This window comes from Cryobacterium gelidum (genome assembly GCF_004403985.1).
GTDB lineage: Bacteria > Actinomycetota > Actinomycetes > Actinomycetales > Microbacteriaceae > Cryobacterium > Cryobacterium gelidum.
Window position 1 is genome coordinate 112,838 of sequence record NZ_SOHL01000016.1, and the last position, 57,671, is coordinate 170,508.

The window sequence follows — 57,671 nt, forward strand, 5'->3', positions numbered from 1 at the left end:
GCTCGATCCGGGGGAGACCATGGCGCTCGTCGGCCTCACCGGTTCGGGCAAGTCCACGCTCACGGCCCTCACGACCCGCCTCTATGACGTGACCTCGGGCGCCGTGACGCTCGACGGTGTCGACGTGCGTGCACTCGGCCGCGAAGAACTGCGCAGCCACCTCGCGATGGCGTTCGAGGATGCCACCCTGTTCTCGGCATCCGTTCGTGACAACGTGCTGCTGGGTCGCGCCGATTTGTTCGCTACCAGCCCCGAAGCGGATGCCGCGCTCGCTCAAGCCCTGCAGATCGCGCAGGCCGGGTTCGTCTACGACCTGCCACTCGGCGTCGACACCCTCGTCGGCGAGGAAGGCATGAGCCTGTCCGGCGGGCAGCGACAGCGTCTCGCGCTCGCCCGCGCAGTCGCCGCCCGACCGTCGGTGCTCATCCTCGACGACCCGCTGTCGGCGCTCGACGTGAACACCGAATCGCTCGTCGAGAACGCGCTGCGCGAGGTGCTCGTCGACACCACCGCGCTCATCGTGGCGCACCGACCGTCGACGGTCATGCTCGCCGACCGGGTAGCGCTGCTCGAAGACGGCCGCATCACCGCCGTCGGCACGCACTCCGAGCTGCTTCGTACCAGCGCACACTACACCTTCGTCATCTCCAGCCTGGAGGACGAAGAACGCAGAGAATCGAACCGAGCGGAGAAAAAGCTGTGACCGTCACCGGTGTGACCGGCGAAGAACGCCACGACTTCAGCAAGGCCGAAAGCAAGCAGATTCGGGCGCGTTCCCTGCGGCTGCTCGGCTCGCTGCTGCTGCCGGTGCGCGGCAAGGTTGTGCTCGCCATGCTCGTGGTCGTCGTCTCGACCGCCGCTCAGGTGGCCGGCCCGGCGCTCGTCGCCTTCGGCATCGACCGTGGCTTGCCCGCATTGCTCAAGCAGGACTGGATGCCGCTCGCCGCGGCCGGCGCCATCTACCTCGTCGCCGGAGTGCTCGGTGCGCTGCTGATCGCTTGGTACACCGTGTTGAGCGCCCGGGTGAGCCAGGCGGTGCTGATCGACCTGCGCAAGCGGGTGTTCCTGCACACGCAGAAGCTCAGCCTCGAGTTTCACGAGTCCTACACCTCTGGCCGCATCATTTCACGCCAGACCAGCGACCTCGATGCCATTCGGGAACTGCTCGACTCCGGCATCAACCAGCTCGTGCAGGGCCTCCTCTATATGTCATTCACCGCGATCGCCCTGGTGCTGCTCGACGGAACCAGTGGACTCGTGCTGCTGTGCGCGCTGCTGCCACTGGTCATTCTCACCCGCTGGTTCCAGGTGCGCTCGCAGAGCCTGTTTCGGCAGTCTCGGGTCGCGTCGGCAAGCCTGATTGTGCGGTTCGTCGAAACAATGACCGGCATTCGCGCCGTCAAGGCGTTCCGCACCGAGAAGCACAACGAATCGGTGTTCGGCACACTCGTCGAAAGCTATCGCCAGGTCAACGCGCGTGTCATCCAACTGTTCGGGGTCTTCGATCCGGGGCTCGTGCTCATCGGCAATGTCACGGTCGCCGCTGTGCTGCTCGTCGGCGGTTTCCGGGTGGCCGACGGCCAGCTTGCGATCGGTGCGCTGCTCGCGACGCTGCTCTACACTCGCCGGTTCTTCGACCCGATGGAGGAGATGGCGATGTTCTACAACTCTTACCAGTCGGCCGCGGCGGCGCTCGAGAAGATCTCGGGTGTGCTCGAGGAACGCCCCGGCGTACCCGATCCGGTTGCTCCGGTCGATCTCTGGGAGGCTCGCGGTCGGGTGCGCTTCGAGAACGTGCAGTTCGCCTACCAGGCCGACCGGGAGATTCTCCCGCACTTCGACCTCGATATTCCGGCCGGGCAGACCATCGCCCTGGTCGGGTCGACCGGAGCGGGCAAATCGACGCTCGCCAAGCTCATGAGCCGGTTCTACGACCCGACGGATGGCCGGGTGCGTCTCGACGACGTCGACCTGCGTGACCTGCACCCCAGGGACCTGCGGCGCGCGATTGTCATGGTCACCCAGGAGGCATACCTGTTCAGCGGGTCGGTCGCCGAGAATATCGCCATCGGCAAACCGGATGCCTCGGCGCGGGAGATTCGCGCTGCCGCCGCAGCCGTCGGTGCCCACGACTTCATCGAGAGCCTGCCGAGTGGGTACGACACCGACGTGAACAAGCGTGGCGGGCGAGTGTCGGCTGGCCAGCGCCAGCTGATCTCGTTTGCGCGCGCTTTTCTCGCCAACCCGGCTGTACTCATCCTCGATGAGGCCACGTCATCGCTCGATATTCCGAGCGAACGGCTCGTGCAGGAGGCGCTGCAGACACTGCTGCACGATCGCACGGCCGTGATCATCGCCCACCGCCTGTCGACTGTGGCCATTGCCAACCGCGTGCTCGTGATGGAACACGGCCGCATCGTGGAGGACGGCGCCCCGCACGACCTCATCGCGGGCACCGGCCGATTTGCGACGATGCACGCCGCGTGGCGCGACTCCCTGGTGTAGCCGCTAGTCGGGCACGGGACCGAGTTGTTCGGGGGCCCCGGCCGGGAGCGGATGAGGAGCGGGTTCCTTGAGCTCCACAAAAATGGTGTGCGTGTCCGTTTCGCCGGTATTCGCCCCGGAATGCTCCTGGGCGGGGAGCCAGCGCGCGACGCCCTCCGGCAGGTCGACGTCGATGAACCGGCCGCCGGAGGAGAGACGTCGGCGGAATGCGGTCAGGGTGAACATGACGCTGTCGGGATGCCGATGCGGCGTCGATTCGTCGCCGGGTCGGTCCAGATATTCGAGGACGCGTACCCGTTCGTTCTCGAAGATCACGCGATAGAACTGCGGGTTGGTGACGACCGGATCGCTCTGCATGCAAGCACGCTAGCACCGCGCCAGCAGGGTGTACAAGCGCGGACCTCCCGGCTTCTCCTTGGGTGCCCGAACGGCGATCGAACGGCGCTAACCATCGCGGAGCCACTGCCGACAACTCGGGTCCTTCGTCACTAGTGCGATCTGGAGAGGTGCGAGATGCTGAAGCCGGACTTCTGTTCCTTCGGCACCTACCCCAGCAGAAAGGCTGCCAGACGATGAGCAGTGTGACGCCTCCCGCAGTGAGCCCACCCACACCGACCCCGCATGCGCAAAACGGGGCGCGGCCGAACCGGTCCCTGAACCCGGCGAAAAGCGGCTCTGAACCCGAGCCCGAACTGTGGGCGCTACACGCGCGGCGACCAGCGGGCGGCGGCGTAGTCGACCCGGTAGGCGGTATCCGCTGCGCTGGTATCTGCCGCCAGGGTGGTCGCCGCTCTGCTGATTGCAGCCGCGGTATCAGTGGGTGACGCGAGCAGTGGCGTGTTCTCGGCGCGGTAGTGCGGCAGCGCCTCGGCCTCATGCCCGATCGGCGGATGCCCGCCAGCGCGAATCACGCGCCACCACGCCACCTCAAAGCCGTAGCGCGCCATGACCTGGCCGACAGCGCGGGCGGCGCGGGAGCCGAGTTGCGCGGCCACGCCGCCATAGGTCATCACACGGCCCGGTGGAATGGAATCAACCACACCAAGCACCCGGGACACGAAGTCGTCGGGCTCGGTCGTGGTCATCCCGGGGTCAGAGCTTCAGCGATCCGATGACTTCGCCGTACTGGGTCTCGCCGACATCGACAAATCCCAGGCGGTGGAAGAAGGCCTCCGGACCGTCGGTGCCGGGTTCCCAGATGACGTTGACGTGGTCGAAACCACGGTCACGGGCTTCGGCGGCGAGCGCCTCGGCGGCGTACTTGCCGACGCCCTGGCCCTGTGTGTCGGCGTTGACGTTGATGCGCCAGATGCAGGCGCGAAACTCTTCGTGCTCGGAGTTGGGGTCGAAATTGCCGTGGATGAAACCGGCGACGATGCCGTCCAGAAGCACCACACGCTGCCACGATGTGGCCGGGTTGATCACCGAAGCTGCGACCGAATACGAGACCGGCGCAATGAATTGTTCCTGGCCTGGTTTCAGGCTCAAGGAGTTGGCCGCGACGATGTTTCGTGCGGATAATTCTTCCAGCGTCAGCTCACCCATGTGATCAGGCTAACGTGCGGCCGGGGTAGTCGATAGTCGCGGGAGTGTTTGACCCCGGCAATTCACCTGCCCGATTTATCTCGATGTCAAGATAGTTGTGAGCCTCTAGTAAGGTAGACGATGGCCGTGAGGGCCTTACTGAGTACAGAGGAGAAATTTTTGTCGAAGATCACGGTTGAGGGAACAGTTGTCGAGCTCGATGGCGACGAGATGACCCGCATCATCTGGCACGCCATCAAAGAAACGCTGATTCACCCGTACCTCGACATCGACCTTGAGTACTACGACCTCTCGATTCAAAAGCGCGACGAGACCAACGACCAGATTACGATCGACGCCGCACACGCCATTCAAAAGCATGGCGTTGGCGTGAAGTGCGCCACCATCACCCCCGACGAAGCGCGGGTGGAGGAATTCGGCCTGAAGCAAATGTGGCTCTCGCCGAACGGCACCATTCGCAACATCCTCGGCGGCACCATCTTTCGCGAGCCCATTATCATCTCCAACATCCCTCGCCTCGTGCCGGGCTGGAACAAGCCGATCATCATCGGCCGCCACGCCTACGGCGACCAGTACAAGGCCACCAACTTTCGGTTCAAGGGCAAGGGCACGCTCAGCATGACCTTCACGCCGCAGGACGGCAGCGCGCCGTCCACGTTTGAGGTCTTCCAGGCCCCGGGCGACGGTGTAGCCATGGGCATGTACAACCTCGATTCATCGATCATCGACTTCGCACGCGCCTCGCTGAATTACGGCCTCGAGCGCAAGGTGCCGGTCTACCTCTCGACCAAGAACACGATTCTCAAAGCCTACGACGGTCGCTTCAAGGACATCTTTCAGGACATTTTCGACACCGAGTTCAAGGCCGCCTTCGACGCGGCGGGACTGACCTACGAGCACCGTTTGATCGATGACATGGTCGCCTCCGCCATGAAGTGGGAGGGCGGCTACCTCTGGGCCTGCAAGAACTACGACGGTGACGTCCAGTCCGACACCGTGGCCCAGGGCTTCGGTTCGCTCGGCCTCATGACCAGCGTGCTCTCGACCCCCGACGGCACGGTCGTCGAAGCGGAGGCCGCCCATGGCACGGTGACGCGACACTACCGTCAGCACCAGCTCGGCAAGCCCACCTCGACCAACCCGATCGCGTCGATCTACGCCTGGACCCGCGGCCTCTCGCACCGGGCGAAGCTCGACAACAACCCGGCCCTGGCCGAGTTCGCGTTGACCCTCGAAGACGTCGTCATCAAGACCGTGGAGAGCGGCATGATGACGAAGGACCTCGCGCTCCTGGTCGGCCCGGACCAGGGCTACCAGACCACCGAGGAGTTCCTTGCCTCGATCGCAGAGAACCTGCAGGCGCGTCTGGCGTAGTCCGCACGTACTCCCACGGGGCCTCGATCGCAATCGGTCGGGGCCCTGTGGGCTTTCCGGGGTGCCGGCGTGGCGCGGTGTGGTGGCGAAAAGCCGCGGAGAGCGGGAGAATTCGGGCATGGCTCGCCCTCTCGCGCTTGTGCGCCGTTATCCCCTCGTTTGCGCCACCGTCCTCGTCGGCCTGCTCGGGCTGGTCTTGGCTCTCGTCGGGGCAGCGGATGTGGTGCGCTGGCTGTTCAGCGGGTTCGGTTTGGCCGCAGCCCTGATCGCATCCGTTGGTATGCTGCGGCAACTGTTTCGGGGTAGCTTCGGCGTCGACCTGCTTGCCATCATCGCGATCGTCGCAACCGTTCTCGTCGGCGAATATGTGGCAACCCTACTCATTGTGCTCATGCTCGCTGGCGGGGAAGCCCTCGAAGACTTCGCGGCGGGGCGGGCAGCCCGTGAGCTCGACGCGCTGCTGAAACGCGCCCCCCAAATCGCGCATCGACTCGACGCCGCGTCGAAAGAGGCCATCGACGTGCCCGCCACCGAGGTGCGTGTGGGGGACCTCCTCCTCGTGCGCCCCGCCGAGGTCGTGCCCGTCGACGGAAAACTGCGGTCCGACAGCGCCGTGTTCGACGAGTCCTCGCTCACCGGCGAGAGCCTCCCGGTCGAACGCACGGCCGGTGAGGGGGTGCTGAGCGGATCGATCAATGGGCAGCTGGCGGCGACCATTGTCGCCACGGCGACTGCCGCGAACAGTCAGTACCAGCACATCATCGCCCTCGTCGAAGAGGCATCGCAGAGCAAAGCCCCGGTGGTGCGACTCGCCGACCGCTATGCCGTGCCGTTCACCGCGGGCGCGCTCGCACTCGCCGGACTCGCCTGGATGCTCTCCAATGATCCGGTGCGGTTCGCCGAGGTGCTCGTGGTGGCGACACCGTGTCCGCTGCTGCTGGCCGCGCCGGTCGCGTTCATGGGCGGCATGAGTCGCGCCGCCCGCAACGGCATCATCGTCAAGGGCGCCGGGGTGCTCGAAGCGCTCTCCCGTGCCCAAACGGTCGTCTTCGATAAAACCGGAACGCTCACCTACGGAACACCCACGATCACCGAGATGCGCCCCGAAGCGGGGTTCAGCGCCGACGAGCTGTTGACCCTGGCGGCATCGGCCGAGCAGTATTCGAGTCACGTGCTCGCGGCATCCGTTATCGCGGCCGCGCACGAGCGCGGTCTCGAATTGCACACGGCGGACTCGGCGAGCGAAGCCGCGACCTTCGGTGTTGAGGCGCGATTCGGGGCCGGCGTGGTGCGGATCGGCAAGCTTTCCTTCATCAACGAGGGAACGGCGGATGCCACGGCCACGCACCTGGTCGGCGGCGAGCTGGCCATGTACATCGCCGTCGACGATCGATTCGCGGGCAGCATCGTGGCGAGCGACCGGGTGCGGGAGAACGCCCGCCAAACGGTCGTCGACCTGGCACGCCTCGGTGTGCGGGAAAATCTCATGCTCACCGGCGATGCGCGCGGCACCGCCCAGCACGTGGCGAGCAAAGCCGGCATCGTACACGTGCGGGCGGATTGCCTGCCGAGCGACAAGGTCGATGCGGTGCGGGCACTCACCCGGCGGCCGGTGATCATGGTCGGTGACGGTGTCAACGACGCTCCCGTGCTGGCCGTCGCCGACGTGGGCATCGCAATGGGAGCGAAGGGGTCGACGGCGGCGAGCGAATCGGCCGACGTGGTCATTCTGCTCGACGATATCTCCCGCACCGTGCGTGCCGTGCGCATCGGGAAAGACACCGTGCAGGTGGCCCTGCAGAGCATCTGGCTGGGCATTATTCTGAGCGTCGTCCTCATGGTCGTCGCGGCGTTCGGGCTGATTCCTGCGACGGCGGGAGCGATCAGCCAGGAGATCGTCGATCTGGTGACCATTGTGAACGCGCTGCGCGCGATCGGCGGACGCCGGGACATCGCGGCGGCTCGCGTGGCTTCGGTTGCCTCCGGAGGGTCGGAAAAAGCGGACAGACCGGTACACCCAGTCATAGACAGACCGGTCTGAATCGGGAGCATTTCGAGGCTCGAATTGTGCAGACGCCAAGATAACGATAATGTTACCCAGCAATCTGCGCACTGTACGGGGGTGGGACTCGTGCGATACGTTCACGATCACGCTGCACCCTGAACTGGGGCAGAGCGGTCAGCGCATTCCGATCCGATTGGACACGCACGTGAAATCACACTTCAGGCGAATCGCACTCCCGCCAGAAAACCCGCAGTTCGCTCCACTGCCGAGGCGAAAGGTGATGGCGGCGTTCGTGACCACGACCCTCGTCGTCGCCGCCGCCCTGGTCGGCGTGACCGGCGCTGCAGCCGCCCCGCCGGCTCCCGGACTCGGCGGCATCATCGGCGCCGGCATCGGCCAGCCGGTCACCGACTTCACCGACGGCCGCTACATCGTGACCCTGGCCGACGACGCCGTCGCCACCTACACCGGCGGGATCGACGGCTTTGCCCCGACCACCCCGGATGCCGGTGCCCGCCTCGACCCGCGCAGTCGCGCCTCGGCAAGCTATTCCGATTATCTAAGCGGCAAGCAGAAGAAGGTGGCGGCATCCGTTGATGCCACGATCGACTACTCCTACACACTCGCCCTCAACGCGTTCGCGGCCGAACTCACCGCCGCGCAGGCCGCCGCGCTCTCGGCCGAGAAAGAGGTCGTGGCCATCACGCCCGACGAGCTCAAGCACGTGACGGCAACCTCATCGACCGATTTTCTCGGGCTCTCCGGCGATGACGGCGTCTGGGCGAATACCGGCGGCACTGAAACCGCGGGCGCGGGCGTCGTCATCGGTGTGCTCGACACCGGAATCGCGCCGGAGAACCCCTCCTTCTCCGGCGACGTGCTCGGCAACACGGCCGGTAAGGAACCCTGGCTCGACGGTGACACCATCACCATGAACAAGAGCGACGGCGCCACCTTCACCGGCCAGTGCGTCACCGGGCTGCAGTTTGCCGCGAACGACTGCAACACCAAGATTGTCGGTGCGCGCTACTTCGTGACCGGCTTCGGCGTCGACCGTATCGGCGGCGCTGCTACCGGCGAATACCTCTCGCCTCGCGATGGCGACGGCCACGGGTCGCACACCGCGAGCACCGCCGGCGGCAACCACGACGTGACCGCGACCATCAGCGGACTCGACTACGGACTCATCTCCGGCGTCGCCCCGGCGGCAAAGATCTCCGCCTATAAGGTGTGCTGGTCCGGCCCGGACCCCGCACTGTCCACCGATGACGGCTGCGCCACCTCCGACCTGCTGGCCGGCATCAATCAGGCCGTCGCCGACAACGTCGACGTACTGAATTATTCGATCGGCGGCGGAGCGGCCGACACAACGGTCTCGCCGACCGACCAGGCTTTCCTCGGCGCGGCCGCCGCCGGCATCTTCGTGGCAGCCTCGGCCGGAAACTCCGGCCCCGGCGCTTCCACGCTCGACAACGCGGCCCCGTGGATCACCACCGTCGCCGCGAGCACCATCCCCGGCTACGAGGCCACCGCGACTCTCGGCGACGGCACCGCCTACGCGGGCGGATCGATCTCGGTCGACCGTACCCCTGGCGCCAGCCCGCTGGCCGGACCGCTCGTGCGCGGTGACCTCGTGGCCGTCGCCGGCCACGACCCGGGCGACGCCCGGCTCTGCGGCCCCGATTCCCTCGATGCCGCGCAGGTCGCCGGCACCGTCGTGTTCTGTGAACGCGGTGTCTATGGCCGGGTAGCGAAATCGGCCGAGGTACTGAGGGCCGGCGGCATCGGCATGCTCCTGGTGAACCGCGTGCCCGGCTCGGTCGACACCGACGAGCACGCCGTGCCCACCGTTCACCTCGACGCGCCATATTGGGATGCGACGTTTGGCTACGCGGGCAGCGCCGGGGCATCCGTCGTGTTCACCGATGGCAACACGACCAGCTACACGCCGCCGACACCGCAGGTGGCCGGGTTCTCCTCCCGCGGACCGGTACTCGCCGACGGCAGCGACATCCTGAAGCCCGATGTGACCGCGCCCGGCGTGGCCATTCTCGCCGACGGGCCCAATGCTGCGGGTGGCGAGCCGACCTGGCAGTTCCTCTCGGGGACATCGATGTCGAGCCCGCAGATCGCCGGGCTCGCCGCCCTGTACCTGGGTGAACGCCCGCTCGCGACGCCGGGTGAGATCAAATCGGCCCTGATGACAAGCGCCTACGACACCGTCGACGCCAACGGTGTCACCGTCACCGACCCGTTCGTCCAAGGCGCCGGACACGTCGACCCGACGAAGATGTTCGAGCCGGGCCTGCTCTATTTGAACGACACCGCCGACTGGTACTCGTACATTCAGGGCATCGGCTACGACGTCGGCGCCGACCCGGTCGACCCGAGCAACCTCAACCTGGCTTCGATCGCGATCGGGGCACTGACCGCACCGGAAACCATCACGCGCACCGTCACCAGCACCGAAGCCGGCACCTTCAGGGCGCAGCCGGTCACCGTGCCCGGCATCAACGCGATCGTTTCGCCCGCCACGTTGAGCTTCGGTGCCGCGGGCGAATCGGCCAGTTATACCGTGACCTTCACCCGAACGGATGCCCCGCTCGACACGTTCTCGACCGGCGCGCTCAACTGGGTGAGTGACGCAGGCACGCTCGTGCACAGTCCCGTCGCCATCCAGCCGGTGACCCTCGTTGCCCCCGCCACCGCGGAGGGCACCGGCGTCGACGGCTCGGTCGACGTGTCCATCACGCCCGGAGCCACCGGAGACGTGCCGCTGAACCTGATCGGGCTCGCGGCCGGGCTGCACCAGAGCGACCCGGCCAACCCTTCGAGCCCGAACACCGGAACGGGCGCAGCCGGGGACGAGTTCCGCTACCAGGTCGAGGTGCCAGAGGGCACCCAGCTCGCCCGCTTCGACCTCGATGCACTCGATCAGACCGCCGACCTCGACCTGATCGTCTACCGTCTGGACGGTGACGGTGGAACGCCGGTCGCCGGCTGGCAGTCCGCGACCGGGTCGGCCGATGAGCGCCTCGACCTGGTCGATCCGCAGGCCGGCTTCTACCAGGTGGTCAACTCCGTCTACAGCGGATCGACCGCGTTCAACGTCAACACCTACTCGGTGCTCGCCGGCGCCGGCGAGGGGTCGTTCGCGGCCGCGCCAGCTGTCGTCGCCGGCCAGCAGGGTGTCGCGGCGACGTACTCGCTGTCCTGGACGGGCTTGACGCCCGAGACCGGGTATCTCGGCCTGGTCGGCTACGGCGACACCACGGTATCGACGGTGGTGTCGGTGGCCAGCGGCGCGGCACCCGAGCCCGAGGCTCCCGTCAACACTGTCGCGCCCTCGATCGAGGGCGTCGCTGTCGTCGGTCAGAAACTGACCGCCAACCCCGGTGTGTGGAACGTTGCCGGCCTGGCCTTCAGCTATCAGTGGCAGTCCGATGGTCGCGATATCAAGAAGGCCACCACGGTCGACTACAAGCCGACCACGTCGGTCGCTGGCCAGACGCTCACCGTGGTGGTCACCGCGACGGGTGATGGTCTGCCGGACGGTATCGCAACGTCGGCCGGGGTGGTCATGAAGTACCAGTCCACTCTCGACCTCACGCTGGAGTCGAAGTCCCAGCGGCACTCGACCGGCGTGAAGATCGACGTCTCGGTGAAGACCAAGGCACCGCGCTCGGCGCAGCCGGGGGCGGTGCAAATTCTGGTCGACGACACGAGCTACAACGTGGCCCTTGACGCAACGGGCACGGGATCGCTCACGCTGAACGGTCTCGACCGCGGCACATACACGGTCACCGCGCACTATGCGGGCACCGACCTCATCGCCGCAGCGACGAGCAAAGGGCGCACGCTGACCGTGCGGTAGCCGGGCCGAGCGGCCGACGCGCGCCGCAGCATCCGTTTCGAAGCGGCCGGCACGCGCCGCAGCATCCGTTTCGAAGCGGATGCTGCGGCGCGCGTTCGTTGGCACACCCCGCGTTCACCCACGCCCTGCCCCTGCGTGCGGTATCTGCGAAGTGCCCCTATCCGGGGGGTGGCGAGCGCGCTACCGTCACGTGCGAACTGTCCCGCGCCGTGGAACAGCGAACCGTTCCTGTGTGGAACGAGACCACCTCGCACCCCGATCGGATGGGACGCCCACGTGAGTTCTTTCTTCAGGCGAACGATGTCAGCGCCGGATTCAGCACTGAACCCGACGCCAAAATCTCGCACGCGTCGCCGTGCCACAATCGCGGCCACCGTCGCCGTCGCCCTGATAGGCGCTTCAATACTCGGCGGCGGCACACTGCCCGCCGGCGCCGCCCCTGCTGCGACCGGTCCGTTCGGCAGCATCGCCTCGCCCGGTGGGCAGCGGATGGATTTCACGGCCGGCCGCTACATCGTGACCCTCAGCGACGAGGCTGTCGCACTGTATCGGGGCGGTGTCAACGGTTTCTCGGCCACCATGCCAGATGCCGGGGCCAAGCTCGACACGCAGAGCCGCTCGGCCGAGAACTACCGGGACTATCTCACACGCGTCCAGCGCGAGGTGGCGGCCTCCGTCGATGCCACCCTGGCGTACTCCTACACGCTCGCCCTCAACGGGTTCGCGGCGCAGCTGACCGGCAAGCAGGCGGCAGCCCTCGCGATGAAGAAGAACGTGATGTCGGTCGAACCCGATGCTCTCAAACACCTCACGGTCGAGTCGTCAACCGATTTTTTGCGGTTGAGCGGCCCCACCGGCCTGTGGTCCAAGCTCGGTGGCCCGAACGAGGCCGGCAAGGGTATCGTCATCGGCGTGCTCGACTCGGGGATCGCCCCCGAGAACCCGTCATTCGCCGGAGAGCCGCTCGGCACGTCGCCGGGCGACCAGCCGTGGCTCGACGGGGACACCATCACCATGAACAAGGCTGACGGCAACACCTTCACCGGCACCTGCCAGACCGGAGAACAATTTACCCCGAGCGCCTGCAGCACGAAAATCGTGAGCGCCCGGTACTACCTCGACGGCTTCGGCGCCGATCAGATCGGCACGGCCGCGACCGGCGAATATGTCTCCCCGCGTGACGGCGATGGACACGGTTCGCACACCGCGAGCACCGTCGGCGGCAATTTCAACATTGATGCCAACGTGAGCGGCGTCGGTTTCGGTGCCATCTCGGGCGTTGCCCCTGGAGCGAAGATCGCGGCCTACAAGGTCTGCTGGTCGGGCGTCGATTCCCGGTCGACGGACGACGATGGTTGCGCCGAGTCCGACATCCTGAAGGCCCTGGACCAGGCGATCTCGGATGGGGTCGATGTGATCAACTATTCGCTCGGCGGCAGCCCGGCGCAGACCACCTTCTCGGCGTCCGACCAAGCATTCTTGGGAGCTGCGGCTGCGGGAATTTTCGTGGCGGCATCCGCTGGCAACGCCGGGCCTGGCCCATCGACCGTTGACAACGCCGCACCGTGGATCACCACGGTCGCGGCGAGCACGATTCCAGCCTACGAAGCCACTGCCACCCTCGGCAACGGCTCGGCCTATGCCGGAGCCTCCATAACCGTGGACCGCACGCCGGGCGCGGCCCCGCTGGCGGGCGATCTGGTCCGCGCCGACCTCGTGGCGGTCGACGGCTTCGACCCGGCCGACGCGCTGCTCTGCGCGCCCGGCGCACTCGACGATGCGAAGGTCGACGGGGCGATCGTGTTCTGCGAGCGTGGCGTCTACAACCGGGTGGATAAATCGGCGGAGGTGTTGCGGGCCGGCGGTAGCGGCATGGTGCTGGTCAACCGCACCCCGCTCGACGTTGACCCGGACGAGCACGCGGTGCCGAGCATCCACCTGGATGCTCCCGCCTTCGACCCGATCTATGCCTACGCAGCGACCGTCGCGGCGACAGTCACGTTCACGCCCGAAAACACGACCGACGTACAGACCGCGGTTCCGCAGATCGCCGGATTCTCCTCCCGCGGTCCGCTGACAGCCGACGGCGGCGACATCCTCAAACCCGATATCGCCGCTCCCGGCGTGGGGATTCTCGCCGACGGTGCTAACGCGGCCGGTACCGAGCCGACGTTCAAGTTTTTGTCCGGAACTTCCATGGCCAGCCCGCACATCGCCGGCCTGGCCGCGCTGTATCTCGGTGTCAAGCCGCTCGCGACACCGGCCGAAATCAAGTCGGTCATGATGACGACCGCCAAGGACACCGTCGGTGCCGACGGCGACCGGGTCAGCGACCCGTTCGCGCAGGGCGCTGGCAGCGTCAACCCGACCGCGTTCGACTTTCCAGGATTGATCTACCAGAGCGGCCCCGCCGACTGGCTGGCCTACCTCCAGGGAATCGGATTCGACGCCGGTGTGGATCCTATTGACGCGAGCAACCTGAATCTGCCGTCCATCACGATTGGCGCCCTGGCCGCGCCGGAGACCGTGACCCGCACGGTGATGAGCGCCCGGGAAGGCACCTATACGGCGACCCCGATCGATATTCCCGGTATCAACGCGGTCGTCTCGCCGGCCACGTTGACCTTCGACAGCGTTGGCGAAACACAGAGCTACACGGTGACGTTCACCCGAACGGATGCCCCACTCGACGTCTATGCCACCGGTTCGCTGGACTGGGGCTTCGGTAATGGCGGATCGGGCGACCCGGGGGACTTCTTCGACATCGTGCACAGCCCGATCGCGATTCGACCCGTCACCGTCGTGGCCCCCACGCAGGTGAGCGGCACCGGCCTCGACGGCTCGGTTGACGTCACGGTGACGCCGGGCGGGTCCGAGCCGGTCGCGCTGAACCTCAGCGGCCTCGCCAACGGGGTACACCAGGACAACGCCGACGACCCGTCCAGCCCGCACACCGATGCGGGCTCGACCGGCGATGAGTTCACCTATGAGGTGGAGATTCAGGGAGACCGGCTGGCCCGGTTCGACCTGAACGCTGTGGATGATTCGACCGACCTCGACCTGTTCGTGCTCCTGCTCGACGGCCCGGGCGGCGACCCGATCGCCGGCTGGCAGTCCGCCACCGGTTCCGCTGACGAATTCGTTGACCTTCCTGCCCCGGAGGCAGGTTTCTACCAGGTCATCGTGGACGTGTTCTCCGGTTCGACAGCATTCGACGTGAATACCTTCTCGGTCTCGTCGGGGAAACTCACCAACGGGTTCACGGCGACCCCGTCGGCGATCCAAGGATCGCAAGGCGTTCCGCACATATACACGCTGAGCTGGGCCGGCCTCCTGCCGAACACACCGTATCTCGGCGTGGTGGATTACGGCGACAGCACAGCATCGACGATTCTTGCCGTTGCCGCCAGCGCAGGCAGCGAACCGGTCGCACCGGTGAACACGGTGGTGCCGAGCGTGTCCGGCACCCCCGAAAGCGGATCTGTCTTGACGGCTGATCCCGGAAAATGGAACACCGCGGGCCTCGTCTTCGGCTACCAGTGGCGAAGCGATGGCGTCGACATTATCGGCGCGACCTCCTCGACCTTCCGGCCGACGGCGGCGCTCGCCGGCACGACACTGACCGTGCTGGTGACCGCGTCGAAGGACGGGCTGCCGAGCGCGTCGGCGACGTCTGCGGGGGTCGTGGTGAAGTATGCCGCCAAGGTTGCGGTGACGTTGAATCACCGGGCCGTCTTCTTCTCCAGCCGGGTCACCGTGTCGGTCGCGGTGACCAGCAAGGGTGCGGTCGGCGACACGGCCACCGTCACGGTCGACAAGCGCCGCTTCACCGTGGCGCTCGACGCAAAGGGGCACGGCAGCGTCACGCTGCCCCGGCTCGATCGCGGTCTGTACCAGGTCGCCGGGCACTACGCCGGCAATGAGACGGTCGCTGCCGCGAACAGTGCGTCGCGTTCCCTGTTGGTCGTGCGGTAGCCCCGCTTGGTTGTCGGGCAAGGTCTTCTGCATCGGGCCCGAACCGCGGGTCCAGGACAGCACCTGGGCCCGCGTTCGCAGGATGAGCCCGCCGCCGCCGCCGCCGCCGCGCAGCGCGGGAGCTTAGGCTGGGGGGATGCGAGTGGCGAGATGGATGCGGCGGCGACCGGGGGTATCCGCTGTACGCGGGCTGGCGGTACCGGGGGCGACTGCGCCCGGCGCGGGGCCCAAGCCCCGCCTGAACCGCGACGTGATCGTGCTCGGCGTGATCGCGTTCTTCGTGATGGTGGGGTTCGGCGTCGTCGTTCCAGTGCTGCCGGTCTACGTGCAGAGCTTCGGGGTGGGCAACCTCGAGGTCGGGGCGGTCGTCTCCGCGTTCGCGCTCATGCGGTTCGTCTTCAGCCCCGCCTGCGGCCGGTTGATCGACTGGGCGGGGGAGCGCACCGTGCTGGCCGTGGGTATCGGAATCGTGGCGCTCTCGAGCGGGCTGGTCGGCGCCGCCGACAGCTACCTGCAACTGCTGCTGCTACGCGGTGCTGGCGGCATCGGTTCGGCAATGTTCTCGGTGTCGGCGATGACGCTGCTGCTGCGCACCGCCGAGCCGGGTCGCCGGGCCCGCGCCATCGGTTTCTATCAGGGCGGATTTCTGATCGGCGGCATGGCCGGCCCAGCGATCGGCAGCCTGCTCGCGACCATCTCACTGACCGCGCCGTTCTTCTTCTACGCCGGCACCCTCACCGTGGCGGGCCTGGTCGGGCTGTTTCTGCTGCGTTCGGGCGGGCGGGGCAGCGCGCTGGCCGGCGCTGACGCATCCGCTGAACGAACGCCGTTTCGGAACGTGCTGCGCGACGAACGTTTTCGCGCGGCGTGCCTGGCCAACTTTGCTCAGGGGTGGACTTCGCTCGGGGTGCGTACGACGCTCATTCCACTCTTCGTCGTGGTGGTGCTCGGCGGCACGAGCTCGTGGACCGGCATCGCCCTCGCCGCGGCGGCGGTGGCGCAAGCGCTCGCGCTCGCGCCTGCCGCCCGGTTTGTCGACACCGTCGGCCGTAAACCAGCCATCATCGGGGCGTTCGCTGTGGCCGGGCTCGCCATTGTGGCCATCTCGTTCGCGCCGAACATCTGGGTGCTCGGTGCCCTGCTCTGTGTCTACGGGGTCGCCGCCGCGTTCATGGGCACCGCGCCGGCCGCCGCGGTGGGCGATGCCGCCGGTGCGCGCGGGGGCCGCCCGGTGTCGGTGTTCTCTATGTGTGCGGATGCCGGTGCGATCGTCGGTCCGCTCGTAGCGGGCCTGCTCGTTGATACCTTCTCGTTCTCGGCCGGGTTTGCCGTCGGCGCGGTCTTTCTGCTCCTGGCTGCCGCCTACGCACTGCGGATGCCATCGGAGCGCCGCGTCTGAGAAATAAGGAATACGATGGTGGATGCATGCGTTTGCATAAATATCAACCGCTCGATTTGTCAGGAGAAGACCACATGACCGTTCAGACCACCGGACTGCACCATGTCACTGCGATCGCGGGCGCCCCGCAGCGCAACATCGACTTCTACGTGACCGGGCTTGGCCTTCGCCTCGTCAAGAAAACCGTGAACTTCGACGACCCGGGCACCTATCACCTCTACTACGGCGACGATTCCGGCCGACCCGGCTCGCTGCTCACTTTCTTTCCCTGGACCGGCATTCGCAGCGGCCGCACCGGCGCCGGCCAGTCAACGACGACCGCGTTCTCGGTTCCGGCGGGCAGCATCGGCTGGTGGAAAGACCATTTCGCGAAGCTCGGCGTGGAGTCCGAAGTCACCGGGCGTTCCTCGCACGAGGAACGGCTTTCGCTGCGAGACCCCGACGGACTGCAGCTCGACCTGGTGGCGTCGTCGACGGTGGATCCGCGCAATCCCTGGGACTCCGCAGCCGTTCCCGCCGAATTCGCGGTACGCGGCCAGCACTCCTCCGTACTCACCGTGGCCGACCCGGCGCAGACCGTGCAGGTGCTCACGACCGATCTCGGCATGCATGTCATCTCCGAAACGGATGGCCGCATTCGCGTGGGGGCCGGCGATGGTGCGCCCGGAAACCTCGTCGACGTGCTCGCCGACCCTGATGGACAGCCGGGCCTGACTGCTGGCGGCAGCGTGCACCACGTGGCCTTCCGGGTCCCCGACCGGGCAACCCAAGCCGAATGGCGCGAGCAGCTCGCGGACCGCGGCTACGGCGTGACTGCAATTCTCGACCGCCAGTACTTCACATCGATCTACTTCCGCGAACCCGGCGGCGTGTTGTTCGAAATCGCTACCGACACCCCCGGATTCGACATCGACGAGCCGCTGCTCGAGCTCGGCCGTTCGCTCAAACTTCCGCCGTGGCTGGAGCCGAGCCGAGAGGCCATTGAGAATGCGGTCGTGCCGATCACGCTGCCGCCCGCAAACAACCCGGCGGTAGCGGATGCTGCTGCGCCGGTTCCGGCTGCTGCCGAATGAGTGTCGCGATACCGGAAGCCGAGTGGCCGCACCTGTTCCGACCGGGTTCGATCGACGCGCCCGTGCTACTGATGCTGCACGGAACCGGGGGTGATGAACAGCAGATCAGCGGTCTAGCCCCCGCGCTGGACCCGCGGGCCGCCGTGCTTGCCCCGCGCGGTCGGGTGCAGGAGAACGGTATGAACCGCTGGTTCCGTCGCCGGTCGGAGGGCGTCTTCGACACCGACGACGTGGCCCGACGCGCCGATGACCTCGCCACATTCCTAATCTGGGCACGGAGCCACTACGAGCTAAGCGATCGCCGCTTGGTCGCCGTCGGATTCTCGAACGGTGCCAATATCGCCCTCGCCACGGCGCTGCTACACCCCCAGGTGCTGGCGCGAGTGATCGCGTTCTCCGGGATGCATCCGCTCGACCGGGCTGCCGCGGATGCAGGATCCAACGCGATTGACGCGCGGGTCGCGAAAAGCGAACTGGCAGCATCCGCTGTGCTGCTCCGGAACGGTACAAGTGACCCGATGGCGCCGTTGCGGAGCGTGCAGAGGCTTGTCACCGTGCTCGAACAGCGCGGCGCGCAGGTGCAGCAGGGGCTGCGCCCCGGTGGCCACGGCATCACCGAAACGGATATCGCTTCCGCGGTGGAATGGCTTGGCACAGTGGCGTAGCGTGACGAGAGAGCAAGGGATGCCCGATTGACGGCGTCACCCGGGCATTGCTCGACCCAAGCGCCATTCAACGAAGCTCGGTGCGCCCCGAGATGATTCCGCTCACCGTGGCGACGACGGCGAAGATCACGGTGATAACGGGAAAACCGAGGTCCCACCAGGCGATGGCGGCCGAGCCGAAGATGGCGATTTCGATAAAGGCCTTGCCAAAGGGATCGATGCGGAACACTGCCTTTGGCGATCGGAACAGTGCCCAGACCAGGATGGCAAAGGCCGGGGTGGCGAGGCCGAGGAGCACGCCGGGCCAGGGGAGCGGCCAGGCGACGAAGCCCCAGATTCCGAGGCTGACGAAGGCGAAGAGTTCGAGCACGAACCGGAGCATGTCGTTGGGGCCGATCTTCGGCAGGGCGCGCGTGTCTGTCACCCGTCAATTCTAGCGCTGCGTCCCGCCCCCGCGGTTCGGGCTCGGAGCGGGCCCACGATAGGTCAGGGGCCCTGGACCATGAGGTGGTCCGCAAATCAGGACCGCTACTTGAAGATGATGGTACGGGCCCCGTCGAGCAGTACCCGGTTCTCGGCGAACCACTTGACCGCCTGGGTGAGCGTGCGGCTCTCTTCGTCCTGCCCGATCGAGACGAGCTCCGTCGGGGTGCGCGAATGATCGACCCGCACCACGTTCTGCTCGATGATCGGCCCCTCATCGAGATCGCCGGTCACGAAGTGGGCCGTCGCCCCGATCAGCTTCACGCCGCGGGCGTGCGCCTGGCGGTACGGGTTGGCACCCTTGAACCCCGGCAGGAACGAGTGGTGAATGTTGATCGCCCGACCGTTGAGCCGAACGCACAGTTCGGGCGAGAGAATCTGCATATAGCGGGCGAGGACGACGAGTTCGATATCGAGCTCGTCGACAGCTTCGATGACGCGGGCCTCGAAAGCGGCCTTGCTGGCGGCATCCGTGATCGGCAACGACTCGAACGGAACGCCGTAAAACCCGACCAGGTCGCGCAGTGTGCCGTGATTGCTGAGCACGAGTGGAATCTCGACCGGCAACTGCCCGCCACGCTGACGAAACAGCAGGTCGTTCACGCAGTGACCGGCCGACGACGCGAGCACGAGCGTGCGCAGCGGACGCCCGACGACATCGATGATCGACGCCATCGCATAGCGTTCGATCACGGGCGCGAGCGCTGTCTCCAGCTCGGGCCGGGTCGCCGGCGACTGCACCTGCAGCCGCATGAAGAAACGCCCGGTGTCATCACTGGAGAATTGCTGACTCTCCTCGATGTTGCCCCGCGCCTGCACGATGGCGCCACTGACCGCGTGCACGATTCCAGGCTGGTCGGCACAGACCAGCGTGATTACCCAATGGTGCGGGGTCGAAGAAGTCATTGGCTCAGAATACCCGGCGCGAGCGCGGATGCAGCGGCCAACACCTTGCCGCGGTACCTGGTTTGGGTAGACTACGTCTTGGTCGCACTGAACAAGTCGGCCCCGGGCGCGCACGTCGGCGCGCAGTCGAGTGGCTTCGACCTCGGTGTGAATGATCCCACCGGTCGTCCTCGACTCTCAGCGTGAGTGCAGCCATGACCAACACCGCCAATATCTTCTTGCCCACCGGGTCTATTCCCGTCGTCTCCTCGACGCGCTCCACCCGGGCCGTACCTCCGTTCCCCTGGGTCGGGCTGATCACCCTGTCCGCCGCCGTTTTTCTCTCGGTCACCAGCGAAATGCTGCCGACCGGCCTGCTTCCCGAGATGAGCCGCAGCCTCAACGTCGCCCAGTCGCAGATTGGGCTGCTCGTCTCCTGGTTCGCCTTCACGGTCGTACTCACAAGCGCGCCCGTGGCCATCTGGACCCGCCGCTTTCCGCGGCACGGCCTGATCATCGTCGTGCTCGTCATCTTCGCAGTGAGCAACATCCTCACCGCTATCGCTCCGACCTATGAGTTCGTCGTCGCCGCCCGGGTGCTCGGCGGCGTCGCGCACGGCCTGTTCTGGTCGGTTGTCGGCGCCTACGCCGGCCACCTCGTGCCGAAAGCCCAGATCGGTCGCGCGGTCTCCATCACGGTCGCGGGAGGCACCCTCGCCTTCGTCCTCGGCGTGCCGCTCGGTACCGCGGGCGGGCACCTGCTCGGCTGGCGCCTCTCGTTCGTCGTGCTCGCCGGCCTGATGCTCGTCGGCGCGGTCTTGGTCTGGAAGTTTCTACCCCCGGTAGCGCGGTACTCCACCGGAGCCCCGGCATCGGCTTCCGCGACCAAATCCGCACCGAAAATCCGGCAGCCGCGTGACGCGACGGTACCAGCCGTGGCGCTGATCTGTCTCATCACCGGCATCACCATGATCGGCCACTACAGTTTTTACACCTATATTGCGCCGTTCCTGCTCGATGGGCTCGGTGTCGACCTGGGCCTGGTGGCACCGCTGCTCTTCGCCTATGGCGTGGCCGGCGCGGTCGGACTACTGCTGGTCGGCACGATTTTTGGCCCGCGCCCGAGCCTGGGCTTGATTCTGGGTCTGGCCGTGAGCGGTGTCAGCGTGACGCTCCTCGCGGTGTTCACGGCCACGCTGCCCCTGGCGATCGCCGCGTTCGTGTTGTGGGGGATGGCATTTGGCATGCTCCCCCCGCTCCTGCAGACACGGATGCTGCACGCAGCGTCGCCGCGCATCCGCGACACCGCGAGTGCCTTCTACACGACCGCATTCAACGCCGGAATCGGCGGGGGCGCCCTGCTCGGCGCGGTACTGATCGAGTCCGTCGGCCTCGAGCTGGTGCCGATCGTCTATGTCGGGGTGCTGGTCGTGGCGCTGCTGCTCGTGATCATCACCGACCGCATGCCCCGCCGTCGCGCTCGCTCCTGACCGGCTCCGCTCGGTAAACGCGGGTGGGCGGGCGAGCTAGCGGCGGGGGCGGTCGGAGAGCGGACGGTTGGCTACGACCGGCAGGTGGCCGGTGAAGCCATCTCGGGCCGCCGCGATCTCAAGGATGCGGCCGCGGCAGGCGTACCAGCCGATCGTCAGCCCGGGAACGATCAGCACGAGCGAGCTGATCGTCAGCGTGCCGACGGGCCAGTCGAATGCCATCAGCACGAGCACACCGACGAGGAAGACCAGGGTGAGGTAGCCCGAGTATGGCGCCCACGGCATGCGGAACACCGGGCGCACCACGATGCCGCGCTTGGCCCAGGCCTGCAACCGCAGCTGGCACAGCACGATCATGCCCCAGGCGCTCACGATGCCGATCGCAGCCATGTTGAGCACGATCTCAAAAGCCTCGTCGGGCACGATGGCGTTGAGCCCGACACCGAGCAGCGTCACGGCCCCCGTCAGTAGAATGCCGCCGAACGGCACCCCGTTGCGGCTGATCTTGCCCGCAAAGCGCGGTGCCGAACCGGCAAGCGACATGGAACGAAGGATGCGTCCGGTGGAATAGAGGCCGGCGTTCAGCGAGGACAACGCCGCAGTGAGCACGACGAGGTTCATGATCACGTCGACCCCGTCCACCCCGATCGTGCCGAAAAAGGTGACGAAGGGGCTTTCGCCGGCCGTGTATGCCGTGTACGGCAACAACAGCGAGAGCAGCAGAATCGATCCGACGTAGAACACCGCGATGCGAATGATGACCGTGTTGATCGCCTTCGGCATGACCTTTTCGGGGTTCTTCGTCTCGCCGGCGGTCGTGCCGACGAGCTCGATGGAGGCGTACGCGAACACGACGCCCTGCACCACGAGAACGGATGCGATCAGCCCGTTCGGCAGCCAGCCTCCGTTTGCACCGATCAGCGCAAACCCGGTGGTGGCCCCGTCCAGTGGCGTGCCGAAGATCACCATCCAGGTGCCGACGACCAGGAATGCCACGATCGAGAGCACCTTGATCAGCGCGAACCAGAATTCCATCTCCCCGAACACCTTGACCGAGAGCAGGTTGAGGAACATCACCAGGCCCAGCGCGGCGAGGGCATACAACCACTGCGGTATCGAGCCGAACGGCGCCCAGTAGGTGGCGAAGAAGTTCATGTAGAGGGCAACGGCGGTCACGTCGACGATCGCCGTCATCGCCCAGTTGAGCCAGTACAGCCAGCCGGTCACGAAAGCCGTCTTCTCGCCGAAGAACTCGCGCGCGTACGACACGAAGGAGCCGGAGCTCGGGCGGTGCAGCACCAGTTCACCGAGCGCCCGCAGAATGAGAAAGGCAAAGAAACCGCAGATCGCATAGACGAACACCAGGGCGGGACCGGCGCTGGCGAGGCGTGCTCCGGCACCGAGGAACAACCCGGTGCCGATTGCGCCGCCGATCGCGATCATCTGGACGTGGCGGGACTTGAGGCCCTTATGCAGGGCATCGTCCTCGTGCACGCTCAGCGCGTCTTCAATATGCTCGAGCGGGGTCTCTCCCCGTGGGTTCGCGTGGTCGTGGTGCCCGTGCGTCGCGTTACCCAGTGGGGGCGTGGGGGAGGGCTGCTGGCCGTGGGTGGGGCTCAAAACGGTACTCGATTTCGCTGGCCGGTTGCTCCAGAACAGCTTCTCGGTTACGAATGGCGGTACGACGCAAATAAACGACGCGACGCCGAAGCCGGCTCGAAAGTGACGCGGGAAGTGGCCGGAAACTGCGCGCGAGCGCGCTTCTGGCGGCTCGCGGCGTTGGCCGGGGGTAGCGCAACCCTACTCCGCGGCCCTGTTCGTACGCCCAAATGAGGTGCCGCTGTGAGCCGATCGAACCAACGAGACACGCGCCCACGAGCGGGACCGACCGCCGAAACTACGGTCGAGGGCCACCCGTCGGCGAGTAGACTAGACCTTGACACCCCGACCTGACAAGCCTGGAGGACGCATGGTTGCATTCCTCCTCGCGTTTACCGTGCTGTCCGTGCTCACACCGTGGCTCACCCGCCGCCTCGGCACCCGCGTCTTCTACCTGATTGCCCTGCTGCCGGCCGGTGCCTTCGCCTTCACGCTCACGCAAACTGCCACGGTCACAGCGGGTGGGGCTGTGACCCAGGCGCTCCCGTGGATACCCCAGCTCGGCATCAGCCTCTCTTTTCGGGTCGACACGCTGGCCTGGCTCCTCGCCCTCGTCGTCACCGGCATAGGCGCCCTCGTGCTGGTGTACTGCGCCCGCTATTTCAGTGCCGATGAGCCCAGCCTTGGCCGTTTTGCGTCCCTGCTGCTCGCCTTCGCCGGAACCATGTACGGCCTGGTCACGGCCGACGATCTCGTGATCATGTTCATGTTCTGGGAGATCACGAGCGTGCTCTCCTACCTGCTGATCGGGCACTACACGCAGAAACGCGAGAGCCGTGGCGCTGCCCTGCAGGCCCTGATCGTGACGACATTCGGCGGCCTGGTCATGCTCGTGGGCGTCGTGATGATCTCGGTCGCAGCCGGCACGACAAGCCTCTCCTACATCGTCGCCAACCCGGTCACGGACACGATGGGCACCTGGGCTGTTCTGCTCATCCTGGTCGGAGCGCTGTCAAAATCGGCGCTCGTGCCGTTCCACTTCTGGCTGCCCGCCGCGATGGCTGCTCCGACTCCGGTCAGCGCCTATCTGCACGCCGCCGCGATGGTCAAGGCCGGCATCTATATCGTCGCCCGTCTCGCCCCCGGTTATGCCGACAGCGACGGTTGGCTGCCGGTGCTGGTGACCCTCGGCGTCTGGACCATGATTGTCGGAGCCTGGCGGGCCTTGCGCCAGTATGACCTCAAGTTACTGCTGGCCTACGGCACGGTCAGCCAACTCGGCTTTCTCATGATCGCGATCGGGTTCAACACCCGCGACACCGCGCTCGCCGGCGCCGCCCTGCTGCTCGCCCACGCCCTCTACAAGGCCACGCTGTTCCTCGTCGTCGGGGTCATCGACCATCGGGCAGGCACCCGCGACTGGCGCAAGCTCAGCGGCGTCGGTCGCAGCGCCCCGGCGCTCGCCGTCATCGCGCTCGTGGCGGTCGCGTCGATGGCGGGCCTGCCGCCGCTGTTGGGTTTCGTCGCCAAGGAGGCCGTGTTCACCTCACTGCTCGACGCCGGCGTCGGGGGATCCGGCTGGGGCTACGCGGCGCTCATCGGCACGGCCGTGGGATCCGTACTCACGGTGGCGTACAGCATCCGTTTTTTTTGGGGTGCATTCGGAACGCGCAAGAAACAGCCGGGCACCGTTCTGCACGCGAGCGCGTGGGACACATTGTTCGCCCCTGGTGTGCTCACCGCCCTGACCATCGGCATCGGACTGTTCGCCTCCGTGCTCGACCCGCTGCTCGCGCCTTACGCCGATACCGTGCCGGGCGTCGGCAGTCGTACCGAAGCGCCGTATCACCTGGCGCTATGGCACGGGCTGGAGCCGGCCTTCTACCTCAGCGTGGTCGTGCTGCTGTTGGGCACCCTCCTGTTCCGCTCCCGACGCGGGGTCTCGCGGCTGCAGGCCAAGGTGCCCGACTACATCGACGCCGGCCGCGGCTACGGCAAGGCCATTCGCGGCGTCGACCGCCTCGCAGCACGGGTCACCCACTTCGCCCAGCGTGGCGGGCTACCGCAGTACCTCGGCACCATCTTCACCGTCTTCGTGCTCGTCCTCGGCTTCGCAGCCTTCGTCAACCGCACCTGGCCCGACACAATCGTGTTGTGGGACTACCCCGGCCAGGTGCTCATCGCACTGATCATGGCCATCTGCGCGGTCATGGCGGCGCGCGTTGGACAGCGGATGACCGCGGTCATCCTTGCCGGTGTCACCGGTTACGGCCTCGTCGCCCTGTTCGCTTTTCACGGCGCGCCCGACCTCGCCCTCACCCAGGCGCTGGTCGAATCGATCACCCTCGTGATCTTCGTGCTCGTGCTGCGCCGCCTGCCCGCGAACATCACCCACCACAACAAACCGGTGCGCCCCAAGCGACGCCTGTTGATCGGCAGCCTCGTGGGCCTGGTCATGGGTACCATCGGCTTCATCGCGCTTGGCGCCCGTCAGTTCGAGAGCATTGCCGGCGCCCTGCCCCGATTGGCGGTCGAAGACGGTCACGGCGACAACATCGTCAACGTAATGCTCGTAGATATTCGCGCCTGGGACACCATGGGCGAGGTATCCGTGCTCATCGTCGTAGCCACCGGCGTCGCGAGCCTGCTCTTCGTCTCGGGTCGCAATGCGGTCGTGCCGCGGCTGAAGGAATCCCGCAGCCTGCGCTCGGCAGCCAACCGTCGTCGCGTCGTCGCCGACCCTGAACTCTCCAGCGATGGCCACGCCGTCACCCGGCAGGCGTTCCTCCTGGCCGGGCGCAAGAACGCTCCGCGCAGCCGGTCGATTCTCATCGAAGTGCTCGTGCGGTTGCTCTTTCACCCCGCCATGATCGTGTCGATCTACCTGCTCTTCGCCGGCCACAACCTACCCGGCGGCGGTTTCGCCGGTGGACTCCTCGCCGGTCTGGCCCTCGTGGCCCGCTATCTGGCCGGCGGACGCTACGAACTCGGCGAAGCGGCCCCGATCGACCCGGGCAAGATTCTCGGACTCGGCGTGATTCTCGCCGTGGGTATGAGCGTCATCTCACTCTTCTTCGACGGGATTCCGCTGCAATCGGCGTACTTCACGGCGACGGTTCCCGTGCTCGGCAACCTATCGTTTGGCACCTCGACCATCTTCGATGTCGGCGTCTACCTCGTTGTCATCGGCCTGACCTACGACATTCTGCGCAGCCTTGGCAGCGAAATCGACCGGCAGAGTGAGGCCGACGAGATCGGCCAACGACCAGGCCCCGCGCCCGAGGGCGCATCCACGTCAACTCCCGAAGAGGTCGACCGATGAGTGCCTCCCTCACCCTCGTCATCCTGATGGCCGTCATGTACGCGGCCGGCGTCTATGTGATGCTCGAACGCAGCCTCACCCGGGTGCTGATCGGCCTTCTGCTGGTCGGCAATGCCACCAACCTGCTCATCTTCATCATGAGCGGCCGCCCCGGCAGCTCACCGATTGTCACCGGTACGAGCGTCGAAGACATGGTCGACCCGATCCCGCAGGTACTCATGCTCACCGCGATCGTGATCAATTTCGGTATCACCGCGCTGCTGCTCGCGCTCATCTATCGGTCGTGGTGGCTCGCCCAACTCGGCGACGAGGGCGACACTCTCACCGACGAGCACGCCACCGAGAGCGCCGGCGAGGCCGACGTCACCTTCCTCTCCTCGTCCGACGATGACGACGCGATCGCGCAATCCCTCGACGAGTTCGAGCGGGGCGACGGCGCCACGAGTGACGAAGACAGCACGACTCACACCGGCACGCACTCAAAGCATGCTGCCGGCCGCTCCGGCCGCTCCGCGCCAGCCGAGGGGGACGCGCGATGACCGCCCTGGTTCCCCTCATCGTGTGCCTGCCGCTGCTCGGTGCGGCGGTCGCCCTGATGCTCGGTCTGCACCGTCGCCTGCAGGTGCTGGTGAGCGTGGTGAGCCTCACCGCGGCGACCGTGATGAGCGCGGCATTGCTGGTGCTCGTCGACCGGACTGGGCCCGCCGTGGTGCAGGTCGGTGGCTGGCAGGCCCCGTGGGGAATCGTGCTCGTCGTCGACCGGCTATCGGCGATCATGCTGCTCATCTCGGCGCTCATGCTGCTCGGAGTGCTGCTGTTCGCGGTCGGCCAGGGCATCGTCGACGGCGACACCGAAGCGCCGGTGTCGATCTTTCACCCGACCTATCTCGTGCTGGCCGCCGGACTCTTCAATGCCTTCGTCGCGGGTGACCTGTTCTCGATGTATGTCGGCTTCGAGATGCTGCTCTCGGCGAGCTATGTGCTGCTCACCCTTGGCGGCACCGGCGCCCGCATTCAAGTGGGCATCACCTATATCGTCGTGAGCCTGGTGTCGTCGCTGCTGTTCCTCAGCGCAATCGCCCTCATCTACGGCGCCACCGGCACGGTGACCCTGGCCTTGATCGCCGAGCGGATGCCCGATCTGCCCGCTGACATCCAGTTGATTCTCGGGCTGTTGCTGCTGACCGCCTTCGGGGTCAAAGCGGCCGTGTTTCCAATGTCGTTCTGGTTACCGGACTCCTATCCGACTGCGCCCGCACCGGTCACCGCTGTGTTCGCCGGGCTGCTCACCAAGGTCGGTGTCTACGCGATTCTGCGCACCCAGACCCTGTTCTTTCCCGACAATCCGTTCTCGATGCCGCTCATGATCGTTGCGGCGCTGACCCTGCTCGTGGGCATTTTGGGAGCGCTCGCCCAGGCCGACATTAAACGGCTGCTCTCGTTCACCCTGGTCAGTCATGTCGGGTACATGCTGTTCGGCATTGCGATCGGAACTCCACTCGCCATCGCCGCGACCGTCTTCTACGTCGTGCACCACATCGTTGTGCAGACGACCCTGTTTCTCGTTGCGGGGCTGATCGACCGCGTCGGTGGTACCACATCGCTGTCGCGCCTCGGAGGGTTGCTCAAATCGTCACCGCTCGTGGCCATTCTGTTCTTTCTAGGTGCCCTCAACCTAGGGGGAATCCCGCCGTTCTCCGGTTTTCTCGGCAAGATCGCACTCTTTCAGGCCGGCGCGATCGTTGGCGACCCGATCATCTACGTGCTGATCGGGGTCGGCGCGCTCACCTCGCTCCTCACCCTGTACGCTTTCGCCCGGGTGTGGAGCATGGCGTTCTGGCGGCCCAGGCAAGAGGTCAAGGATTACACCTCGTCGATGTCGGCCTCGCTTGTGGAAGACCCGCAAGACGTTGGGCTCGTACTCAAGAAGACGATTTCACCGCTGATGGTCGGCGCGACGACCTCCATGCTCGTGTTCACCCTATGCCTGACCGTTTTCGCCGGACCGATCTTCGACCTGACCACCCGCGCCGCGGGCAACATCAGCTCGCCATCGACCTACATCGACGCCGTGTTCCCGAACGGTACCGGAGCGATCGAAAACAGCAACAAGGGCACGAACTTCGAGGGGGGCACCCGATGACCACGCCACGCGAGCGCCTCGCAGCCGTCGGCAACCAGATCCCACCGCTGATTGCGCTGATCGTGCTGTGGATGCTGCTGTGGGGTGATTTTTCCTGGCTGAACCTGCTCACCGGCTTCGTCGTGGGCATGGTGGTGACCGTGGGGTTTTATCTGGTGCCGGTGCAGTTGAGCGGGCGGGTGCATCCGCTGCGCACCGTGGTGTTCTTCATGCGGCTGGTCGTTGACATTGTGTGGGCGTCGATCGACGTGGCCTGGCTGGCGGTCAAGCCGAGGCTGGTCACGAGCAACGCAATTCTGGCGATTCGCCTGCACACCCGCAGCGACCTCATTCTCACCTGGACCGCCGTGGCCACGTCGATCGTGCCCGGCTCGATCGTGGTGGATATCGACCGGGAATCGTCGATTCTGTACCTGCACGTACTCAATATGCACAGCGCCGGTGATATCGAGAGCTTCCGACGACGCGTGCAGAACACCGAGCGGCGCATTGTGCGTGGGTTCGGTTCGCGCGAAGAAGTCGAGCGGATGCGCGGGGTACGGCCGGAGAACCGCCGCGCTGCCCGCCGCGCCAAGCTAATGAATGGAAAGGGAACGTCATGATGTTGCAGGTTGTGGCCGTGGTCGCCGGGTTCATGTTCGGGGTTGGGGCGTTGCTCGCGGTGTACCGCATCGTCGTCGGACCGAGCGTGCTCGACCGGGTCATCGCCTCGGACGTGCTCGTCGCCACGGTCGTCTGTGCCCTTGGCGCCGAGATGGCCCTGAACCGGCACACCGACACCCTGCCCGTGCTGCTCGTACTGGCCCTGTTCGCGGTGCTCGGATCGCTCAGCGTCGCCCGCTTTCTGCCCACCCGGGACAACGCATGAACGCCACTATGCACGACGTGCTCACGGCGATTCTCGTGCTCGCCGGTGCCACCATGTGCCTCGCCGCCGGAATTGGGCTCATCCGCTTTCCCGACGTGTTGTCGCGCCTGCACGCCGCGACCAAGCCGCAGATTTTCGGTCTCATGGCCGTGACAGCGGATGTCGCGATCAACAATTTCTCGGTCCGCACCGTGACCCTCGTTGTCGCGATCGTCGTCTTCCAGGCTCTGACCGCGCCGATGGCCGCGCATCTCGTGGGCCGGGCCGCCTACGATACCGCGCATTTGCGCCCCGACCTGCTCATCGTGGACGAACTTCAGGAGCACCGGGCCGACCGCTGACCGACGGCATCGCCCGCGGCACGCATCAGGGATGACGGCACCCCTACCTAGGAGTGCCCGCTCCCTCAACGAGTGCCGCGGGCTCTACTGGCGAGCCGCCGGCGGCGATCACCAAGGACTGGTGGGTCGGGGCCTCTGGCACGTCGGCCGGGCGGTTCTTCGCGAACTCGCGGCGGAGCACGGGCACGACCTGTTCGCCCAGAATGTCGAGTTGCTCGAGCACGGTCTTCAGCGGAAGGCCGGCGTGGTCCATCAGCCAGAGCTGGCGCTGATAGTCGCCGACGTAGTCCCGAAATCCGAGGGTACGGTCGATGACTTCCTGCGGGCTGCCCACGGTGAGCGGGGTCTGCGAGGTGAAGTCCTCCATACTCGGTCCATTGCCGTAGACCGGCGCGTTATCGAAGTAGGGGCGGAAGTCGCGCTTGGCATCCTGGGAGTTCTTGCTCATGAACACTTGGCCGCCGAGTCCGACGATGGCCTGCGCGGCGGTGCCGTGGCCGTACTCCTCGAAACGCTGTCGGTAGAACTGCACCATCTTCGCGGTGTGTGAGGCGGGCCAGAAGATGTGGTTCGAGAAGAATCCATCACCGTAATAGGCGGCCTGTTCGGCGATTTCGGGACTGCGGATGCTTCCGTGCCAGACGAATGGCGGCACGCCGTCAAGCGGCCGCGGGGTGGACTGGAAACCCTGCAGCGGAGTGCGGAACCGGCCTTCCCAGTCGACGAATTCCTCGCGCCAGAGCCGGCGAAGCAGGGCGTAGTTCTCCAGTGCGAGCGGGATGCCCTCGCGAATATCCTGGCCGAACCACGGATAGACCGGACCGGTGTTACCGCGACCGAGCGTGAGGTCCACCCGGCCGTCGGCGAGGTGCTGCAGCATCGCGAAGTCCTCGGCGATTTTCACCGGGTCACTCGTTGTGATCAGCGTCGTGGCCGTGGAGAGAATGATCCGGGAGGTCTGCGCAGCGATGTAACCGAGCATGGTGGTCGGCGACGACGGCACGAACGGCGGGTTGTGGTGCTCACCCGTGGCGAAAACGTCGAGGCCCACCTCCTCGACCTTCTGTGCGATCGCGACCATGGCCTTGATGCGGGTGTTTTCGGTCGGTGTTCCGCCCGTGGTGGGATCCGTGGTCCTGTCTCCGACCGTGAAGATTCCGAACTGCATACCAGCCTCCACAACTTCAATACGTCTGCATGTACATTGATATCAACGGCAGGCCGCCCGCGGCTATTCCCGCACGAGACGGTTGATCCGTTCGCGCGGCGCGGACCGTTGTCGCCCGCAATTCGGCGCAGGCACCGGCATCCGCTGATATGCTAAATGAGTCGCAACTGGCGTAGCACGAAGATGGGTCACCATCGGGGAGCGACTGACACGGTTAGTGGCCGCACGCCTGGGCCGCAACATCCATATATAAGGAGAACTCCGTGCCTGATTCCGCCACCGCTGTGAAGTCGACCTTCAACGAACCACTCTCGGTCGTCGACCCCGAGATCGCCGCCGTGCTCGAGCAGGAGCTCGGCCGCCAGCGCGACTACCTCGAGATGATCGCGAGCGAGAATTTCGTTCCGCGCGCCGTGCTGCAGTCGCAGGGCTCAGTGCTCACCAACAAGTACGCCGAGGGCTACCCCGGGCGCCGCTACTACGGCGGCTGCGAGTACGTCGACGTCGCCGAGCAGCTTGCCATCGACCGTGCCAAGAGCCTGTTCGGTGCCGCCTACGCAAATGTGCAGCCGCATTCCGGTGCCACCGCCAACGCTGCCGTCCTCTCCGCCATCGCCACGCCCGGCGACACCATCCTCGGCCTCGAGCTGGCCCACGGCGGCCACCTCACCCACGGCATGAAACTGAACTTCTCGGGCAAGCTGTACAACCCGGTCGCCTACGGTGTCGACCCGAAAACCTTCCGCGTCGACATGAACGTCGTGCGTGACAAGGCGCTCGAGAGCAAACCGAAGGTCATCATCGCCGGCTGGTCGGCGTACCCGCGTCACCTCGACTTCGAAGCCTTCCGCGCCATCGCCGACGAGGTCGGCGCGCTGCTCTGGGTCGACATGGCCCACTTCGCCGGTCTCGTCGCAGCCGGCCTGCATCCCTCGCCCGTGCCCTATGCCGACGTCGTGTCGAGCACCGTGCACAAGACCCTGGCCGGCCCGCGCTCGGGCATCATTCTGTCGCGCGACATGGCCCTGGCCAAGAAGCTCAACTCCAACGTGTTCCCCGGCCAACAGGGCGGGCCACTCATGCACGTGATCGCCGCCAAGGCCACCGCGTTCAAGCTCGCCGCCGAGCCCGAGTTCAAGGAACGCCAGGAGCGCACCCTGCGTGGTGCCAGCATCCTCGCTGATCGCCTCACCGCCGATGACTCACGCGCGCACGGCATTGACGTGCTCACCGGCGGCACCGATGTGCACCTCGTGCTCGCCGACCTGCGCCACTCCGAGATCAACGGCCAACAGGCCGAAGATGCCCTGCACGAAGTCGGCATCACCGTGAACCGCAACTCCGTTCCGTTCGACCCGCGCCCGCCGATGATCACCTCCGGCCTTCGTATCGGCACGCCAGCCCTGGCCACCCGCGGGTTCGGCGACGTGGAATTCACCGAGGTCGCCGACGTTATCGCCGAGGCTCTCAAGCCCGGCGCCGACACTGCCGCCCTCCGCGCCCGCGTCGGCGCGCTCACCCAGGCCTTCCCGTTGTATCCCGGCCTGCAGCAGTAACTCCCTCTCTGCAGTACGGCAATCGCTTCGAAAGCGGATGCCGCCGGCCGGCTGGCCAGCGGCATCCGTGTCTTTCGGTTGCCGGTGCGTAAGCGGCCCGACCCACGCCGGCCGCGCACTTCATGACACCGGAACTTCATGACACCGGCGCTGCATGACAGCAGCAGTGCACGAGACTTCACTGATGCGAACGACGACAGTAGGGAACCATGATGACGGCAATCACACTCGACGGGGTCAAAACCGCGTCCGACATCAAGGCCGAGTTGCGGGGCCGTATCGCTGCCCTGCGCGCGAACGGCGTGGTGCCGGGCCTTGCCACGCTACTGGTGGGCAATGACCCGGGATCCGAGACGTACGTCGCGGGCAAGCACCGCGATTGCGCCGAGGTCGGCATCGAATCGCTGCGCATCGACCTGCCCGGATCGGCGACGAGTGCCGACGTGCGCTCGGCCATCAATGACCTCAACAACAGCCGTGAGGTGACCGGCTACATCATTCAACTCCCGCTGCCGGTCGGCCACAACGAAAACGCCATGCTCGAGCTCATCGACCCCTCAAAAGACGCCGACGGGCTGCACCCGACCAACCTGGGGCGTCTCGTGCTCGGTATCGAGGGAGAACTGCGCTCACCGCTGCCCTGCACCCCGGCCGGAATCGTTGAGTTGCTCCGCCGCTACGACGTGCCGATCCTGGGTAAGAACGTCGTCGTCGTCGGCCGTGGCCTCACCGTCGGGCGTCCGCTCGGGCTGTTGTTCACTCGCAAGGGCCTCGACGCGACGGTCACCCTGACCCATTCGCGCACGGTCGACCTCGCCGGTGAGGTGCGCCGCGCCGACATCGTGGTGGCTGCCGTAGGCGTGCCGCACCTGGTTCAGGCCGACTGGATCAAGCCGGGCGCCGCCGTGCTCGACGTGGGAATCACCCGCGTGCACGATGAGATCACCGGCAAGGGTCGCCTGATCGGCGACGTACACCCCGATGTCGCCGCGGTCGCCGGGCACCTCTCCCCGAACCCGCGCGGTGTCGGCCCGATGACCCGTGCCATGCTGCTGTCCAACGTGGTCAAAGCCGCCGAGCAGTCCTTGTTGGCCTAGTACTGCTGCAACTTCCGCTTCTGGTTATTGCTGGGCGAGCGCCGAGCGGTGCAGCTCGGTGTGCTCGAGATAGTTCTCGGCGTTATGCCGAATGCTGGCGATCTCGTCGTCGGTGAGGGGGCGTCGAACCTTGGCGGGAACACCGGCCACGAGCGACCCGGGGGGCACGATGGTTCCGCCGAGAACGACGGCGCCGGCGGCCACAAGCGATCCGGTGCCGATGACGGCACCATTCAAAATGGTCGCAGCCATGCCCACCAGCACGTTGTCTTCGATCGTGCAGCCGTGTAGCACGGCGCCGTGGCCGACCGAGACACCCGCGCCGAGGGTGAGTGGAAAGTCGGTGTCGACGTGGCAGGAGACGTTGTCCTGCAGGTTCGAGCCGGCGCCGATCGTGATCGGCTCGAGTTCGGCACGCAGCACGGAGTTGTACCAGACGCTGGCCCGGTCGGCGAGGGAGACGTTGCCGACGATCACGGCGCCGGGGGCGACGAAGGCGGTTTTGGCGATGCTCGGGGCCGGGATGTTCGGCAAGGCGATGATTCGGGCGGCGCTCTCGGCAGTCATACGCGTCAGCCTAGCCGAGCCGATCCCGGGGGCCATGCGTTGCGCCGCCCCGGGAACCTCCGTCAACGACGTCGGCGCACGACCCGGGTCAGCCCGGCGGGGATCACGACCGTATCCGCAATCTCCGCGGCGGTGAGCAGCTCGTATCCCGGGCAGGGGTAGGAGGCGTCGGTGTCAGCGTGATTGATCAGGAACACGAATTCGTCGTCGTCGGCGCTGCGCGCTATCACCTCGAGGCCAGCTGCGGCCGGTGCCGGAACCGCGATACCGGCACCGCTCAAGACCTCGGTGAGGAGGGAATCCAGGTCGGTGCCGGTCAGGCCGGTGGAGACATACCACGCCGTTCCTGCTCCGTGGTTGTTCCGCGTGATCGCGGGCCCGCCAGCCGCTGGACCGTCGAGATATCGGGTATGCACATCGGCGGTCGACACGTGGATGTCGTCGGCCCAGGTCGAACCGCTGCGGCCCTGTTCGAGGCTGAGCGTTTCTCCCTCGTGCAGGGGTTTGAACTCGTGAATGGCCAGCCCGAGCACATCGCGCAAAGCTCCGGGAGCGGCACCGGGATGCACGCTGTCGTGTTCGTCGACGATGCCGGAGAAGTAGGACACCAACAGATGTCCGCCCGCGACCACATACGCGCTCAGGTTGGCGGCCGCTTTCGACCCCACCAGGTACAGGCTGGGCGCAATGACCAAGTCATAGGAACCCAGGTCCGCGGCGGGGTGCGCGAAATCAATCGTCACATTCCGGTTCCAGAGCGCGGTGTAATACGCCTCGATGCGTGCCCGGTGATCGAGGTCGACGCTGGGGCGCCACTCCAGGTCTTGTGCCCAGAATGACTCCACATCCCAGAGGAACGCCACCCTGGCCTGCACCCGCGTGCTGCGCACAGACTCGAGTTGATCCAGAGTGTCACCAAGCGCTACGGCGTCACGCCAGACCTGCGTGTCTGTGCCTGCGTGCGGCAGCATAGCCGAGTGGAATTTCTCCACCCCGAATCGCGATGCACGGAATTGGAAGAACAGGATGCCGTCGGCGCCTCGCGCCAAATGTGCCAGGGAATTGCGGGCGAGTTCTCCCGGTCGCTTGGCGATATTCCGGGGCTGCCAATTGACCGCTCCCGCCGAATGTTCCATCAGAATCCACGGTGCACCGCCGGCCAGAGATCGGGTCAGGTCGGCATCCATTGCCAGCAGGATGTGGTTGTCGTTTCGTTCCGCTACCAGATAATGGTCGTTCGAGACGATGTCGACCTCGCGGCTCCATGCCCAGTAGTCCGCGGCGAGGCAGTTGGTAGCCATGTAGTTGGTGGTGACGGGCAGGTCGGGGGTGAAGCGACGGATGACGTCACGCTCGGCCACATAGCAGGCCAGCAGGGCATCGGAAGTGAACCGCCGAAAGTCGAGGCGCTGGGCCTGGTTGCTGACCGATGCTGCGACCCGCGGGGCGTCGATCTCGTCCCATTCGCCGTAGCGCTGGCCCCAGAAGGTCGTGCCCCAGGCCTCGTTCAGCGCGTCCAACGTTGAGTACCGTGACTGCAACCAGGTGCGAAATGCCGCGACCGAATAGTCGTCATAGGAATCGCTGATCGGTGCGCCGTATTCGTTATGCACGTGCCACATCACGAGCGCCGGATGGCTGGCATAGCGGCGAGCCAACTGCTCCGTGATGGCGGTAGCCGCATGCCGATACTCGGGAGAGCTCGGGCTCACCATGCCACGCGAACCGTTACCCAGCGTGACGCCGTCACGGGTGACGGGACGAGATGCCGGGTATTTCTTCCAAAACCACGCCGGCGGGGCCGCGGTCGGCGTTGCCAGATCCACGTCGATGCCCGCTTCCCCGAGCAGGTTCATGATGTCGTCAAGCCATCCGAAATCGTACTCACCCTCGCGCGGCTCCAGCAGGACCCAGGAAAAAATCCCGATGCTGACCAGATTGATGCCGGCCTGCTTCATGAGCAAGATGTCTTGCAGCCACACCTCGCGGGGCCATTGCTCCGGGTTGTAGTCGCCGCCGTAACGCAACTTGGTGGTGCCGCTCATCCAGCGCGCCGTGGCGCGGGAGGTGGAAGGGGATACGGATTGAACCGGCATGGGGGATCTCCTTTGACTGTGTGCGCTCCCAGTTTTAGCACGACTTCGACTAAAAAAAAAGATGCAAACCGAGTGTTGACAACATTTAGCTACTATGAGTTACTAGAACCGCTCCCAGTTTCGCCCGGTTCTCGTGCCGTCAGCGTTACCAGCGTGACCACACGCAGCACAGCTTTCGACAAGGAGGACGAATGCGCACATCATTTCGCCGAAGCGCGGTGGCCCTGGCCGCCGCCGCGGTACTGCTCACAGCCGGTTGCACGGCGACCGATTCGGGGGGTGCGTCCGGGGTCGTTGAGCTCAACTACTGGGCCTGGGCGCCCAACCTCGACCAGGTCGTTGACATCTGGAACGAAGAAAACCCCGACATTCAGGTCACCGTCCAGAAACAAGACGGCGGCGACCCGGCCATCACCAAACTCCTGACGGCGATCAAAGCCGGCAGCGGTGCTCCCGACCTGATTCAGGCCGAGTACCAGAAGATTCCGACCCTGGTTTCGGCCGACGCCCTCGCCGACATCTCGGCTCAGGGCGCTGGAGATATCGAGAGCAACTTCGCCGATGGTGTCTGGGATGCCGTCACGCTCGGCAGCGATGCCGTCTACGCGATCCCGCAAGACAGCGGCCCGATGATGTTCTACTATCGTGCCGACGTGTTCGAACAGCTGGGCCTTGCTGTTCCCACAACCTGGGACGAATACGCCGATGCAGCGCGGGCCGTTCACGCAGCCGATCCGGCGAACTACCTCGGCACGTTCTCGGCCAACGACGCCGGCTGGTTCACCGGTTTGGCCCAGCAAGCCGGAGCATCTTGGTGGGGCATCGACGGTGATGCCTGGAGCGTCGATATCGACGCAACGCCCACGGAACAGGTCGCCGAATTCTGGGGCGGACTCGTTGAAGAGGGTGTCGTCAACAACACGCCCATGTACACCCCGGAGTGGAATGCCGGCCTCAACAGCGGCACGCAGGTCGGCTGGCTCAGTGCGATCTGGGCACCGGGCGTTCTCGCCGGTAACGCCGCAGACACCGCGGGCAAATGGAAGGCTGCCCCGATGCCGCAGTGGGATGCTTCCGCACCGGCAACCGGCAACTGGGGTGGCTCGTCCACCGGCGTGACAACTCAGTCCGAACATCCCGCAGAAGCGGTCAAGTTTGCCACCTGGCTGAATACCGACCCGGATGCCGTCGCCGCTTTGGTGACCACGGCGAACATCTACCCGGCCGACACGGCCGCGGCCGCCGCAGCCCTCACCGCCCCGCCGGAGTTCTTCAGCAACCAGCCCGACTTCTATGACGTCGCGGCCGAGGTTGCGCAGACCGTGGCTCCCTTCACCTACGGGCCGAACGTCAACGTGGCATACAGCGCCTACAACGATGAATTCGCCAAGGCAGCGGAATCGAGGCAGCAGGCTCGGTTCATCGAGGCCGTAGCGGCCATGCAGAAAATCACCATCGACGATATGAAGAAGAGCGGCTTCACCGTCAAATAATCTTCACCGTCAAATAATCTGCACCACCTGATAACACCGAGGGGAGGGCCGCCAGCGGCCCTCCCCTCCCTTCCATCTCTTTTTTATTGAGGACATCTCGTGACCGTGATCGAGGCACCGAAGCCCGTGGTCCGCGCCGAATACCGGCCGGCAGCACGGCGCAGTAATTTTCGCCAGCGTGTGCTGGTTCCCTACCTCATGTTGGCGCCGGGCATCATTCTGTTCGTCCTGTTCATGGCTGCGCCTATTATCTACACGCTGTTCCTGAGCTTTCAGAAGTCTCAGGTCAGCGGCCTGGGTCTGGGGTCTGGTTCCCGTACGACCACCTTCGCCGGGCTCGACAACTACATTGCGTCCCTGTCCAACCCGGAATTCGCGGCCAGTGCCGGACGCGTATTGCTCTACGGCGTGATCCTCATCCCGGTGATGCTCGGACTGGCCCTGCTGTTCGCCCTGCTGCTTGATTCGCGGCGCACGAGGGGCAGCAACTTCTCCCGAACGGCAATATTCCTGCCGTACGCTGTGCCGGCCGTCATCAGCTCGCTGCTCTGGGGGTTTCTCTACCTCCCGGCGGTGAGCCCGTTTTACTTCGTCTTCGACAAGCTGGGCTGGGACGTTCCCTCGCTCCTGGCCTCATCGGCTGTCATCTTTGCCATCTCCAACATCGCACTCTGGGGCGGCGTCGGATTCAACATGATTGTCATCTACACGTCACTGAAAGCCGTGCCGACCGACATCTACGAGGCAGCCAAGCTGGACGGATGTTCGGAGGTGCAGATCGCCTGGCGCATCAAAATTCCGATAATCACCCCGGCCATCGTGATGACAGCACTGTTCTCCATGGTCGCCACCCTGCAGGTATTCTCGGAGCCGACCACGCTGCGCCCGCTGACCAACAGTCTCTCCACCAGCTGGTCACCGCTCATGCTCGTGTACCGCGACGCCTTCACCCGTGACGACATCTACTCGGCAGCTGCGACGTCAATCGTGATCGCCCTCGTGACTTTCGCCATCTCGTTCCTGTTTCTGCGCGTCGTGCAGAAGCGCGCATTCGGACAGGAGGACTAGACGTGGCCAAAACACGTGTATTCCGTCAGAAACCCAGTTACGTATCGACCAGCATCCTGTTGATCGGTGCCGCCTATTGCCTGTTCCCCGTGTTCTGGGTGGTCATGGCCGCCAGCAAAGATAGCTCCGAACTATTCTCGACTTTCACACTCATGCCCAGTACGCACCTCTGGGACAACATCGTCGAACTCAGCGCTTATCGAGACGGCCTGTACTGGCGGTGGGTGCTGAACACCGCACTGTACGCGGGCATAGGGGCACTGTCCTCCACCTGGGTATCAGCGATATCCGGATATGTAATGGCCAAGTTTGCCTTCCCCGGCAAGGGCAAGGTCTTTGCGGTGCTGCTGATGGGCGTCCTCGTGCCCGGGGTCATCCTGGCCATCCCGCAGTACTTCCTGCTCGCGCTGGTCGGCTTGACCAACACCTACTGGTCGGTGCTGCTGCCGCAAATCATCAGTCCATACGGTATCTACCTCGCCCGCATCTACGCGGCGGCCGCGGTGCCGAATGACGTGATCGAAGCGGCCCGCACCGAGGGGGCCGGTGAGCTCTACGTCTTCAACCGCATCGCCTTGCCGATGATGGCTCCCGGTCTCGTGACGATCTTCCTGTTCCAGTTCGTGGCCGTGTGGAACAACTTCATGCTCCCGTACATCATGCTGGGCAACGACGCGCTGTACCCCGTCACGGTGGGTCTCAGCGGACTGCTGAACCAGGGGGCGACCGCGCCGGCCATGTACACACTCGTGATTACCGGGGCACTTCTCTCGATCATTCCACTGGTTGTTCTGTTCCTCGTGCTGCAGCGGTACTGGAAAGTCGACCTGGCCGCGGGCGCGGTCAAGGCCTGACGGTCGTTAGGCTGTGACCGTGAGTATTCCCCCCGCCAAACGGCGCCCGACCATAGACGACGTTGCGTCGACGGCTGGGGTGTCACGTGGCACGGTATCGCGGGTTCTCAACGGTGGACACTGGGTGAGTCCGGATTCCCTGGCCGCTGTGAACGCAGCGATCAAGAAAACCGGCTACCGCGTAAACCCGCACGCTCGCAGCCTGGCGACCAGCCGGGCTAATTCGGTCGCCTTCCTGCTCTCCGAAACTCACGATCGATTGTTTGAAGACCCTAACTTTGCCGCCCTCATGCAGGGCGCATCGACGGCGCTCGCCGCACGGGATATTTCCCTGGTCCTGATCATGGCCGGCACCGTCGACGAGCAGCGACGGGCCACGGAATTCATCAACGCGGGCCACGTTGACGGGGTGCTTCTGGTCTCCTCGCACAGCACGCGAAGCGGCTTGATCTCGGACATCGTCGCGGCCAATATTCCCGCCATCGCCTGCGGGGTGCCGTTGGGGTTCGAAAGGAAGATGGGGTACGTCGCGGCGGATGACTACAACGGCGCCCGGGAGATGATCGGCTATCTCGGGTCGCATGGTCGGCGGCGGATCGCGACCATTGCGGGCCCGGATGACACCTCGGGCGGGCGGCGCCGGCTCGATGCCTATATTGCCGAGCAGGGCGCGGCTTATGAACCGAGCATGGTGGCTCGTGGCGACTACAGCCGGGCCAGCGGAGCGGCGGCCATGACCGAGTTGCTGAGCCGGCATCCAGACCTCGATGCCGTGTTCGCCGCCAATGACATGATGGCAGCGGGAGCGATCGATGTACTGACCAATGCGGGGCGTCGAGTGCCGCACGACGTAGCCGTCGCCGGATTCGACGACGCACCCATCGCCACATCGATGGACCCACAGCTGACGACGATGCGTCAGCCCTTCGGCCGGATCAGCGAGGAAATGGTGCGCCTGCTGCTCCGCGTCATCGACGGGGAACGACCCGCCACCATAATTCTCCCGACCGACCTCATCATCCGCGCGTCCGCGTAGCGGCACAGGGCCAAACGGCTCAGGATCGCACTCCCGGTCCCGCTCGCACGAGGTCGTGCACACCTTTCGCGGCCAGACTGCCGCGTGGCCGTAGGCTGAACGAATGCGAGCAGCCACCGGGATTCAATACGAACTGACAGCAACGACCCCGAGCGGCATCGCACGGGCCATTGTCACGGAGGTCGCGGCCGGACTGCGGGCATATTCCGTGAATGGCATAGATCTTGTGGAGACGTTCAGCGAGGCCGTTCAGCCGCCAATGGCGACGGGTATCGTGCTCGTGCCCTGGCCCAATCGCATTCGCGACGGCAAATGGACTCAAGACGGAGTCACCCGGCAGCTTGCGATCACCGAGCCGGGCAAACAGAATGCCAGCCACGGACTGCTGCGATTCACTCCCTATCGTGAGCTGTCACGAACCAGCGACACGGTGACCCTGACCGCGACCGTCTTTCCGCAGTCCGGCTACCCGTTTCACGTCGAGACCGAGGTGACTTACGAGCTCACTCCGAGCGGCCTCGACGTCACGCACCGGGTGCGCAACGTCGGAGCGGAACCGGCGCCGGTGGCCGTGGGGGCGCATCCATTTCTGAAAATCGGGGATGTACCCACGGCCGACCTCGTTTTGCAGGTGGCCGCATCGAAGCACATCGATGTCGACGGGCGGCTCAATGCGATCGGTGAGTCCCCGGTAGACGGCACACGGTTTGACCTTCGCTCTGGTGTCGTTGTGGGCGACCTCGACCTGGATGACGGCTTCGGCGGTGTGATCGCGACGGGCGGCCGCTGCGAGCATTCCCTCACCGCGGCGGATGGCCGCAGCCTCACCCTGTGGGGTGATGAGAACATGCGCTACGTGCAGGTGTTCACTCCGCGCATCTTTCCGGTATCGAACGGCGCGACGAACAAATCAGGTGTGCCCGTGCGCGGCCTGGCCATCGCGATCGAGCCGATGACGGCTCCCGCCAACGCTTTCAACTCCGGTGCCGGCCTGCACTGGGTCGCACCGGGGGAACAGTGGGTCGTGCGCTGGGGGATCCGTCACGCTGGTTTTGAGCTGTCGGCCTGAGTGAGCGAACGCTGCCCGACCACGCCGACCAGTTCGGCGAGTACCCGACGCACCGAGGCACGCGCGAGCGTTTCCGGGCGGCTCAATACATCGATTCGCCGTCCGACCGGCAGGTCGCGAAACGGCACGAGCACCACGCCGTCCCCCGCGCGCGGCGCCATGGTGTATCGCGGCAGCAGAGCAATCGCGGCTCCGGTAGCCACAATCGAGGCCGCCACGAAGAACTCATTGATGCGGTGCACGATGCGCAACGGCTGACCGGCCGCAGCGGCGACCATGTTCACCGCCTCGGCGAGCGGAAAACCGATGTGTCCGGTGACCCAGGGCTCGTGGCGAATATCGTCGATCGACACTGACGCACGGCCGGCAAGCGGATGCCCGATCGGCACGGCCACATCGAGCGGCTCAAACAACAGCGGAGTGACCGCGACCGTGTTCGGCCAGACGGGGTCGTGGGGAACCCGGTGCGCGATGACCAGGTCATAGTCGGCCACGAGCACGGGAAAGCGTTCCCGTGGTACATCCTCGTCGCCACAGCCCACGGTTGGCCCGCCGATCTCGTGCAGGCGATTCAGCAGCGGGCCGAACCAGGCGAGACCGGCGCTGTGGAACGCGCTCACGGTCACTGGCAAGCTGGCGTCGTGCTGAAACCGCGCGACGGCCTCATCGGCCCGCGCCATCGCCGTCGATACGTCGGCGGCGGCCAGCGCCAGAGCCGCACCGGCCGGCGTCAACCCGAGCACCCGACCGCGCTTCTCGGTGAGCGGAACGCCGGCCCGCCGTTGGAGGGTACTGAGCTGCTGGGACACCGCCGACGACGAAATGTGCAGCGCCCGGGCCACCGCAGTGACACTTCCGCGCTCGCCGAGTTCCCGCAGTACGGCCAGCTGACGCAATTCCATAAGCTCAGGCTAAAGCATTTGTTCAAGAAGTGACATCTAGACTTAACGGATGCCGCCCAGCACTATTGCCTCATGACCATCACGCCGACCCGCCGCATTTCGGCCCACCGTGCGCTGCTGCCGCACCTCGGGCGCTACCGTGTCGACCTCGTGCTGCTGCTCGTGGCCGCGGTCTGGGGCGGCAGCTACCTCAGCGCGAAGGTGCTCACCGAGCAGGCGAGTGTGTCGGCCGTGCTCGCGCTGCGGTTTCTGGTGGCGGCCGTTGCCCTGCTGATCGTGTGGGTGCTGCGACGCGAACGACTGCCGCCCCGGCGTGCGCTCGGGGTGGGCCTGCTGCTCGGGGTGACCCAGGCGAGCATTCTGTGGCTCGAGACCCAGGGCGTGGCGTTCACGTCGGCCACGAATGCGGGGCTCATCATCAGCCTCACGATCATCGTCACACCGGTGCTGGAGTCGCTCGCTGCCCGGCGCTGGCTGCCGCGTCCATTCTTCGTAGCCGCGGTGCTTGCGGTGGTCGGGGTCGCACTACTCGTCTCAGGCAGCGGATTTGCGCAGCCCAACCTGGGTGACGTTCTCATTCTCGCGGCGGCGCTCGTGCGCTCCCTGCACGTGACCATGATGGGCCACCTCACCCGCGGCCGCAGCGACAGCACCATCACGCTCACGCTCCTGCAGGCGCTCGTCGGGGCGGTCGTCTTCACGGCGTTTGACCTTCCCGGCCTCGCCCTGGCCGTCAAGACCTTCGACGTGGCAGCGTGGATCGGCGTGGTCTATCTCGGCCTGGCCTGCAGCGTGTTCGCATTCCTGGCGCAGATGTGGGCGATTCGCCGCACGTCCGCGGCCCGTGCGAGCCTGCTCATGGGCACCGAACCGATCTGGGCGGTGCTCGTGGGAGTCTCGCTCGGCAGCGAAACACTCGGTTTTGTCGGCGCGGCCGGGGCCGTTCTGATCATTGCGGGAACCTTCTGGGGTCAACGCATCGAGGCCGGTCATCGCCGCGGTTCGGCCGGCCCGGACTAGCCGACTCTCCGCCAGCGGGCTACCGCTCGCGAACGCTGGATTCGGGTCGCAGGTCGAGGCGGCGCAGCAGTTGCGCGTTGACGGCGACGACGACGGTCGACACCGACATGAGCAGCGCGCCGATCTCCATCGGCAGCACAAACCCGATCGGCGCGAGCACCCCGGCAGCGAGCGGAACCGACAGCAGGTTGTAGCCAGCGGCCCACCAGAGGTTCTGCTTCATCTTGCGATAGCTTGCCCGGGAAAGTTCGATCACCGAGAGTACCGAACGAGGGTCGTCACTCGCGAGGATGACGCCCGCCGATGCGATCGCCACGTCGGTTCCGGCGCCGATGGCGATTCCGACATCGGCCTGGGCCAGGGCCGGTGCGTCGTTGACGCCATCACCGACCATCGCCACCCGGCGGCCCTCCTGCTGCAGCTCGATGACCTTGCGCGACTTGTCCTCCGGGTGCACGCCGGCGAAAACCCGGTCGATGCCGAGTTCGGCGGCCACCGAACGGGCCACCGCCTCGGCGTCGCCGGTGATCATGACCACCTCGATGCCGAGTCGGTTTAGCGCTCCCACAGCCTGCCGCGACTCCTCGCGAATCGCATCGGCAAGGCCGATCGCGCCGATCACGACGCCGTCACGAAGCACGTGCAGAATGATCGCGCCCTGATTCTGCCATGCCACGGTCTCGGCCAGCGGCCGCGCCCCGTTCTCGTTGAGGAGGCTGGGCCCGCCGACACCCACGCGGTGGCCCTCGACCAGCCCGGTCACACCGATAGCAGCAGCCGTCTGAAACTCGCTTGCCCGCGGCACGGTCAGTTCGCGGCTTCGCGCCGCCGTCAGAATGGCGCGGGCCAGCGGATGCTCGCTGTCGCCCTCCACCGCCGCCGCCCACGCGAGCACCTCGTCGCTCGAGAACGCGGTGCCGCCGACGGCAATGTGGCTGACCGTGGGCTCACCCTTGGTGAGCGTGCCGGTCTTGTCGAACAAGACCGTCGTGACCTGCCGCATGCTCTCGAGGGCGAGACGGTCCTTGATCAACACGCCGCCCTTCGCGGCGCGCTCGGTAGCGATCGACACCACCAGCGGAATCGCCAGCCCGAGAGCGTGCGGGCAGGCGATCACGAGCACGGTGATCGTGCGCACGACGGCATCCTGCGGCTGGCCGAGCAGGGTCCAGACGATCGCGGTCACAACTCCGGCGCCGAGCGCGAACCAGAACAGCCAGCCGGCGGCGCGGTCGGCGATGCGCTGCGCCCGCGACGACGAATTCTGCGCCTCGGCGACGAGTCGCTGAATTCCGGCCAGCGCAGTGTCATCGCCGACCGCGCTCACCCGCACCCGCAGGGCCGAGTCGGTCGCGACCGTACCGGCCACGACCTGGTCGCCGCGCGAGCGCCGCACCGGCCGTGATTCGCCGGTGATCATCGATTCGTCGACGTCGGCCGTGCCCTCGGTGATCCGTCCGTCGGCCGGCACCCGCCCGCCCGGCCGCACCACGACGAGGTCGCCCAGCATCAGGTCGCTCGGGGAAACTACGACGATCTCGTCACCCGAAACCCGTTCGGCCTCGTCGGGCAGTAGCGCGGCGAGAGATTCCAGTGCAGTGGATGTCTGCGCCAACGACCGCATCTCGATCCAGTGGCCGAGCAGCATGATCACGATCAGCAGCGCGAGCTCCCACCAAAAGTCGAGCTCGGCATCGATGACGCCGAGACTCGCGCCCCAGGAAGCAAGGAACGCGACCGTGATCGCCAGGGCGATCAGCAGCATCATGCCGGGCTTCCGTGCCTTCAGTTCAGACACTGCTCCGCCTAGGAAAGGTCGTCCACCCCAGACATACATGACGGTTCCGAGCACGGGGGAGATCCAAGTCACGCCCGCGATGCTCGGAAGCGCATACCCGACGAGCGCCCCGAACATGTGGCTGAACGCCACCACGGGTACCGCGATGACGAGCATGGTCCAGAACAGGCGCCGGAACTGCCCGACGTGATCGCCGTGCCCGGCGTGGTTCATGGCGCCGTGGTTCATGGCCGCGTGTTCCGGCGCCAGGTGATTCGTGCTGCCGTGCGTGCCGTGGTTCGAGTTGGGCCGTGTCATGTCATTCCTCGATTCTCGAATCTGCTGATATCCTCGGAGTATACCCCCTATGGGTATATTCCTATCTCAGTCCCACTGCGACGAGCACCGTTGGCGTTGCCGACCGACCGTTCGAGCGGAACACGCATGAATGGGCACCACTCCGCCGCCCAATCGGGCAGGCTTGAGTCATGGCGCAGAGCATATCCACGGCACCCCCCGCCGACTCCCCGAACGACAACGCCCGCCGCACCGCGCTGAAACGCATGAAACGGCTCGCGGCGGGGCTTCTCGTCCTTATGGCCGTCATCTTCGCGGTGTCCTTCGCCCTGGCAGGCCGCTACCCCTGGCTGGATTACGTGCGCGCCGCCGCCGAGGGCGGCATGGTTGGCGCCATTGCCGACTGGTTCGCCGTGACCGCCCTGTTTCGCTACCCGCTCGGCCTGCGCATTCCGCACACCAATATCATTGCCAACCGAAAAGACGAGATCGGCGCGAGCCTTGGCGAATTCGTCGAGACCAACTTTCTCTCCGAGAGCGTCATTCGCGGCAAGCTCGAATCGATCGATGTCTCCCATCGTGTCGGCGTGTGGCTTCGCAATCCGCGTAATGCAGAAAAACTCACCGACGAGCTGGCCGTCGTTGGCCAGGGCCTGCTCAACCTGCTCGGTGATGACGCGATCAAGAATCTCATCGAATCCGTCGCTCGGGAGCACCTGGTCAAGCCCGAATGGGGCCCGAGTGTCGGCCGGGTGGGGGATCGCCTGGTCACGAGCGGGCAGCAGCACGCGGCCGTCGACCTGCTGCTCGACCGCGCCGACGGCTGGCTGCGTGCCCACCCGGAAGCATTCGGTCGGGTGGTGTCGCAGCGGCTGCCGATTTGGCTGCCCGGTTTCGTCGACAAGCTCGTCGACGACAAGGCCTACCGCGAGGTGCTGGCCTTCGTGGCGTCGGCGCGGGGTGACCGGCAGCATCCGGTGCGGCGGGCCCTCGACGAGTACCTGGGCGAGGTCATGCATGACCTGCAATATGAACCCGTGATGATCGCCCGGGTAGAAAAGCTCAAGGCCGAGGTGCTCGACAACGCCAGGCTGCGTGAAATTGCCGGTGACACCTGGGAGGCGATCAAAGTCTCCCTCACCGACGCCCTCGATGACCCGACGAGCGCGCTGCGGACGGGCATCCGTTCGACTTTGAACGATGTCGGTGGCCGTCTCATAGCGGATGCCGCTCTCGACTCCCGTATCAACCGCTGGATTGCCGACACGGCCAGCTATCTCGTGGCCAACTATCGCCATGAGATCGCCGGTGTGATCACCGAGACCGTGGAGCGCTGGCCCGCCGAAGAGACGGCGACGAAGATCGAGCTGCAGGTGGGCCGCGACCTGCAGTTCATTCGCATCAACGGGACCGTGGTCGGCGCCCTCGCTGGCCTGACGATTTTCACCCTCGCGCACGCGGTGGCTGCGCTGATCTGAGGCGCATATCCTGCGAATCAGCCGAGAACTAGGATTGTGGTGAAAGGGCTTCCCCCATTCGGGGCAGAATGAGGTTTTGTGCTGTATCCGAAAGGCACCCATGCACGATTTCACCCGGTGGGTGCTCCGCCCATTGATGCGCGTGTGGACGGCGTCCGCCCAGCGCCACGACCGCCACCTGCCCCGGCCGAGTGACGCCCCGCAGGCGCACGCTCCCGGAATCGACAGTGATCGGGTGCTCATCCTCGGCGGCGGACCGGCCGTCGGCTGGGGCGTGCTCAGCCACCAACTCGCCCTGCCTGGCTACCTCGCCCGGGAACTGTCGGTGCTGACCGGTCGCGGAGTCGACATCGACCTGGTGGCCAGTCGCACCATGACGGCGGCGAATGCGCTCACCGCACTGCACGGTCGGAGGCTCAGCCGCTTCGATGCCGTCGTGCTGACGGTTGGCGTCAACGAGGCTCTGGCACTCATGAGCGTGCACGCGTGGCGCACCCGACTCGGCGAACTGCTCCGGGTGCTCGAACAGGAGACTTCGCAAAGTACCAAAATCTACATTCTGGGGGTCGCGCCGATTCGCAGTATCGAGATCTTCAACCTGCCGCTGGGGTTCATCGCCGATCATTCCGCAGCAGACCTCAACCGGGTCAGCGCGCAGCTCGCGGCGGAGGCACCGCGCACCACCTTTCTGCCCTTTTCACCCGCCGCCACGCTCACGCCCGACCGCCACCGGACCCCGGCCGATTACCGGGACTGGTCCCTGCTGCTGGCCGGTGCCATGGCCGACACTCTCGATGCGGCACGCCTCGGCATCAACGCCGAACAAATTGGTCAGCGGGCGTCGAATGTGGCCAGCGAGGAGGGCACCCGGCAGGCCGCCGTCGACAGCCTCGGCATTGTCGACACCCCACCGGAAGCCCGGTTCGATGAACTCGTCGCCCTGGCACAGCGACTGTTTGAAACCGAGTCGGCGGTGATCAGCGTCATCGATCGCGATCGTCAATGGCACAAGGCGCGGGTGGGAGTGGCGGCCCCGGAGCTTCCGCGCGCCGACTCGCTCTGCGCCTACACGATTGCCGGAAGTGGACCCTTCGTAGTGGAAGACGCCCAAAAGGACCAGCGGTTCAGCCAGAACCCGCTCGTGCTCGGCGATTCGCTCATCCGCTTCTATGCCGGATTTCCGATCGAATCGCCGTCGGGGGAGCGCATCGGATCGCTGTGCGTCTTCGACCCGGCCCCGCGCTCGCTCGCCGAGGTCGACCAGGTGCTGCTGCGCGAGCTCGCGCTGCTGGTGCAGCGCGAGCTGCGGGTGCCGCCGAGCGGGGGTCCGGCACACCTCCCGGTGTAATTGCTGGTGGTATTCGAGGTGATGCCAGCCAGGCAGATCGCTCGCGGCGCTCTGACGTTCATTTTTCGCAGCTGCCGGGTAAGCTCGCGGCGTGAGCGAATCCTTCAGTCAACGCCTCCGGGCCCTCCCGGACTTTCCGAACGATCTCCCGAAATTCGATCCGGCCAGTGCACCGGCGGATTCCGTTGACCTGTTCCTCGAGTGGCTCGAAGCGGCGCTCGTGGATGGGGTACCGCAGCCGCACGCTTTCAGCCTCGCGACGACGACCAAAACCGGTCAGGTATCGTCCCGCATGATGATTCTGAAGAACATCGACGAGGGAGCCTGGCATTTTGCCAGCACGACAGGCTCCCGCAAAGGCCGGGAACTCACCGCAAACCCGCAGGCCGCCATGAATTTCTACTGGGCGAAATTTGGTCGCCAGGTGCGCGTTAGTGGCGTGGTCACCCTGCTTTCGGCCGAGGCATCCGCTCGCGACTGGGATGAGCGCCCCGGTGCCGACGGCCGCGACAACCCCGATTGGCAGCTTTTTGCCCTGCATCCCACGGAGGTGGAGTTCTGGCAGGCGAGCAGTGATCGCCACCACATACGCCACCGGTACGTGCTCTAAGGCCGGGCTCAAAACATGCGTTCGCCCGACCTGGCGTAATCGTGGTGGCTGATTCACGAAATTTTACGGGCACCACCACTTTTCACCAGTCGCATCGATGCGGGCGCCGTCGGCACATCAGCGCATGCAAGTGCGCACCGAACCTGTGGGAGTTTGACGTCAGGGCTACCGCGCCGCAGTGTATTCCTCGGCTGCGGCGCGCAGCCGACCGTGCACTCCGCCGTAGGCTTGAGCGTCCTTCAGGGTCCACTTGGGCAGTTTCGCAACCATCGTATAGTTGGGATCGCATACGTTTGCGGCGGGCGAGAGTCCCATTTGGCTGACCAGCTGGTACGCATCGAGAGTGTCGAGACCGGTCAGGTCGGAAGCCCAGTTCACGAGATCTTTCTGGCTGATCCGAAAGGCGTCCTCCAAGGGCCGCGCTGACCCGGTGCTCATGATGAACTCATCGTTTTCGAGCCGCGGCCACGCTGAGGCACCGCCCTTGATCAGGTCGAGGGCGATAACCGAGTGCATGGCCGATTCGAGTCCGGTGCCACACACCTCGCCCTCGCCCTGGCGCGCGTGACCATCTCCGAGCGACAACATTGCCCCGGCGACATTGACCGGAAGATAAAGAGTCGTCCCGGCTCGCGCTTCCGGCGTGTCCATATTGCCACCGTGGGTGGAAGGCGTCACGACCAACCGAACCTCACCGCCCGCCGGAGCAACACCCACCGTTCCATACATGGGATCGAGCGGGAGGGCGAGCGTGTAGTCCGAGTTCTTGGCCCGAAACGTCGCCGTCCAGGCATCCAGATCGAGACGATAGAACCATACCCGCTCCTCAAGCGGCTCGTGCAGCATCGCCGTCTCGTGCGTCGCCGAGAGTGCGCCAAAGAGCGGGAAGGTACTCGAGATGGCGTACGAGCGCGCCGGGACGATCGAAACGAAATGTACGGCCAGCAGGTCACCGGGTTCCGCACCGACCATTTCGATCGGACCGGAGACCGGATTGAGCTCGTTGAACGGCACGATCTGACTGGGAATGTCTCGGGGGTTCGTTACCCGTCCGCCAAAGCAGTCCTCCGTGCTGACTTCTACGATATCGCCGGGGCGCACGCTCAGTAGGGGGTCACGCCCCCCGAACACATAGGAATACTGTTCGGGGAGGGGAGCGAGCTGGTGAACTGTCATATCGCTACCTCGTCTCAGTCTGTGCAGACTCGACGGGAACAGGGTTGGTCATGCGACCCGATTTGTAGAGTATGACCGCAACCACAATTCCCAGGATCAGCCATGCCACGCCGAGGATCTGGGCGGATACGCGGGCGTTATAGAGCACGAAAGCGAGAACCACGAATCCCAGTACCGGGAAAACCAGGTGCACGAACCAACGCCGGGATTTCTGCCTCCCGATGAACCACCACACGACCGACACATTCAGCAGCAGGAATGCCGTCAAAGCGCCAAAGTTGACCAAAGCAGCGATGGCACCGAGTCCATCCGGCAGAAAAGTCAGGAACAGTCCCAGGATGAGGGAGATCGCGGCGACCAAAAATGTTGCGTTGACCGGTACGCTGTGCTTCTCACTCACCTTGGCGAGGAATTTGGGCAACTGGCGGTCGCGCGCCATCGCGTAGAGCAGGCGAGACGTCGATGCCTGAGCGACGAGTGCATTGGCAAAACCCCAAGCGATAGCGGTCGAGGCTGCGGTCAGGATGTACATGAACGGTCCGCCAGCGACAGCGGCCGCCTCGTAGAAGGCCACTCCCGTCGGGTCGCCGTTGGCGATGAGGGCTGCAGGGTCTTCCACCAGCATCGAGGCGACCCAAGTCTGTGCGATGAACAAAACGCCCAGCAGACATAGCGCGGCGATCATCGAGCGACCGAGAGATTTGCTGCTGCCGCTGTTTTCTTCGGCCAGGGTGGAGATCCCGTCGAAGCCCAGGAACGACAACACGGCGATGGAAGCCGCGCCGAATAGCAGTGGAAGGGAGAAGGTATCCGCATTGTAGAACGCGTCGAGGCTGAATCCCTGGCCTTTGCCCTGCGAGATGGCGACAATGCCGACAACCAGAAAGATGGCGAGCACCAAAAGTTCGAGCACCAGCATGACGCGGATCACGACGGCGGCAAGGTGGATGCCCAGGTAGTTGATCACCGTGTTGAGCGCCACGAAGAGGATCAGCCACAGCCAAATCGGAATCTGGCTGATAATTCCGTTCATCGCGATGGCAGCGACAAAGTAGAGCAGGGTCGGAATGAGGATGTAGTCAAGCAGGATCATCCAACCGGCGATGAAGCCGACGGGACGGTTGATCCCTCGACCGGCGTAGGTGTAAACGGACCCGGCCATCGGGAAGGCCTGGGCCATTTGTGAGTAGGAATTGGCCGAGAACATCATGGCGACCAACGCGATGATGTACGCAACCGGCGGCATTCCGCCCGAGTCGTGGAAGACACCGCCGAAAATAGCGAAAGGTGCGATCGGAACCATGAAAATCAAGCCGTAGATAATGAGGTCGCTGAAGGTCAGCGTTCTCTTCAGCTCCTGCTTGTAGCCAAATTGTTCGATCCCGGAAGTGGCCGTGCCAAGAGGGTTGGTCGTGGTGCTCACGCGTGATCCAATCGTCGTCAAAAAACATCATTGTTTCCAAGTGGAAATTTTCATCAGGCTACACCCCGTGGGGCATCCCAACAATCTCGAGATCGGTGTGATTCGCACGCGCCAGCTGCATCGGTCGGCGCGTGAGGTCGAATTCGTGCTTCGGTCTGCCTGCGGGACTGCCCGCGCCTTCGGCAAACAATTGTCCGGCCGCGTCGACCGCCGATTTGTTGGCGAGCAAGCCACTCATACACAGGGCGGCCAGCACATGCACGCCGTCGTAACATCCCTCGGCATAGGAACCTGGAAGGGGTGCCGTCAGTCCAAAGCGTGCGACGTAGGATGACAGCAACCGAAGATGCCGATCATCAGCCTGCTGCAAAAAAGTGGGCATGGCGGAATACAGCTCACCGCTCGAGTCGCCGCCGACGGCAACCAGACAGTTTTCGTCCAGGGCGGTACAGAGCCTCACAAAGGACTGGCCGGCATCCAACTCGGTGACCCCACGGTGAAATTCGATGCCATCGCGGCCTACCAGTGAGATTAAAATCGCGTCGGCACCCGCTCGCCGGGTTGCCGCCACGAGTTCGGCTACATTGACGTGGCCCATCGGCACCAGCCGGTCTAGCACGACGTGCTGCCCGAGCTCGCGCAGCACCGAAGTGGCCGCTTCATGTACTTGACGCGGCCAGACATAGTCATTGCCGATAAGAGCCCATCGCGTCACCCGTCGATTCCTGGCCAGCCACGCTATCGGCTGACGCAGATGTTCCTTGGGGTCGCTGCCGAGAAAGACGCTCCCTGCGCGGGCCCGACTGAACTCGTGCGGGGGAGTGAAAACGTAAGGTACCCGATCGGCAACACGCGCTTCCACGGCTACCCGAATATTGGATGTATGCGTTCCCACCAGGCCGTTGACCAGCCCTGCTCCGACCAGAAGATCGACCTCGCGAGCGACAGCATCGGGCATGCCGCCCGCATCGATCAGGAGGAGTTCCATGACCGACTCGGTGGCCAGGCAGATTTCCTCCCCGGCCAAGATTGCGCAATTGATGATTGACGGCCCAGCCACGCCCAGCAGGCCTGACAGCGGCGCGAGTAGTCCCAGCCGAAGCACGCGCGGAGCGGGGCCGCTCAGCAGAACTTCGCTCGGGAGTAATATGCTGACCGGTGACGACATGAACCCCATTATTGCGCCTGAGAAATCACCAGTCGTGTCACACACTTGCCGAGGAGGGGAATGGCCGAGGATTCGCACAGCGCACGGCCCGGGCAAGGATTCGCGGCCCCGCTGGCTGAACTGGTTTGGACGCTGTCCGACCTCGAACGGCGTCTCTGGCTTGGGTTGACGGTTGCGCTATCGGAGGAGGGGGCAACGCCCGATCAGTGGCGCATCTTAGAGACACTGGAGAGACTCGACTCGCCGACGATGGGGGAGCTGGCTGAGGCATCGGGTATGGCGAATGCGAGCCTGAGCCGAACGGTGGACGCACTAGAGGACGCGGCCTGTGCCTTTCGATTACCGACCGTAACCGACCGCAGGCGAATCACAGTGCACGTATCCGACAGGGGTCGTCACAAACTTGTACGCATTCGTGGGATCGTCGCGGCTTGGGAACGAACTCTCCAGCAGAGGCTCGGTTCGGATGCCGTCACGGCTTTGCTCGAAGCCGCTAACTTCACCGCGCGTGCGCTGGGTGGCAAAGGTGCGGATTTTGACCCGCAATCTCGCACCGACGGGCCTCGCTAACGCGAAATGCGCACCGAATCACAGGATTCGGTGCGCATTTGCCGCGCTACGTGCGCTCATTGTGGGCCCCGTCGGGCTCGAACCGACGACCCAAGGATTAAAAGTCCTTTGCTCTACCAACTGAGCTAGAGGCCCGTAGGCTCTAATCTACCGTGGATTCACGCCCAGCTTTTCTCGGTAGCGTGGAGGCACCAATAAACGCCACCCGAGCGCGCACTGGAACGAGGAGAACCGCCATGGCAGACAACTTCCACAAGCCCACCCTGTTCTCCGCGAACAAATTCGAAGCGTTCCAGGGTGGCGACGATCCCGCCGCCATCAGCCGGGTCGCCCACGAGACCGCACAGGCCCTGCTTAACCGGGTGCGCAGCGACCCCGATCCCGAGACGGTCGAGCGCCTCGTCGCCTACACCGACGAGCACGGCATCGACGCGGTTGCCGAGCTGTGGTCGAGGGCCGCTCCGCGCAGCCTGCCGGGCGCACTCTGGCGCATCTACCTCATTCGCATGCTGATTCGGCAGGATCCCGACGGTTGCGCGTACCTTTATCAACGGGGAACGGATGCTGCCGCCACGATCGATCCACTCGTCGCGGGCGCTGCGGTGCCCACCGGTCCGGCGGAGATCATCATTCTCGCCGACGAGATTCTGCGTGGATTGTTCACCGGTGACTTCGCCGTCGCCCTCGACCGTGGTGCCGCCTACTGCCGGGTTACCGCGGTCGGAGCGGCGAGCATCGCCGACGACCTCGAGCTGACAGAGCCCCACCGCTCCTCAGAGTTGACGACGCGGGCACTGCGCTTTTCCACGACCGGCGCCGAATTCACCGCCTGTGCCCGCCTCTGGCGACGAGACTCGCTCGAGTAGCCCGGAATCTGCTGTGCGCCGACGGCGAACATTCGACGCCGACGGCCCAGCTCGAATACACTGGAATCTGGTCGGGCCGCAGTAATCCCGGGTTCCATTATTCGCCGCTCCGAGCGGCCTCGCGCCGAGAGGTGCTCTGCGGCCCGGCCTTCCTTATCCCGTCGGCTCTGGAAATACCGACCGCGATCACCGTAACGGTCCAATCGCCATTTTTCGCGGATTATTCTCGGCTCGACCAATCCATAAGGCACTTCGCACCGAACCCTAGTCATGGAACGGGACAAGACCTGACATGCTTGGTCTCATGACTGTTGATTCCGCCGGAGACCTCGCACCGGCAGCCCCTGCCACCAAGGAGGAGCTGCTCACTCGAGTAGCCCACGGCGACCAATCGGCCTTCGGAGAACTGTATGACCAGATCGCCCCGCGGGTGCTCGGCCTCGTCAAGCGTCTGCTTGTGGACCACGCACAATCGGAGGAAGTGACGCAGGAGATTTTTCTGGAGATCTGGCAGTCGGCGGCGAGATACGAATCAACGCGTGGTGGTGCGAGCACCTGGATTCTCACCATGGCACACCGGCGCGCGGTCGACCGCATTCGGTCGTCGCAAGCCGGACGCGACCGTGATACCAAAATCGGAATCCGTGACCTGGCCGTTGCCTACGATCACGTTGCCGAAACTGTTGAAGTACGAATCGAACATGAAAGGGTGGAGAAGGCGATGACTCGATTGACACAGCTGCAGCGTCAGGCTGTCAGCCTCGCGTATTACGGCGGGTTCAGTCACAGTGAGGTCGCCGACATGCTCCACATTCCTTTGGGCACCGTGAAAACGCGGCTCCGCGACGGACTGATCCGCCTGCGCGATGAATTGGGTGTGGCAGCATGACCGAACGTACTGGGCAAACTGAGCAACACCCGGCCGACTTGGCCGGCGCGTACGCCCTGCACGCCCTCGACGCGCAGGACAGCCGCACCTTCGAGGCGCACCTCGCTACATCTGAGGGTGCTCGCATCGAGGCAGCCGAGTTGAACGATACTGCCGTGGCCCTCGGCCTCGCCGTGGCGCCCGTGCAGCCCTCCGCCGCGCTCAAGGTCAACCTCATGTCGATGCTTGCGTCGACTCCACAGCTTCCGCCGGTGCCTGCATCGCGTGCCGCTGCTCCTGCGCCTCAGGCATCGGCTGCTGCCGCTCCTGTTTCAGGGGCGACGCCGGCCCCCACCGCCGCGATCCCCGGCGATGCGGATGCAGCACCATCCGCCGAGGCCGCCGCGATCCCCGGCGATGCGGATGCAGCACCATCCGCCGAGGCCGCCGCGATCCCCGGCGATGCGGGCGCAGCACCGTCCGCCGAGGCCACCGCGCCTGCCGACACCGGAGCAACCCGGCCGGTCAGCGACATCCGGGCGGCTAGCGGAGTCCCGTCGGCCGGGAAGACGCGCGCGTCGGGGGCCACGGGCCGTGCCCAGACACGCTGGTTCCAGCGTCCAGCCCAGTTCATGCTGGCCGCCGCGGCTGCGGCTGTTCTATTCGTAGGTGGCGCCTTTCTAGGGCAGTCATTCAACAACAACCAGTTCGAGTCGCAGCAAGCCTCCGGGCTGGCGCAGATCAACTCGGCCGGCGACTCCCAGCGGGCGGCGACCACCACGGCCGACGGCCAGGAAGCCACCCTGGTCTGGTCCAACACGCTGGGAATCTCGGCGCTGCTGGTCGACAACCTGCCCGTGCTGTCCGGCAATCAGGATTACCAGCTCTGGTACATCAACGGCGAGGGCGCGGTTTCGGCCGGCATTTTCGACTCGAGCGGCGACGGCACTGCCTGGCGCGTGCTCGATGGCACGATGCACGCCGGCGATCAGGTCGGCGTCACGGTCGAACCCCAGGGTGGGTCCGACCAGCCCACGAGCAATCCGATCATCGCCTTCCAAAGCTAGCCCGCTGGCCGCACGCGCTTTTGCGCCGACTGACGTGCCTCCCGGCCGGTGGGTGATTCGGTCGGGGTGGAGGCATCCGCTCGCCGCAGTGAGCGGATGCCCGCGCGAAGTAGGCTGAAGGGCATGAGATTGCCCTTCACCCTGCTGATCGACCCCATGCCAGCCGACTCGGTGCAGCCGAACTTTGATGAAACGTTTCACGAAATGGATTCCAGTTCCCCGGCCCTACGCGTCGGCGAACTGAGCACCCAGCGCGGCGACGGGATTTTCGAGACCCTCGCCGTCGTCAATGGCCACCCGCAGGAGGTCGAGCCGCACATCAGCCGGCTGCGCAATTCCGCGCGTATCTGTGATTTGCCGATGCCGAACGAAGAGCAGTGGCGCGCAGCGATCGCCTACGCCGTCACCCGTGTTCCGCAGCGTGGCGAGATCGCCCTCAAGTTCGTGCTCAGCCGCGGCGTCGAGAGCGGTCCGGCGCCGACCGCCTGGCTGCACGCCACAGCCGCCGCCGACTTCAGCACGGTACGTACGCAGGGCGTGCGCGTGATCACCCTCGACCGCGGTTACCCACGCGGAGTCGCTGAGCGCGCGCCCTGGCTGCTCATGGGCGCCAAGACTCTCAGTTATGCCGTGAATATGGCGGCCATTCGCGAGGCTCACCGCCGCGGCGCCGATGACACCATCTTTCTCACCACCGACGGCTTCGTCATGGAGGGCCCGACATCAAGCGTCGTGTTGCGCAGCAACGGCACCTACATCACGCCCGCGCCGAGTGGAGCGATTCTGCACGGAACCACCCAGCAGAGCGTGTTCGACTACCTGGGTAACCAGGGCGAACGGGTCGAATACCGTGATGTCACCGTCGAGGAGCTTCGCCGAGCGGATGCCGCGTGGCTCGTCTCCAGCGTGCGGCTGGCTGTGTCGGTGGTCGCTCTCGACGACGAGCCGTTCCCCGCCGATCAAGCCCTGACCGAGGCCTTGAACGCCTACCTGCTGGCCCGATCCGCATAGTCGCAAACGGGCTCGTCACGGCGCCCACCTCCGGAGTGCGCGCCTACTACGGCTGGCGCGCCCGCCCGGAGTGGGCGCGGCCATGGCGCAGCCTCGGGCCCGCCGACAACGCGGATCGGGCATCTGCCGGGTAAAACGCTCGAATTGAGCAGCAATGCCACGCCCAGTAGGCTCTGGGTTGACCGAGAGGAATACATGAGAATATCTGTCATTGGATGCGGCTACTTGGGTGCCGTACACGCGTCGGCCATGGCCGAACTGGGGCACGACGTCGTCGGCATCGACGTCGACGCCGCCAAAATCGCCCAACTTTCCGTTGGCAAGCCCCCCTTCTTCGAACCCGGACTGCCCGAGGTTCTCACGTCGGCCATGAACAGCGGTCGTCTGCGGTTCAGCACCGATATCGCGGATGCCGCGGGCTCGCAGGTGCACTTCATCGCCGTCGGCACGCCGCAGAAGCCCGGCAGCTACAGTGCCGACCTGCGTTACGTCGATGCCTCCGTGAAATCGCTCATCCCGCATCTAGCCGACGGCGACCTC

At 65.4% G+C, this 57,671-nt stretch carries 48 protein-coding genes, 1 tRNA gene and 1 riboswitch (2 of these 50 running past the window's edge); of the genes, 33 read left to right on the top strand and 16 right to left on the bottom strand.

All coding sequences use genetic code 11. The features are described 5' to 3' along the window. Nucleotides 1-703, top strand: the 3' portion of a protein-coding gene (locus tag E3T50_RS10830) for an ABC transporter ATP-binding protein (protein WP_134551818.1). Its footprint begins 1,172 nt before the window's first position; only the last 703 of its 1,875 coding nucleotides appear in the window; the start codon falls outside the window, past its left edge; it ends in the stop codon at nt 701-703. Next, the gene (locus E3T50_RS10835) at nt 700-2,505 is read left to right on the top strand and encodes an ABC transporter ATP-binding protein (protein WP_134551819.1); all 1,806 of its coding nucleotides are present in this window, start codon (nt 700-702) and stop codon (nt 2,503-2,505) included. Before E3T50_RS10830 ends, E3T50_RS10835 begins: the two co-directional genes overlap by 4 nt. Nucleotides 2,506-2,508: 3 nt before the next feature. Here E3T50_RS10835 and E3T50_RS10840 read toward each other — a convergent pair whose 3' ends face one another. The 3 genes from E3T50_RS10840 to E3T50_RS10850 all read right to left on the bottom strand — a co-directional run bounded on the left by E3T50_RS10840 (nt 2,509) and on the right by E3T50_RS10850 (nt 4,050). Beyond that, the gene (locus tag E3T50_RS10840) at nt 2,509-2,862 is read right to left on the bottom strand and encodes a cupin domain-containing protein (protein WP_134551820.1); all 354 of its coding nucleotides are present in this window, start codon (nt 2,860-2,862) and stop codon (nt 2,509-2,511) included. 344 nt (nt 2,863-3,206) lie between these two features. After that, nucleotides 3,207-3,590, bottom strand: coding sequence for an MGMT family protein (locus E3T50_RS10845; RefSeq protein WP_134551821.1), 384 nt, complete (start codon nt 3,588-3,590; stop codon nt 3,207-3,209). Between the two features lie 7 nt (nt 3,591-3,597). Then, a complete protein-coding gene (locus E3T50_RS10850) occupies nt 3,598-4,050 on the bottom strand; it encodes a GNAT family N-acetyltransferase (protein WP_134463492.1) in 453 nt (150 codons plus the stop codon). A 159-nt stretch (nt 4,051-4,209) separates the two neighbouring features. On the opposite strand from E3T50_RS10850, the gene E3T50_RS10855 reads away from it, so the two are divergent. From E3T50_RS10855 to E3T50_RS10885, 7 genes are all read left to right on the top strand, one after another. After that, complete coding sequence (locus E3T50_RS10855; RefSeq protein ID WP_134463494.1) at nt 4,210-5,424, top strand: NADP-dependent isocitrate dehydrogenase; 1,215 nt, start codon at nt 4,210-4,212, stop codon at nt 5,422-5,424. A 118-nt stretch (nt 5,425-5,542) separates the two neighbouring features. Then, on the top strand, nt 5,543-7,465 hold the full coding sequence (locus tag E3T50_RS10860; RefSeq protein ID WP_134551822.1) for a heavy metal translocating P-type ATPase: 1,923 nt from the start codon (nt 5,543-5,545) through the stop codon (nt 7,463-7,465). A 256-nt stretch (nt 7,466-7,721) separates the two neighbouring features. Further along, the gene (locus E3T50_RS10865; RefSeq protein ID WP_241990876.1) at nt 7,722-11,303 is read left to right on the top strand and encodes a S8 family serine peptidase; all 3,582 of its coding nucleotides are present in this window, start codon (nt 7,722-7,724) and stop codon (nt 11,301-11,303) included. Nucleotides 11,304-11,603: 300 nt separating this feature from the next. Next, nucleotides 11,604-15,278, top strand: coding sequence for a S8 family peptidase (locus E3T50_RS10870; RefSeq protein WP_134551823.1), 3,675 nt, complete (start codon nt 11,604-11,606; stop codon nt 15,276-15,278). Between the two features lie 136 nt (nt 15,279-15,414). Then, complete coding sequence (locus E3T50_RS10875; RefSeq protein ID WP_241990877.1) at nt 15,415-16,677, top strand: MFS transporter; 1,263 nt, start codon at nt 15,415-15,417, stop codon at nt 16,675-16,677. A gap of 74 nt (nt 16,678-16,751) precedes the next feature. Further along, complete coding sequence (locus E3T50_RS10880) at nt 16,752-17,750, top strand: ring-cleaving dioxygenase (protein ID WP_134463502.1); 999 nt, start codon at nt 16,752-16,754, stop codon at nt 17,748-17,750. Then, a complete protein-coding gene (locus E3T50_RS10885) occupies nt 17,747-18,415 on the top strand; it encodes an alpha/beta hydrolase (RefSeq protein ID WP_134551824.1) in 669 nt (222 codons plus the stop codon). Before E3T50_RS10880 ends, E3T50_RS10885 begins: the two co-directional genes overlap by 4 nt. Before the next feature lie 67 nt (nt 18,416-18,482). Here the strand turns inward: E3T50_RS10885 and E3T50_RS10890 are convergent, their stop codons facing one another. Beyond that, on the bottom strand, nt 18,483-18,839 hold the full coding sequence (locus tag E3T50_RS10890; protein WP_241978478.1) for a YrdB family protein: 357 nt from the start codon (nt 18,837-18,839) through the stop codon (nt 18,483-18,485). 104 nt (nt 18,840-18,943) lie between these two features. Then, nucleotides 18,944-19,804 (bottom strand): formyltetrahydrofolate deformylase, encoded by an 861-nt coding sequence (gene purU, locus E3T50_RS10895; RefSeq protein ID WP_134551825.1) that lies wholly within the window; start codon nt 19,802-19,804, stop codon nt 18,944-18,946. A 182-nt stretch (nt 19,805-19,986) separates the two neighbouring features. On the opposite strand from purU, the gene E3T50_RS10900 reads away from it, so the two are divergent. Beyond that, nucleotides 19,987-21,273, top strand: coding sequence for an MFS transporter (locus E3T50_RS10900; RefSeq protein WP_241990878.1), 1,287 nt, complete (start codon nt 19,987-19,989; stop codon nt 21,271-21,273). A gap of 36 nt (nt 21,274-21,309) precedes the next feature. Here E3T50_RS10900 and E3T50_RS10905 read toward each other — a convergent pair whose 3' ends face one another. Continuing rightward, nucleotides 21,310-22,785, bottom strand: coding sequence for an amino acid permease (locus tag E3T50_RS10905; protein WP_420898728.1), 1,476 nt, complete (start codon nt 22,783-22,785; stop codon nt 21,310-21,312). 457 nt (nt 22,786-23,242) lie between these two features. Between E3T50_RS10905 and E3T50_RS10910 the strand changes: the two genes are divergently transcribed. The 6 genes from E3T50_RS10910 to mnhG are packed head-to-tail and all read left to right on the top strand — an operon-like array spanning nt 23,243 to nt 29,546. Continuing rightward, nucleotides 23,243-26,194 (top strand): Na+/H+ antiporter subunit A, encoded by a 2,952-nt coding sequence (locus E3T50_RS10910; protein WP_134551827.1) that lies wholly within the window; start codon nt 23,243-23,245, stop codon nt 26,192-26,194. After that, on the top strand, nt 26,191-26,733 hold the full coding sequence (locus tag E3T50_RS10915) for a sodium:proton antiporter (protein WP_134551828.1): 543 nt from the start codon (nt 26,191-26,193) through the stop codon (nt 26,731-26,733). The genes E3T50_RS10910 and E3T50_RS10915 overlap by 4 nt, the downstream gene beginning before the upstream one ends. Continuing rightward, nucleotides 26,730-28,337, top strand: a complete 1,608-nt coding sequence (locus E3T50_RS10920; RefSeq protein WP_134551829.1) for a Na+/H+ antiporter subunit D — start codon at nt 26,730-26,732, stop codon at nt 28,335-28,337. The genes E3T50_RS10915 and E3T50_RS10920 overlap by 4 nt, the downstream gene beginning before the upstream one ends. Next, the gene (locus E3T50_RS10925; protein ID WP_166784276.1) at nt 28,334-28,939 is read left to right on the top strand and encodes a Na+/H+ antiporter subunit E; all 606 of its coding nucleotides are present in this window, start codon (nt 28,334-28,336) and stop codon (nt 28,937-28,939) included. Before E3T50_RS10920 ends, E3T50_RS10925 begins: the two co-directional genes overlap by 4 nt. Continuing rightward, entirely contained in the window at nt 28,939-29,205 is a 267-nt protein-coding gene (locus E3T50_RS10930; protein ID WP_134463634.1) for an MrpF/PhaF family protein, read from the top strand. The genes E3T50_RS10925 and E3T50_RS10930 overlap by 1 nt, the downstream gene beginning before the upstream one ends. Next, on the top strand, nt 29,202-29,546 hold the full coding sequence (gene mnhG / locus E3T50_RS10935; RefSeq protein WP_134551831.1) for a monovalent cation/H(+) antiporter subunit G: 345 nt from the start codon (nt 29,202-29,204) through the stop codon (nt 29,544-29,546). The genes E3T50_RS10930 and mnhG overlap by 4 nt, the downstream gene beginning before the upstream one ends. A gap of 43 nt (nt 29,547-29,589) precedes the next feature. Here mnhG and E3T50_RS10940 read toward each other — a convergent pair whose 3' ends face one another. Then, entirely contained in the window at nt 29,590-30,714 is a 1,125-nt protein-coding gene (locus E3T50_RS10940; protein WP_134551832.1) for an LLM class flavin-dependent oxidoreductase, read from the bottom strand. Between the two features lie 153 nt (nt 30,715-30,867). Then, a riboswitch (ZMP/ZTP riboswitch) is annotated at nt 30,868-30,956 on the top strand. Nucleotides 30,957-30,977: 21 nt separating this feature from the next. Between E3T50_RS10940 and glyA the strand changes: the two genes are divergently transcribed. Together glyA and E3T50_RS10950 are read left to right on the top strand one after the other, a co-directional pair. Beyond that, nucleotides 30,978-32,270: a serine hydroxymethyltransferase gene (gene glyA, locus E3T50_RS10945; RefSeq protein ID WP_206751315.1), complete on the top strand. Its 1,293-nt coding sequence runs from the start codon at nt 30,978-30,980 to the stop codon at nt 32,268-32,270. Between the two features lie 212 nt (nt 32,271-32,482). Beyond that, complete coding sequence (locus E3T50_RS10950) at nt 32,483-33,367, top strand: bifunctional methylenetetrahydrofolate dehydrogenase/methenyltetrahydrofolate cyclohydrolase (protein WP_134551885.1); 885 nt, start codon at nt 32,483-32,485, stop codon at nt 33,365-33,367. Between the two features lie 24 nt (nt 33,368-33,391). Here E3T50_RS10950 and E3T50_RS10955 read toward each other — a convergent pair whose 3' ends face one another. Next, the gene (locus E3T50_RS10955; RefSeq protein ID WP_134551833.1) at nt 33,392-33,934 is read right to left on the bottom strand and encodes a gamma carbonic anhydrase family protein; all 543 of its coding nucleotides are present in this window, start codon (nt 33,932-33,934) and stop codon (nt 33,392-33,394) included. 62 nt (nt 33,935-33,996) lie between these two features. After that, on the bottom strand, nt 33,997-36,030 hold the full coding sequence (locus E3T50_RS10960; RefSeq protein WP_134551834.1) for a beta-galactosidase: 2,034 nt from the start codon (nt 36,028-36,030) through the stop codon (nt 33,997-33,999). A gap of 191 nt (nt 36,031-36,221) precedes the next feature. Here E3T50_RS10960 and E3T50_RS10965 point away from each other — a divergent pair, with 191 nt between their 5' ends. From E3T50_RS10965 to E3T50_RS10985, 5 genes are all read left to right on the top strand, one after another. Then, nucleotides 36,222-37,523, top strand: a complete 1,302-nt coding sequence (locus E3T50_RS10965; RefSeq protein ID WP_134551835.1) for an ABC transporter substrate-binding protein — start codon at nt 36,222-36,224, stop codon at nt 37,521-37,523. 99 nt (nt 37,524-37,622) lie between these two features. Further along, a complete protein-coding gene (locus E3T50_RS10970) occupies nt 37,623-38,591 on the top strand; it encodes a carbohydrate ABC transporter permease (protein ID WP_420898727.1) in 969 nt (322 codons plus the stop codon). Nucleotides 38,592-38,593: 2 nt separating this feature from the next. Next, the gene (locus tag E3T50_RS10975) at nt 38,594-39,445 is read left to right on the top strand and encodes a carbohydrate ABC transporter permease (RefSeq protein ID WP_241990879.1); all 852 of its coding nucleotides are present in this window, start codon (nt 38,594-38,596) and stop codon (nt 39,443-39,445) included. A 13-nt stretch (nt 39,446-39,458) separates the two neighbouring features. Beyond that, nucleotides 39,459-40,481 (top strand): LacI family DNA-binding transcriptional regulator, encoded by a 1,023-nt coding sequence (locus E3T50_RS10980; RefSeq protein WP_134463562.1) that lies wholly within the window; start codon nt 39,459-39,461, stop codon nt 40,479-40,481. A gap of 103 nt (nt 40,482-40,584) precedes the next feature. Continuing rightward, nucleotides 40,585-41,550, top strand: a complete 966-nt coding sequence (locus E3T50_RS10985; RefSeq protein WP_134551837.1) for an aldose 1-epimerase family protein — start codon at nt 40,585-40,587, stop codon at nt 41,548-41,550. On the opposite strand, the gene E3T50_RS10990 is transcribed toward E3T50_RS10985, so the two are convergent. Further along, the gene (locus tag E3T50_RS10990) at nt 41,523-42,452 is read right to left on the bottom strand and encodes a LysR family transcriptional regulator (protein WP_134551838.1); all 930 of its coding nucleotides are present in this window, start codon (nt 42,450-42,452) and stop codon (nt 41,523-41,525) included. The two genes, E3T50_RS10985 and E3T50_RS10990, sit on opposite strands and share 28 nt — an antisense overlap. A gap of 72 nt (nt 42,453-42,524) precedes the next feature. Between E3T50_RS10990 and E3T50_RS10995 the strand changes: the two genes are divergently transcribed. Beyond that, nucleotides 42,525-43,472 (top strand): DMT family transporter, encoded by a 948-nt coding sequence (locus E3T50_RS10995; RefSeq protein WP_134551839.1) that lies wholly within the window; start codon nt 42,525-42,527, stop codon nt 43,470-43,472. 19 nt (nt 43,473-43,491) lie between these two features. Here E3T50_RS10995 and E3T50_RS11000 read toward each other — a convergent pair whose 3' ends face one another. Next, on the bottom strand, nt 43,492-45,567 hold the full coding sequence (locus tag E3T50_RS11000) for a heavy metal translocating P-type ATPase (protein ID WP_134551840.1): 2,076 nt from the start codon (nt 45,565-45,567) through the stop codon (nt 43,492-43,494). A 170-nt stretch (nt 45,568-45,737) separates the two neighbouring features. Here E3T50_RS11000 and E3T50_RS11005 point away from each other — a divergent pair, with 170 nt between their 5' ends. From E3T50_RS11005 to E3T50_RS11015, 3 genes are all read left to right on the top strand, one after another. Further along, nucleotides 45,738-47,024 carry a DUF445 domain-containing protein gene (locus E3T50_RS11005; RefSeq protein WP_134551841.1) on the top strand — a complete coding sequence of 429 codons (1,287 nt, stop codon included), beginning with the start codon at nt 45,738-45,740 and terminating at the stop codon, nt 47,022-47,024. Between the two features lie 100 nt (nt 47,025-47,124). Continuing rightward, nucleotides 47,125-48,372, top strand: coding sequence for a GAF domain-containing protein (locus E3T50_RS11010; RefSeq protein ID WP_134551842.1), 1,248 nt, complete (start codon nt 47,125-47,127; stop codon nt 48,370-48,372). A 91-nt stretch (nt 48,373-48,463) separates the two neighbouring features. Next, a complete protein-coding gene (locus E3T50_RS11015; RefSeq protein ID WP_134551843.1) occupies nt 48,464-48,982 on the top strand; it encodes a pyridoxine/pyridoxamine 5'-phosphate oxidase in 519 nt (172 codons plus the stop codon). Between the two features lie 165 nt (nt 48,983-49,147). On the opposite strand, the gene E3T50_RS11020 is transcribed toward E3T50_RS11015, so the two are convergent. The 3 genes from E3T50_RS11020 to E3T50_RS11030 are packed head-to-tail and all read right to left on the bottom strand — an operon-like array spanning nt 49,148 to nt 52,686. Beyond that, entirely contained in the window at nt 49,148-50,158 is a 1,011-nt protein-coding gene (locus tag E3T50_RS11020) for an acetamidase/formamidase family protein (RefSeq protein ID WP_134551844.1), read from the bottom strand. A 4-nt stretch (nt 50,159-50,162) separates the two neighbouring features. Further along, on the bottom strand, nt 50,163-51,581 hold the full coding sequence (locus E3T50_RS11025; RefSeq protein ID WP_241978483.1) for an APC family permease: 1,419 nt from the start codon (nt 51,579-51,581) through the stop codon (nt 50,163-50,165). A gap of 58 nt (nt 51,582-51,639) precedes the next feature. Beyond that, nucleotides 51,640-52,686 carry an ABC transporter substrate-binding protein gene (locus E3T50_RS11030; RefSeq protein ID WP_166784277.1) on the bottom strand — a complete coding sequence of 349 codons (1,047 nt, stop codon included), beginning with the start codon at nt 52,684-52,686 and terminating at the stop codon, nt 51,640-51,642. A 123-nt stretch (nt 52,687-52,809) separates the two neighbouring features. Between E3T50_RS11030 and E3T50_RS11035 the strand changes: the two genes are divergently transcribed. After that, the gene (locus E3T50_RS11035; protein WP_134551846.1) at nt 52,810-53,319 is read left to right on the top strand and encodes a MarR family winged helix-turn-helix transcriptional regulator; all 510 of its coding nucleotides are present in this window, start codon (nt 52,810-52,812) and stop codon (nt 53,317-53,319) included. A 62-nt stretch (nt 53,320-53,381) separates the two neighbouring features. Here E3T50_RS11035 and E3T50_RS11040 read toward each other — a convergent pair. Continuing rightward, nucleotides 53,382-53,454: transfer RNA gene (locus tag E3T50_RS11040), tRNA-Lys, on the bottom strand. Nucleotides 53,455-53,555: 101 nt separating this feature from the next. Here E3T50_RS11040 and E3T50_RS11045 point away from each other — a divergent pair. The 3 genes from E3T50_RS11045 to E3T50_RS11055 all read left to right on the top strand — a co-directional run bounded on the left by E3T50_RS11045 (nt 53,556) and on the right by E3T50_RS11055 (nt 56,120). Then, nucleotides 53,556-54,185 (top strand): DNA-directed RNA polymerase subunit beta, encoded by a 630-nt coding sequence (locus E3T50_RS11045; protein WP_134551847.1) that lies wholly within the window; start codon nt 53,556-53,558, stop codon nt 54,183-54,185. Between the two features lie 304 nt (nt 54,186-54,489). Continuing rightward, complete coding sequence (locus tag E3T50_RS11050) at nt 54,490-55,074, top strand: sigma-70 family RNA polymerase sigma factor (RefSeq protein WP_241978484.1); 585 nt, start codon at nt 54,490-54,492, stop codon at nt 55,072-55,074. After that, nucleotides 55,071-56,120, top strand: coding sequence for an anti-sigma factor (locus E3T50_RS11055; RefSeq protein ID WP_134551849.1), 1,050 nt, complete (start codon nt 55,071-55,073; stop codon nt 56,118-56,120). Before E3T50_RS11050 ends, E3T50_RS11055 begins: the two co-directional genes overlap by 4 nt. On the opposite strand, the gene E3T50_RS16750 is transcribed toward E3T50_RS11055, so the two are convergent. Further along, a complete protein-coding gene (locus E3T50_RS16750) occupies nt 56,117-56,245 on the bottom strand; it encodes a hypothetical protein (RefSeq protein WP_255454279.1) in 129 nt (42 codons plus the stop codon). The two genes, E3T50_RS11055 and E3T50_RS16750, sit on opposite strands and share 4 nt — an antisense overlap. Between E3T50_RS16750 and E3T50_RS11060 the strand changes: the two genes are divergently transcribed. Both E3T50_RS11060 and E3T50_RS11065 read left to right on the top strand, forming a co-directional pair. Beyond that, entirely contained in the window at nt 56,244-57,131 is an 888-nt protein-coding gene (locus E3T50_RS11060; protein ID WP_134551850.1) for an aminodeoxychorismate lyase, read from the top strand. The genes E3T50_RS16750 and E3T50_RS11060 overlap by 2 nt on opposite strands. Nucleotides 57,132-57,326: 195 nt before the next feature. Beyond that, nucleotides 57,327-57,671: the beginning of a UDP-glucose dehydrogenase family protein gene (locus E3T50_RS11065; RefSeq protein WP_134551851.1), read on the top strand. The gene runs 966 nt beyond the window's last position; 345 of the gene's 1,311 nt are visible here — the first part of the coding sequence; the start codon lies at nt 57,327-57,329; the stop codon falls past the right edge of the window.

Bases quoted from the DNA above. Each gene is read 5' to 3' on its own strand.
- E3T50_RS11050 (WP_241978484.1), top strand. From the start codon at position 54,490: ATGACTGTTGATTCCGCCGGAGACCTCGCACCGGCAGCCCCTGCCACC.
- purU (WP_134551825.1), bottom strand. From the start codon at position 19,804: ATGACTTCTTCGACCCCGCACCATTGGGTAATCACGCTGGTCTGTGCC.
- E3T50_RS11000 (WP_134551840.1), bottom strand. From the start codon at position 45,567: ATGACACGGCCCAACTCGAACCACGGCACGCACGGCAGCACGAATCAC.
- E3T50_RS10995 (WP_134551839.1), top strand. From the start codon at position 42,525: ATGACCATCACGCCGACCCGCCGCATTTCGGCCCACCGTGCGCTGCTG.
- E3T50_RS10910 (WP_134551827.1), top strand. From the start codon at position 23,243: ATGGTTGCATTCCTCCTCGCGTTTACCGTGCTGTCCGTGCTCACACCG.
- E3T50_RS11020 (WP_134551844.1), bottom strand. From the start codon at position 50,158: ATGACAGTTCACCAGCTCGCTCCCCTCCCCGAACAGTATTCCTATGTG.
- E3T50_RS10920 (WP_134551829.1), top strand. From the start codon at position 26,730: ATGACCGCCCTGGTTCCCCTCATCGTGTGCCTGCCGCTGCTCGGTGCG.
- E3T50_RS10880 (WP_134463502.1), top strand. From the start codon at position 16,752: ATGACCGTTCAGACCACCGGACTGCACCATGTCACTGCGATCGCGGGC.
- E3T50_RS10840 (WP_134551820.1), bottom strand. From the start codon at position 2,862: ATGCAGAGCGATCCGGTCGTCACCAACCCGCAGTTCTATCGCGTGATC.
- E3T50_RS10960 (WP_134551834.1), bottom strand. From the start codon at position 36,030: ATGCCGGTTCAATCCGTATCCCCTTCCACCTCCCGCGCCACGGCGCGC.
- E3T50_RS10965 (WP_134551835.1), top strand. From the start codon at position 36,222: ATGCGCACATCATTTCGCCGAAGCGCGGTGGCCCTGGCCGCCGCCGCG.
- E3T50_RS10845 (WP_134551821.1), bottom strand. From the start codon at position 3,590: ATGACCACGACCGAGCCCGACGACTTCGTGTCCCGGGTGCTTGGTGTG.
- E3T50_RS10925 (WP_166784276.1), top strand. From the start codon at position 28,334: ATGACCACGCCACGCGAGCGCCTCGCAGCCGTCGGCAACCAGATCCCA.
- E3T50_RS11010 (WP_134551842.1), top strand. From the start codon at position 47,125: ATGCACGATTTCACCCGGTGGGTGCTCCGCCCATTGATGCGCGTGTGG.
- E3T50_RS10950 (WP_134551885.1), top strand. From the start codon at position 32,483: ATGACGGCAATCACACTCGACGGGGTCAAAACCGCGTCCGACATCAAG.
- E3T50_RS11005 (WP_134551841.1), top strand. From the start codon at position 45,738: ATGGCGCAGAGCATATCCACGGCACCCCCCGCCGACTCCCCGAACGAC.
- E3T50_RS11060 (WP_134551850.1), top strand. From the start codon at position 56,244: ATGAGATTGCCCTTCACCCTGCTGATCGACCCCATGCCAGCCGACTCG.
- E3T50_RS11035 (WP_134551846.1), top strand. From the start codon at position 52,810: ATGGCCGAGGATTCGCACAGCGCACGGCCCGGGCAAGGATTCGCGGCC.
- mnhG (WP_134551831.1), top strand. From the start codon at position 29,202: ATGAACGCCACTATGCACGACGTGCTCACGGCGATTCTCGTGCTCGCC.
- E3T50_RS16750 (WP_255454279.1), bottom strand. From the start codon at position 56,245: ATGCCCTTCAGCCTACTTCGCGCGGGCATCCGCTCACTGCGGCGAGCG.
- E3T50_RS10985 (WP_134551837.1), top strand. From the start codon at position 40,585: ATGCGAGCAGCCACCGGGATTCAATACGAACTGACAGCAACGACCCCG.
- E3T50_RS11055 (WP_134551849.1), top strand. From the start codon at position 55,071: ATGACCGAACGTACTGGGCAAACTGAGCAACACCCGGCCGACTTGGCC.
- E3T50_RS10955 (WP_134551833.1), bottom strand. From the start codon at position 33,934: ATGACTGCCGAGAGCGCCGCCCGAATCATCGCCTTGCCGAACATCCCG.
- E3T50_RS10940 (WP_134551832.1), bottom strand. From the start codon at position 30,714: ATGCAGTTCGGAATCTTCACGGTCGGAGACAGGACCACGGATCCCACC.
- E3T50_RS10870 (WP_134551823.1), top strand. From the start codon at position 11,604: ATGTCAGCGCCGGATTCAGCACTGAACCCGACGCCAAAATCTCGCACG.
- E3T50_RS10885 (WP_134551824.1), top strand. From the start codon at position 17,747: ATGAGTGTCGCGATACCGGAAGCCGAGTGGCCGCACCTGTTCCGACCG.
- E3T50_RS10930 (WP_134463634.1), top strand. From the start codon at position 28,939: ATGTTGCAGGTTGTGGCCGTGGTCGCCGGGTTCATGTTCGGGGTTGGG.
- E3T50_RS10915 (WP_134551828.1), top strand. From the start codon at position 26,191: ATGAGTGCCTCCCTCACCCTCGTCATCCTGATGGCCGTCATGTACGCG.
- E3T50_RS10860 (WP_134551822.1), top strand. From the start codon at position 5,543: ATGGCTCGCCCTCTCGCGCTTGTGCGCCGTTATCCCCTCGTTTGCGCC.
- E3T50_RS11045 (WP_134551847.1), top strand. From the start codon at position 53,556: ATGGCAGACAACTTCCACAAGCCCACCCTGTTCTCCGCGAACAAATTC.
- E3T50_RS10875 (WP_241990877.1), top strand. From the start codon at position 15,415: ATGCGAGTGGCGAGATGGATGCGGCGGCGACCGGGGGTATCCGCTGTA.
- E3T50_RS10850 (WP_134463492.1), bottom strand. From the start codon at position 4,050: ATGGGTGAGCTGACGCTGGAAGAATTATCCGCACGAAACATCGTCGCG.
- E3T50_RS10990 (WP_134551838.1), bottom strand. From the start codon at position 42,452: ATGGAATTGCGTCAGCTGGCCGTACTGCGGGAACTCGGCGAGCGCGGA.